Genomic DNA, 56567 nt, shown 5'->3' on the forward strand with positions numbered 1-56567 from the left:
GCTCAATACCGTCGGCGAAGAATTGGTCGATAAGCTCGACCATGTCCTTGAGCAACAGAAGAAGCTTGAGAAGCAGGTGGCGCTCCTGTCGACACAGCTGGCCAGTTCCGATCTCGATTCCGTTTTCGACAGTGGTGTGACGGTTGCCGGGGTGAGCGTCGTTGCCGCCCAGATCACACTGGACAATGCGAAAACCCTGCGCGAGGTCGGTGATCGCGTCCGTGATCGGCTTGGTTCCGGAGTTGCTGTCCTCGGTGGGGTTATCGACGGGAAGGCGGCGTTGATCGCCCTGGTTTCCAAAGATCTGACCGGCAGGATCAAGGCCGGCGAACTGGTCAATCGTGTCGCGCAGATGGTCGGCGGTAAAGGAGGCGGTCGGCCGGATATGGCTCAGGCCGGCGGGCCGATGGCCGACAAGATAAGCGACGCGATCGGGGCTGTTCCGGGGATAGTCGAGATGTTGCTCGCTGATCAGGCCTGACAGTTCGGCGTGGTCGTGCCGGCCGCTGATCGGCGATGTTCTTCTCCGCTGTGACAAACACTCCTGCCGGTTCGGGCAAAGAGAAAAAATGACTGTGGAGACGCGGAACTAAGCACAGATAAAGTAGTTGACATGGAGTAGGATATGCAGTAAAGGTTTTTTGCTATTGTGAATGGCCATTCATTTTCAAAACGGGTACCATTGACAAGAGTTGTGCAGGCCGAATGAGTTCGGATTCATTCCTTCGGGAATGCTTGTTTATACTACTGCAAAGCGGGAGCAAAGTAACATGGTCACCATCGACAAAACGTTGTTGTTCCAAATGATCAACGTGGTAATCCTGATGTTTCTGCTCAATGGGGTGCTGTACAAGCCGATCAAGAAGATCCTCAAAGAGCGGGCCGAGAAGATGCTCGGAATGCAATCCGACATCGCCAAGTTCGACAAGAATGCGCGACTCAGGCAGCAGGAAGTGGACGCCAAGATGGCCAAAGCTTCAGGCAAGGCAAAGGCGGCTCTCGACGCCGCCCGGGCGGAGGCACAGGCTGCTGGAGATGAGAAATTGGCTTCGATCAAGGCGGAGGTCGATTCGTACAAGGAAAAACAGATGGCTGAGATCACTGCCCAGATTGACACGGCTCGCAGTGGTCTGCAGGCCAATCTGCAAGGGTTTGCGACGGAAATGGCGAGCAAAATTCTGGGGAGGGCGATCTAACCATGAAAACGATGATCAATACCGCCCGACAGTGTAAGATGGCGCCTCTCTGCGGCGTGGCCGCGGCGCTCCTTTTCTTGCTGCTTCCGGGAATCGTACTCGCCGCAAGCGGCGGCCATGGCGAGGGGGGTAGCCTTTCGTCGGAAAAACTGTGGGATTTGTTCTGGCGCGTGATCAACTTCGCCGTGCTGATGTTCCTGCTGGTCAAATTCGGCGCCAAGCCGATTGCGGGCGCTCTTGGCGGTCGGCAGAAGCGAATCAGGGAAGAGTTGCAGGATCTCGAGCGCCGTCGTGACGAAGCGGAGCGGCAATACCGGGAATTCGAGGCGAAGCTGGCTTCGGTGGAAAAGGATATTGATACCATCGTCGCCCGGGCGGTAGCCCAGGCCGAAATCGAAAAGGCAAAGATCATCGAGAAGGCCGAAAAAGCCGTCGGTGATCTCCAACGTCAATCGGAACTGGCCATCCATAACGAGATTGTCGAGGCACGTCGGAGCTTGCAAAACGAGATTACCGAACAGGCTGCTGCAATGGCTGAAGAGCTGATTGTAAAGAATCTGAAGCCCGAGGATCAGGTTCAGATCATCGAAAATTATCTCAATAAGGTAGGGGCCGTACAGTGAAACAGACAATTCTCGCGAAACGGTACGCCAAGGCGTTGTTTGCCATCGGCAAGGAAGACGGCAAGTATGAGGCCTATAATGAAGCGCTCCAGGGAATAGCCGAGCTTTTTGCAACGACCCCGGAGGTGGAAGACGCCTTGACCAATCCCCTGTATCCTCTTGATGTCAGGGAAAAAGCGATGACCGCGATCATCAAGGCAATCGGAGCCGATACGGTCACCGGTAATTTCCTCACCCTGCTGGTCCAGAAAAAACGGGCAGTGATCATACCCGAGATCGCCGAGTCGTTTCAGGTCATGGTTGATGAAGACAAGAACATCAGTCATGGCATGGTTGTTTCGGCCATAGAACTCACTACGGAATTAAGAGAGAAAATTCAAGATACGTTAGAGAAATTAACTGGCAAGAAGGTTGAGCTGACTGCTTCGGTCGACCCCTCGATTATCGGCGGTATTGTGGCCAAGGTAGGGGACGTGGTTCTGGATGGAAGCATCAGGACACAGCTTGCAAGTTTAAAAGATTCCATCAAGGGGAGAGAATAGATGCAGATCAAAGCCGAAGAAATCAGCCAGATTATCAAAGACCAGATTGGTGAGTTCCAGACCAAGGTGGACCTTGACGAAACCGGAACGGTCATCTCCGTCGGTGACGGTATCGCCCGTGTCTACGGTGTCCAGAATTGCATGGCCATGGAGCTCCTCGAGTTCCCCGGCGGCATCATGGGGCTGGCCCTGAACCTCGAAGAAGATAACGTCGGTTGTGCTGTCCTCGGTAGCGTCAATGCGATCAAGGAAGGGGATATCGTCAAGCGGACCGGACGTATCGCCCAGGTTCCCGTCGGTCCGGAGATGGAGGGTCGCGTAGTTGACGGTATTGGCCAGCCCATCGATGGACAGGGCCCGATCAATGCAAAGAACTTTTCAAAGATTGAGGTCATCGCCCCCGGCGTTATCGCCCGGAAGGGTGTCCATGAGCCGATGTACACCGGAGCCAAGGCCGTCGATGCAATGACCCCGGTCGGACGGGGGCAGCGCGAGTTGGTCATCGGCGACCGGCAGATCGGTAAGACGGCGCTCTGTGTCGATGCGATCATCGCCCAGAAGGAAACCGACGTTCATTGCATCTATGTTGCCGTCGGCCAGAAGAAATCAACGGTTGCCCTGGTCGTCGAGGCGCTGCGTAAGCACGGTGCCATGGAGTATACCACCGTTGTCTCCGCCTGTGCCTCCGATCCGGCGCCGATGCAGTACATTGCCCCGTTCGCCGGCTGCTCGATGGGTGAATATTTTCGGGACAACGGTCAGCACGCCTTGATCATCTACGACGATCTCTCCAAGCAGGCTGTCTCCTACCGTGAGCTGTCGCTGCTGCTGCGCCGCCCACCCGGCCGTGAGGCATTCCCCGGCGATATTTTCTTCAACCACTCCCGTCTGCTCGAACGAGCTTCCAAGGTCAACGACGAACTCGGTGCCGGATCATTGACCGCTCTGCCGATTATCGAGACCCAGGCCGGCGATGTTTCCGCCTTCATTCCGACCAACGTTATTTCGATCACCGACGGCCAGGTCTACCTGGAACCGAACTTGTTCTTTTCCGGTGTCCGTCCTGCGATCAATGTCGGTCTCTCGGTTTCGCGTGTCGGTGGCGCCGCTCAGGTGAAAGCGATGAAGCAGGTAGCCGGAACCCTGCGCCTTGATCTGGCCCAGTATCGTGAACTCGCCGCCTTTGCCGCGTTCGGTTCCGATCTCGATGCCAAGACCCAGGCCCAGTTGACCCGCGGCGAGCGATTGGTCGAGATTCTCAAACAGCCGCAGTATCAACCGCTGCCGATGGAAAAGCAAGTCACCATTCTCTATGCCGGAACCAAAGGCTACCTGGACAAACTGCCGGTGGACACCCTCGCGGATTACGAGAATGAGCTGTATAATTACATCGAATCGAACGAACCGTCGATCTTCAGCGATCTTAAAGAGCAGAAGGAATTTACCGACGCCATCAAGGAAAAACTCGATAAGGTGCTGGCGAGCTTCGGTGATACTTTCAAGGCAACAAAAGGTCTTAACTAATTTAGGGAAGGTCCAGTTATGCCGAGCTTAAAAGATGTCAAAACGAAGATTGGTGGTGTCAAAAAGACAGCACAGATCACCAAGGCGATGAACATGGTGGCGTCCGCCAGATTACGGGGCGCCCAGGATAAGATGGAGGCGTTCCGCCCCTATACCGCCAAGTTCAACGAAGCCATGTCCAACCTGTCCAGTCGATCCAGTAGTGGCGGCAACTTCCCGCTGATGGAAAAACGCGACGTGAAGACGGTCGAGTTGGTGGTCGTCACCTCGGATCGCGGACTGTGCGGCTCTTTCAATTCAAATATCGGAAAACTGGCCGAGCGCACCATGCGGGAGTACGAGGCCCAGGGCAAGCCGGTCAGTTTTGTCTGTGTCGGGAAAAAGGGATTCCAATATCTGAAGAAGACAGAGAAGGTTCGCAAGGTTTACCGGGACATTATGGGCACCTTCCAGATGTTCAATGCCCGAGAGATAGCCACCGAGGTGTCGCAGAATTTTCTTGCTGGCGGGTCGGACAAGGTCGAAATCATTTTCAGCGAGTTCCGCTCCGTGGCGGTTCAGCGACCGACCGGCCATGATTTCCTACCGGTGCAGCCGAGTGAGGCGACCGAAGGTGAATCAACCGCAGCCAAGATCTCCGGGGAATACATTTACGAGCCGTCGGTCGAAGAGATCATGGATGTGCTGCAGCCGTTGTATCTCAATGTCATGATCTATCATGCCATGCTCGAGGTCGGCGCCAGCGAGCACGCGGCCCGAATGACCGCGATGGATAATGCGACCAACGCCTGTAAAGATATCATTTCCAAGCTGACCATTTTGTATAACAAGGCTCGCCAGGCTGCAATCACTGCAGAGCTGATGGATATCGTTGGCGGTGCCGAAGCCCTTAAATAATATGTCATAAATTTCAGGATAATCTCAAACTTATAGGAGGGGTTAGGCCCGATGAGTGAGCAGAGAATAGGAAAGGTATTACAGGTCATTGGACCTGTAGTCGATGTGGAGTTTGAGGCGGGTAATCTGCCCAATATCATGAGTGCGCTGATGGTCAGCAACCCGGCTATTTCCGATGAACCCGACAATCTGGTTATCGAGGTGGCCCTGCATTTGGGCGACAATGTCTGCCGCTGCATCGCGATGGATCAGACCGACGGTCTGGTGCGTGGCATGGAGGCACGGGACACCGGTTCGCCGATCACTATCCCGGTCGGGGAACCGTCGCTTGGCCGGATCATGAACGTAGTCGGTCGCCCCGTCGACGGATTGGGACCGATTACGTCCGACAAGACCATGCCGATCCATCGTCCGGCTCCGAGCTTTACCGAGCAGGACACCGAAGTCCGCGTTCTGGTGACCGGTATCAAGGTCATCGACTTGCTGGTACCGTTCCCGCTCGGTGGCAAGATGGGGTTGTTCGGCGGCGCCGGTTGCGGCAAGACCGTTATCATGATGGAGATGGTCAATAACATTGCCATGCACCACGGCGGTATTTCCGTATTCTGTGGTGTCGGTGAGCGTACTCGTGAAGGAAACGATCTCTACCACGAGATGAAGGACTCCGGTGTTCTGCCGAAAGCCGCTCTGATCTACGGCCAGATGACGGAACCGCCCGGTGCCCGCGCCCGGGTCGGGCTGACCGGCCTGACGGCGGCCGAGTATTTCCGTGACGAGGAAGGCCAGGACGTGTTGTTCTTCGTCGATAATATCTTCCGGTTCACCCAGGCCGGTTCCGAGGTGTCCGCCCTGCTCGGCCGTATCCCGTCGGCCGTTGGTTATCAGCCGACCCTGGCCACAGACCTTGGTGCACTACAGGAGCGCATCACATCGACGACGAAGGGCTCCATCACCGCTGTTCAGTGTGTCTACGTACCCGCAGACGACTTGACCGACCCGGCTCCGGCGACAACTTTTGCCCATCTTGACGGTACTGTTGTTCTCTCCCGTCAGATTGCCGAGCTCGGCATCTACCCGGCCGTTGATCCGCTCGATTCAACGTCGAGGATCCTCGATCCGAACGTTATCGGCGAGGAGCACTACCTGGCTGCCCGCGGTGTTCAGGTAAGCTTGCAGAAGTACAAAGATCTTCAGGATATTATTGCTATTCTCGGCATGGACGAGCTTTCCGAGGAGGATCAAGTCACCGTTACCCGGGCTCGTAAGATTCAACGTTTTCTGTCGCAACCGTTCCATGTCGCCGAGGTTTTTACCGGCATGGCCGGCAAGTTCGTCAAGGTTGAAGACACGGTCAAGGGGTTCAAGGAAATCCTCGAAGGCAAACACGATGATCTCCCCGAGACTGCTTTCTATATGGTTGGCACCATTGAGGAAGCTCGCGAGAAGGCAGCGAAGTAAGGGTATTGTCACTGAAGATCAGAGGGAGATGAGATGGCACAGCAGATAGCATTGGAGGTGGTTACTCCCACCGGCGCAGTGGTCAACGAAGAGGTCGACATTGTCAATGCCCCGGGGTATGGAGGTGACTTCGGTGTCCTGGCCAACCATGCTCCGTTCCTCTCCACCATCAAAATCGGTATTTTGTCATACGAAATCGGCAAAAAACGCGAGTTTTTGATGATCAGCGGCGGTTTTTGCGAAGTATCCAACAATAAAATCACCTTTCTGGTAGAGAGTGCGGAATTTGGTCACCAGATTGATGTGGATCGTGCCATGAAGGCCAAGGAGCGCGCTGAGAAGCGACTCGCCCAGGCTGCCTCGCACGATGAATCAATAAATGTGACCCGGGCGGAAGCCGCTCTGCAAAGGGCATTGTCCCGGATCAAGGCAGCCAGTACCAGATAGCTGCTCGTACCGCAGAACAAAAAAAGGGACGGACCCCTGGCGGGGCCCGTCCCTTTTTTTTTAGAGCTGAGCTGTTGTTGCGTGGATGTAGGATCTGATACCGATAGAAATGGTGCCGGCCAGTTCGTCTATGAAGGTCGCATCCGAGAGCAGACGTGCATCGTCAGGATTACTGATAAAAGCCAGTTCAATCAAGATGGCCGGCATTTCAGCGCCGATCAGGACATAGAATGGCGCCTGCTTGACACCCATATCTTTTAGGATGAACGGGGGGGCGGTCAGCGCGCCGGCCATCGAACCGTGGACTTGCCGGGCGAGACGGGACGACTCGTTGATTTTCGAATTCCGCATGATGTCGAGCAGGATGTCTTGCAGATCACTCATCTGATGGGTAGAGGTGGCATTTTCTCTGGCGGCAACACGCATTGCTTCGTCGTTGGTGCTGAGATTCAGGAAATAGGTCTCAAATCCTTTGATCTGCGGCGACGGGTGGGCATTGATATGGAGTGAGACGAAGAGATCGGCACCGCTCGTGTTGGCAATTGCCGTTCGTTCTTCAAGCGGCAGAAAGACATCGTCTTCCCGGGTTAGAATAACCGTGACACCGAGAGTACGGCGCAGTTCATCAGCCAAACGTTTCGCCACGTGCAGTACAATGTCTTTTTCTTTCATCCCGTAGGCGATGGCACCGGGATCCTTGCCGCCATGTCCGGGATCCAGGACGATGGTTCGGACACCCAGGCCGAGTTGCTGAGCCAGAGACAGTGGCGCACGACGTCCCTCCGGTGCCGGTAGTGATGTCGTTTGCGGAACGACCCTGTCGCTACTGGAAGATTGGCTAAGGCCGGTTTTCTTACGCTCCCGTAAAACGACCAAAGACTGCTCGGTCTTATTTTCCGCCGGTTCGATTGATGTTCTCACCTGGTTGTCGCGTTGCTGGACCAGAGATGGTTGCCGAGTCTCTGCGTCGGCATCACGATCCCGACGTCGTCCGGTCGGTGTGGGAGGCGTCGGCGCCGGTGGTGAGGCGGGGCCGGATGAGCCTAACCGCCGGTCCGTAGTAGTGGTCTTGTTCTGTCCGCGGACATCGATGACAACACGAAAGGGGCTGGGCAGACTGAAGATCTTGTAGCTGGAAATGGATTCGATATCCAGCACGACCCGTACCGTATCGGGGCTGAACTGCCCGGTGCGAATACGTTTGAGCAGACCGTCCTCGATGGGCACCGGGGCGCGAAAACGTGGTTCGATATAGCTTTCCTGGAAGTCGATGTAGAGCCGCCGCGGTTGGTTGCCGACGCGTTCGAGTAACTCTTCACGATAGGTGACCGGTCCGGAGGTGTTGATGACGACACGGGTATAGTCGTCCGACGACCAGTACTTGACCGGCAGTACGTTGGTCAGGTTCATGAGTTGCGGATCACCAACCATGATCCGCGGCAGTGGGATGTCGTATTTCTGGGAGAGCTCTTTGAGTTTGGTTTCCGCCGCACTGCGCATGTCACCTTCCGGATAATCGGTGACAATCCGACCAAACGATTTTGCGGCTCGTTGTGGATCCTGGACGTCTTCGAGCAACAGCAGACCGACGGCGAACAAGGCGTCGTCGGCCAACCGATTGCCGGGAAACAAGGCATCTACATCGCGATAATAGGAGATCGCCTCTCCCAAGTCGATCCCTTTGCCGAAGGCCCGGTACATATCGGAATAGAGCCTGCCGAGCATCAACAGGCAGGCCGGTGCCAGATCCGACTTAGGTTCGGCAAGGTAGATGCGGCGAAAATTACCGGCGCCTTTCAGCCAATTGTCGCGGGAGACGCCAAGCGTTGAGGTGGTCTTGAGCTGATTGAAGAAGAATTTGGCTTGTTGATAATGTGTCTCCAGGTCGGATTGGGGGGTATAAGCGTCAGAGGTGGCAGCTGCGGGCGCTGCCGGCATTACAAGCAACAGCAGCAGAAGGGCCAAAAGGAAATGTGGGATATGCGGACGACAGATCATTACCTGGGCCGTTCAAAAAGCCGGATGGGATGCCGGGGGATGATCCCGGTCACAGCGTTGCGGTGCCTGAGATCTTTCTCGACTGTATCCTCTATATAACGGTTACCGGCTGAGAAGGCAAAAAAAAAGAGACTGTTTTCAGGTCGTTCACGATTTATCCGAACCACGATGGCGGTTCAGTTGCTCGCTGAGTTGATACAGCAGGTCCAAGGCCTGGCGCGGACTGAGTTCGTCGACGTCGATTTTCTCGAGTTTTTCAACGACAGGGTGGACGGGAGGATCGAAGAGGGACAACTGGCTCGGCCTGTGGTGACGCGAGTGCTTGCCCGGTGGAGTGGTGCTGTCGGGTACGTTTCTCTGGTAATCGAAATCACCGCGATCAATACTCTTCAGGATCTGTCCGGCGCGGTCAACCACTGCGGCGGGAACACCGGCGAGAGCGGCTACCTGGATGCCATAGCTGCGACTGGTACCGCCGGTGACGAGTTTGTGCAGAAAAATGATACTGTCGTTCCATTCCTTCACCGCCACCGACAGGTTCTGGGCTCTGGCCCGGGTGCGGGCCAGATCGGTCAGTTCGTGATAATGGGTGGCAAACAGGGTCTTGACCCCGGCTCCATCTTTGTCGAGCAACGCCTCAGCGACCGACCAGGCGATGGCCAATCCGTCATAGGTGCTCGTGCCGCGGCCGATCTCGTCGAGAATGACCAAGCTGCGGGGGGTCGCGTTGTTGAGAATATTTGCGGTTTCACTCATTTCGACCATAAAGGTGGATTGTCCGCGACGCAGGTCATCCATCGCTCCGACCCTGGTGAAGATTCGATCGACGATGCCGATCGTCGCGCTTTCCGCAGGCACGAAGCTACCCATCTGGGCAAGCAAGACGATCAGGGCGGTTTGCCGGAGAATGGTCGATTTACCTGCCATGTTCGGCCCGGTGATGATCAGCAGCTGATTGTCGGTCTGATCAAGAGCGATATCGTTCGGCACGAATTTCCCGGTTGGCAGGGCTCGCTCGATGATCGGATGACGGCCTTCGTTGATGACGATGCGCTGGTCGGTAGTCACTTCCGGCTTGACATAGTGATAGCGACCGGCGATCTCTGCCAGGCAAGTGAAGACATCGAGCAGGGCCAGGGCGTGGGCGACGCCCGTCAGGCGGGCCGAGTGAGAGGCGATTTCTTCTCTGATCGCACAGAACAGCTGATATTCCAGTTCCAGACGGCGGTCCTGGGCGCTGAGAACACGATTTTCGAATTCTTTCAATTCCGGCGTGATGAAACGCTCGGCGTTCACCAGGGTCTGCTTGCGGATATAGGTCGGCGGTACCTTGTCGAGATTGGCTTTGCTGATCTCGATAAAGTAGCCGAACACTTTGTTGTAGCCGACTTTGAGTTTGCCGATGCCGGTTGCTTCGCGTTCCTTGTTTTCCAAACTGAGAATCAACGCTTTTCCGTCCCGGAGCAGGGAGACCAACTCGTCGAGTTCCGTGTGAAATCCGGCTTTGATCAGATTGCCGTCGCGCAGGGTCAGCGGTGGATCATCGGCTATTGCCGTTTGCAGGGTGTCGTGCAGGTCCTGGCAGGCGTCGAAGTGCTCCGCGATATCGCGCATGCGAGGCGCCTCGCACTTGTTGAGAAGATCCTGCAGGTCAGGCAGGCATGCCAGTGACGTCTTCAGAGCGATGGCGTCACGACCATTGGCATGGCCGAGGACCATTCGGCTGTTGAGCCTTTCAATGTCATAGACGCTGGTCAGCAGATCGCGCAGCTGCTTGCGAAGGTTTGGATGGTAGAAGAAAAAGGAGACGGCCTCCAGCCGCCGATTGATCCTCCCCTTATCCTGCAATGGGTTGAGCAGGAATTGCCGGAGCAACCGGGCACCCATCGGCGTGCAGGTCCGATCGAGTACTGCCAGCAGCGATCCGTCCCGACGGTTGCCGATGATCGTCTGGGTCAGCTCCAGGTTTCTGCGTGAGGCGCCGTCGATCAGTAAAATCGAATCGGTTTCGAGGGGGATCAGTTTCTTCAGGTGCGAGAGATCGGTTTTCTGGGTATCGCCGACATAATCGAGGAGTGCTGCTGCCGCAACGATGCCCAGTTTCATTGCGGCACAGCCAAAACCGTCCAGATTGAGAACCTGAAAATGGTCGAGCAGGATCTGTCGGGCGTCCTCAATGGCAAGCGCTGCATTTTCCCGCCGGGTAACGCAGAGGTTCGGCAGGAGCAGTTGGGCATCATCGAGCAGTTTTTCCAGGTGTCGATGCTGCTTGCTGTCGACCAGGATCTCGGCGGGTGCCATACGACTGAGCTGGTCGAGGACGACGTCCGGGGCATCACCGTGATCGATGAAGTCGCCGGTGTAGAAGCTGCCGGTACTGATATCGAGAAAGCTGACGCCCCACTGCTCGGGGGCGTCCCCGGGCCGACAGATAGCGGCGAGAAAGCAATGTTCGTTTTCCGGTAGTAACTGCTCGTCGACAATGACTCCGGGTGAAATCACCCGCACCACCTCGCGCTTGACGATTCCTTTCGCTTCGGCCGGATCTTCGGTCTGCTCGCAGATGGCAACGCGGCGACCGGCTTGGACAAGCTTGGCGATGTAGTTTTGGGCGGCATGATAGGGTACACCGCACATCGGGACCTTGGCAGTGTCGGCCTTGTTGTTTCGTGATGTGAGGGTGATATTAAGGATTTTTGATGCGATCTCGGCGTCTTCAAAAAACATCTCATAGAAATCCCCCATTCGGTAGAAGAGGATCTCCTGCTGATACGACTCCTTGATTTCCAGGTATTGCCGAAGCATCGGCGTCATGCGGGCGGGCATACTCATAAGCAGGCTATATATAGTGTCAGGTGACGGAGAGATTACGAAAATGGGGCAGTAAGCGATCGAACGTGGCTTCGATGTGTTCCGGAATGGTTCTTGTCTCGGCAAGCACTGTCAGGTAGTTATGATCGCCGCGCCACCGCGGTACGACGTGAATATGCAGGTGCTCGGGTATCCCGGCGCCGGCGTCGATGCCAAGATTGATGCCGATATTGAACCCGTCCGGGTCGAGGACGCGCTTCAGAATACCGGTTGCGCTGTTGACCAGTTCCATCATGCCGGCGCGCTCCGCCGAACTGAGATCGGCGAGATCGGCTACATGCCGGATCGGGGCGATCAGGAGATGACCGTTTGCATAGGGAAAGCGATTGAGTAGGCAAAGCCGGTCGGCAGCGCGGTAGAGCAGCAGATCTGTTTTCGAGTCGGGAGCGGTGCCGGGCGGCTCGAAAGGGCAGACCGTTTTCTTTTTGTTGTCGCCGGCTTGCACGGCGATGATACGCTCCATGCGCCACGGGGTCCAGAGCGTCTTCATGACACCACCGTACGTTCATGCAACTCGGCGTGCAGACCTGTTTCGGTGATGGTCAGGAGAGCATAATTGCCGGGACTACCGTAACGACCGGTACTGCGGAACGAGCCGGGATTGATGAGCAGGGTCGAACCGAAGTTCTGGATCACCGGTTGGTGAGTATGACCGAAGATAATAGCGTCCGCCTCGGGAAAGCGTCCGAGCAGATATCCCGCACGGTCATGGTCTGCCCGGTGCCCGTGGCACAGGGCAATCAGGTAACCGCCGACGGAAAAGCTCAGCGATTCCGGTAACAGGCTGCGGGTGGACGGGGTACACATGTTTCCATGCACGGCATACACCCGTTTGCCGTGAAAGGCGGCTAGAATCCTGGCGTCGGTTACATCGCCGGCATGAGCGATGGTGTCGCAGCCCTGGAAGGCGGTCATCACGGCCAGGGTAAAGGCCGGGTCGCAGCTGGTCCGGTGCGTATCTGAGAGGATTCCTATCTTTTTTATCATGGCCGGTGAGTACCGATCCGGTTCGTTCTGTAAAACGGGATAATTGATGTGCTTCTCCAAGAAAACCACGGTCCGCTCGGAAATGCAATCCTGTTGGCAAGGGTGTCGTTGCAACGATGGGCACTGCTTACCGGATTTTTATGCTTGTCAAATTGCTTTTTGGGCGAGTATATTGAAAGGTTAAAATTTTGAGGTGGATGTTTACGCTTCGCCCATTCATCATTGCTGCCACCCCGTGTGGACGGCAGTTTTCATGGAGACTTGAGATGTATACCGCATCTGATTTGCGAAAAGGGCTGAAAATCCAGATCGATGGCGAGCCGTATATTGTCGTCGATTTTGAGTTTGCCAAACCCGGCAAGGGACAGGCGCTCTATCGGACCAAACTGAGAAATATGATCACCGGGTCACAATTTTCCAACACCTATCGCTCCAACGACAAGTTCGAGAAGCCGGATCTTGAAGAGCGGACCATGCAATACCTGTACAACCAGGATGATCAATACCATTTCATGGATACCGCCAATTACGATCAGTTGTTTTTGACAAAGGAACAACTGGGTGACAACATCAATTACCTGATCGACAATATGGAAGTCGAGGTTCTGTTTTTCGGCGCCCGCCCGATCGACATCAGTTTGCCGATCTTTGTCAATCTCCTGGTGACCAAGGCCGATCCTTGGGCCCGCGGCGATACCTCAGGCTCGGACACCAAACCGGTGGTGGTTGAGACCGGTTACCAACTGCAGGTCCCGCCGTTTGTCGAGGAGGGGGACAAGATCCAGATCGACACCCGCACCGGAGAATATGTTACCCGCGTCAAAGAGTAGGTAATGCTCACCGTCGAAGGGCTGCACGTCCGTGCAGCCCTTTTCCGCAGTATCCGCCGTTTTTTTTACGAGAAGGGGTTCCTCGAGGTCGATACGCCTGTTCGCGCCCCGCTGCTGTTGCCGGAGCGGCACATCTCTCCGGTTGCCAGTGACGGCTGGTTCCTGCAGCCGTCTCCGGAACAGTTCATGAAGCGGCTGCTGGCCCGCGGGTGCCGGACAATTTTTCAGATCTGTCCCTGCTTTCGCGCCGGTGAACGCGGAAGCCGCCATTTGACTGAATTCACGATGCTTGAATGGTATCGAGTGGACAGCGACTATTGTGATCTGATGAGAGATTGCGAAGAACTGGTGTGCTATGTCCTCGATGATCTCGCCGCAGATGACCGGTTCCAATCGTTGCTTGACAGGTCCTGTTTGCGGACGGTGGCTGTCGACCCGCCCTGGGAGCGGCTCAGCGTCGCTCAGGCGTTTGCTCGTCATTGTCCGGAAACGGTGGAACAGGCCTTGGCAACCGATAGATTTGACGAGTTGCTTGTCGAGTATGTCGAACCGTATCTCGGCCGGTATGGACCGGCCTTTCTTGTCGACTATCCGGCCGTCTGTGCCTCTCTGGCCAGGTTGAAGCCAAACGATGAGTCGGTCGCAGAACGGTTTGAGCTCTATATCAATGGCATGGAGTTGGCTAACGGTTTCAGTGAACTCACCGATGGTGTTCGGCAACGCGCCCGCTTTGCCGAGGAACTGGCTATCCTGGAACACCAGGACGGACAGCAGCGGAAGATGCCTGAAACCTTTCTCCGCGATCTCACGGCAATAGATACTGCAGCCGGGATCGCCTTCGGACTCGATCGCTTTCTGATGCTGCTCCTGTCGGAATCGTGTATCGATCAAGCCGTCAGCTTTGGGCCAGACGAACTCGGGTGAATAGAGAGGGAACCTTGAAAAATTGCCATTTCGCCCAACCTCGTCGTTTCGCAATCAAATTTTACCCTCGGAATATCAAAATATGCCTGCGGTAAAATTTTCTTGCGTGCCTCGACCTTGAACGAAATGTCGAATTTTTGAAGCTCCCCTGGAGATCAACGGCTAGAAGAAGACCGCTTATGTCTGTTGGTCTGCCTGGTGCGCTGCTGAGTGGTACCGCGAGACTGCTGTCGTTTTTTGCGATCCGGCGCGGCCTTGTTTCTCAGGAATGCCCGCTCGATCAGGAGTCTGAGCCTGGTTCGCTGCGCCTGGCCGCGCGCGACGGTAATCGGCGTGCCATGATCGCGGTGCACGCCGGTAACATACATTGCCGTGGACAGCGTTCCCGGAGTCGGGGTGAAGTCCTGGAATTTCGTGACCACCAGCCCCAGTTCCCGAAGTTGGTCGATCATCCTGACGGTTTCGGTTTCGCCGCAGCCCGGATGAGCGCTGATGATATAGGGGGTGAGCCCATGCTTTTTGCCCCATTTGGCGGACAGTGCACGAAACACGGTAACGAAGTGTTCGAGGTTCTCCGGCGCCTCCTTGTGCATCAGTTGCAGGACGGCTTTGTCGGTGTGTTCCGGGGCTATCTTCAGCGTGCCGGGGGTATGGTAGCGGATAATTCTTTCAAGAAGGTTCGGTGTCTTGAGCAGTAGTTCGAGGCGAAGTCCGGAGGAGATGTAGGCGTGCTCGACCCCGTCACAGTCCATCACCCGTTCGAGCAGTTCGATAAAGTGCTGCTCGTCTATGAGCAGGTGTTTACAGACCGACGGAAACAGGCAGTCGTGCCGGCGGCAGGAGCCGATCGCGCAGCGGGTGCCGTAGAGATTGGCCGTCGGACCGCCGAGATCGCTGATGGTTCCGGAAAAATCGTCGCCGGCGGCAAGGAGCCGGATCTCACTCAGGATCGAGTCGATGCTTCTGCTGGTCACCATTGGCCCCTGGTGACGGGCGATGGCACAGAACGAGCAATTGCCGGAACAGCCCCGGACAATGGTGACTGAGGACTTGACCATTTCGTAGGCGGGGATGTCGGGCGTGAGCGGATGGGGCTTGCGCGAGAAGGGGAGCTGGTAGATCTGGTCGAGTTCGGCCGGCTTGAGCGGTGGAGCAGGTGGGTAGTGCACCAGCCAGCCGGCCTGCTGCCGCTGCAGCAGCACGGTGCGATCAGCGGCTCGGGCATGCCGGTCGATGCTTTTCTCCGCTGCCATGAAACAGGAGGGATCGCTGCCGATTTGCTGCCAGGACGGCAGTACCTCGATGGCGAGATCGGCAGCGGCGGCCCGGCTGCTGATTTGCTCCAGTTGACTATCGTCGGCCCGCAGGCAACTGCCGGGAATACCCTCCAGTGATTGTCCGGCATCAATCCGGTGTGCCGCTTCGATGACGGCGGTTTCGGCCATGCCGTAGATGAGCAGGTCGGCCTTGGCGTCGGTGAGTTGGGAACCGCGCAGCCGATTTTGCTGATAATCGAAGTGCACGAAACGCCGCAGTGAGGCCTCGACACCGCCGATGATTACCGGGATGCCGGTGTGAGCGCGCTTGGCGAGGTTGGTGTAGATCAGGACCGCCCGATCGGGCCGCCACCGGTTCTCTCTGCTCTTTTCACCCGGTCTCCACGGTGATCCGCCGGGGGAGAAGGCATCGAAATCGCGGACTTTGCCGTTGCCGGAATAGTTGGCGACAATGGAGTCGAGATTGCCTGCACTGATACCGAAAAACAGGCGAGGCCGACCGAACCGGTGAAAGTCTATGTCGTCGGTGTATGTCGGTTGTGCGAGCACGGCAACCCGATAGCCGTGCTGTTCGAGCAATCTGCCGATAACGGCCAGGCCGAATGACGGGTGGTCGACATAAGCGTCGCCGCTGACCAGTACAATATCGATTTCCTGCCAGCCGCGATCCCGGCATTCCTGGAGGGAGGCGGGCAGCGGCAAAAACTGTTGCGCCACCATGGATTTCGTTCCTGCGAAAATGAATTTCAACCGGTTGCGGGACCGGAATGAACCGGGTCTGCACATCCCAAACCAATGTGCGACGGGTATTCATCTGGGCCACTGGAAATTCTGATCGGCCGTCTCTCCGGCTGCGGACGTCTTGTTCGCAACCCTTCGGGCCTGGTTCTCCGACCCGCGGCCCTCCACGAGGGGTACCCTGCGTCAGAACCAATCAGCGCTGAGCGTCACCTCTCAACCCATCGTTGGAACAGGTTTTAACCCGTCCTCCGCAGGACTGACGGAAAAGACACGAAGACATGTCTCTTGACAAGTAATAATGCACGAGTGGAGACTCTGCCAGAACCTTTTCAGTGGCGTCGACAGTCGGTCCATTCGCCGCCAGAGCGCGAAGGCGCCTTCTTTTGTCCGGCAGGTGAGAAAACCTGTGGGCGATCATGATCTGTTCGTTATAATGAGCAGGCAGAGGGGCAGCACATCGGTACTGCTCCCGAAGAATAATTGACAGGGAGAAAGGGACGTGCCGGCAACGGTTCAGGTGGAGCGGTTTCTCGATAGACTGGAACGCGAAGTTGCCGCGTACCGTGTCCCGGTGGTTGACCTGATCGCGGTGCAGACCGCTGATCCGTATAGGGTCCTTGTGGCGACGATACTCTCTTCGCGCACCAAGGATGAAGTCACCGCCGTCGCCTCGACACGACTGTTCGCCCGGGCGCCCGATGTCCACCGTCTGGCAATCCTGGCGGAGTCGGAGATCCGGGAGTTGATCTATCCGGTCGGCTTTTACCAGACCAAGGCCCGGCACCTGGTCGCGACGGCGGCTTTGCTGCTCGAGCGGTTTGACGGCCTCGTGCCGCAGACCATTGAAGCGTTGGTCAGCCTGCCCGGAGTCGGACGCAAGACGGCCAACCTGGTGCTGGCAGTGGCCTTTGGTATTCCGGCAATCTGTGTCGACACCCACGTTCATCGAATCATGAACATCTGGGGCTACACGAAGACCCGAACACCGTATGAGACGGAGATGGCCCTGCGGGAAAAACTGCCGGAGTATTATTGGCTGAAGGTAAATCGTCTGTTGGTGGCCTTTGGCCAGAAGATTTGTAAACCGGTCGCCCCCTGCTGTGATATCTGCCTGCTCCGGCAGGACTGTGCCCAGATCGGGGTGAAGCCACGAAAACGAGCCAAAGGACGGTAAATGGATACGGATCGATCCTGTTATTCGATTGTTCTTGCCGATGACCATGTTCTGATTCGTCACGGCATAAAAAAGATCATCTCCCAGGACGACAGCCTGACCATTGTCGGGGAAGTCAGTGACGGAGAAGAGCTGTTCGGCGTACTGGCCGACGCGTTGCCCGATTTGCTGATCCTCGATATCTCGATGCCGAAGATCAGCGGCATCGATCTGGCCGAGCAGCTCAAAGAGAGCTACCCCGCCTTGAAAATCCTGATGCTGACGATGCACAAGACGAAGCAGTTCTTCTATCGATCGATGACTGCCGGTGCTGACGGTTATTTGATCAAGAGCGATTCGGAGAAGGAATTACTGACGGCGATTGCCAAGATTCGCGATGGACGAACCTATATCTCCCCGCAGCTTGCCGAGGACTTTGCCGAAGATCTGCTCAGTGCCTGCCGGAAACAGGCGGACAATCCGTTTCGTGATTTGACGAAACGGGAAAAGCAGATTCTGTCACTGGTCGTCGAGGGACATACCTCGAAGGCAGTGGCGGAGTTGTTGAACCTGAGTCCCCGGACAGTCGATCATCATCGCTCCAATCTACTGAAAAAATTCAATATGAAAAACAGCGTTGATCTTGTTAATTACGCGGTTCGCAACGGGTATGTGACCCTTGATTAGACGGGCTTGGTACCTTCCCACCGGCGCCGGCGCCAGGGCGGCGACCAATTATCTGGGAACCTTGAAAAATTGTCATTTCGCACAATCTCACCGTTGCGCAATAAAATGTTATCCTTGTAATATCATGTATATGCCAGCGGTAAAATTTTCTTGCGCGCCTTGATCTTGAACGAAATCCCGAATTTTTCAAGGTCCCATCTGTCGTTTTAGCCTTTTTTAGTTGTTTTTTTAGGCCTTCCCGGCGATCCCCCATCTCCCCGAAACGGCGATTATATCCCCCGTCTTAGTGGGCTGACCTGGTAAATATACCCAACGATGAACCGGTAATTGCCCCGATGGTATTTCTTTTTCGATACGGTACATATACCCCGAGTTGAGACAGAACTGCTCGCGTCTGCGCTCAGGTCAGGCCGAACGAACGGCCATGCCCGCCGCTGTTTTGCCGGACGTCGCGGACGATACGTGCCGGAGAACGAAGGTACCAGCAACAAGGGGATATATGAACAAGCGTGAATTGATAGCCACAATTGCCGAGTCAGCCGATCTGACCAAAGTTGCCGCCGCTCGAGCACTTGACAGTGTGCTGGCCCACATGGCCAAGGCCATGGAACGGGGAGAGCGGGTGACGCTGGCCGGGTTCGGTTCGTTTAGGGTGGTCGAGCGGTCCGAACAGAAAGGGCGAAATCCTCAGACCGGTGGAACGATTGTGATCCCTGCGCACAACGTGGTGAAATTCCGACCGGGGAAAAAATTGTCCGGCAAGTTCAAGGTGCAGTGACATCCGGACGACGGCGGACAGCGGCCCAGAGCCAGAGACCGAGGCCGCCGGCGACCATGACACCGCTGAGGAGCTGACCCATGGTAACTACGGAGAAGACCAGGCCGACCTGTGGGTCGGGCTGTCTGACGAACTCGACGCCGAAGCGAACCAGGCCGTAGCCGACCAGGAACAGGGACAGGATCGAGCCGTGCGGCCACCAGCGCCGGTTCTGCCAGGGGCGCTTCCTGACTAGCCAGAGTAGCGCAAAGAGGGCGACGCCTTCCAGCAGCGCCTCATAGAGTTGAGATGGGTGCCGGGTTACCGGGCCGCCGCCGGGAAAGACCATGCCCCAGGGCAGGGTCGTCGGCCTGCCAAACAGTTCGCCATTGATGAAATTGCCTATTCTGCCGAGACCGAGACCGATCGGGACGGTTGCGGCGTAGAGGTCGGCGGTTGCCAGAAAGTTGATGCGCTGCCACCGGCAGAACAGCAGGCCGCCAGCCAGCAGGCCGATGGCGGCGCCGTGGAAGGACATGCCGCCGCTCCAGGTAGCCGGAATTTCCAATGGATGTTCAAGGTAATAGGGCAAATTGTAAAACAGCACGTAGCCGAGACGGCCGCCGACAATAACCGACAGGATCAGGACGACATTGAGGTTTTCGAACTGATCGCGAAGCTGTGTAAAGGAGAAGGCGGCGATCTGGCGTTTGACCAGGAAATAGCTGGCGGTGAAGCCAAGCAGGTACATCAGGCCATACCAGCGGATCTGCAGCGGGCCGAGGGAGAACAGCACCGGATCGATATCGGGATAGCTAAGCATCTGCTTTACACGTCACCCTTCAATGAATTCTTGACGCCGTTTATTTCTTTGCTTCGGCGATTTCCAAGTTTTTTCAGATGGACCTGCAGGATCGATACGGCGGCCGGTGTGATGCCGGAGATCCGGGATGCCTGGCCGAGCGACAGCGGCCGCACGGTACTGAGTTTTTCCACCACCTCCGTCGATAACCCGGCCAGCGATGCATAGTCAAGGTCGGCCGGCAGGCTCAGCGATTCGAGTTTGCGGAAGCGGGCCACCTGTTCGTTCTGTCGCTCGATATAACCGCTGTATTTAACCCTGAGCTGGATATCTTCGCGAAATGGTGAATCGGCCAGTTGACGGAGTTGCTCGTTGTCCTGATCGACCGCTAAGGTCGTCACCTGTTCCAGGGACAGTTCCGGCCGGCGGAGCAGCTCCGCCAGGGTCGATTTCTGTTTGAGAGCGGTACTGTCAAGATCAGCCAACATGCGGTCCATGACCGGCGAGGGTTTGACGGCCAGGCTGTGCAGCAGGGTGATGCCGCTGTCGATGGCGTCTTGTTTGCGACGGAACTCCCGGTAGCGTTCTGCCGGCAACAGGCCGATGCGATAGCCGATTTCCGCCAGCCGACCATCGGCGTTGTCCTCACGCAACAACAGGCGATATTCGGCTCGTGACGTAAAGAGACGGTACGGCTCTTTGGTACCCCGGGTAACCAGATCGTCGATGAGCACCCCGATATAGGCTTGGGAGCGATCGATGATCAACGGTTCTTCACTACGGAGCGAACGAACACTGTTGATGCCGGCCATCAGTCCCTGGGCGGCCGCCTCTTCGTAGCCGGAGGTGCCGTTGATCTGCCCGGCCAGAAAGAGCCCGCCAATCCGTTTGGTCTCAAGTGACGGCAACAGTTCGAGCGGATCGACGTAGTCGTATTCGATGGCGTAACCCGGTCTGATGATCACCGCCCGTTCCAGTCCCTTGATCGAGCGGATCATTGCAATCTGGGTGGCCAGCGGCAGACTGGTCGGCAGGCCGTTCGGATAGACCTCGGTGGTCTCGATGCCTTCCGGTTCGAGAAAGACCTGGTGGCGGTTTTTTTCCGGAAAGCGCATCACCTTGTCTTCGATGGACGGGCAATAGCGGGCGCCGACCCCTTCAATGATGCCGGTAAACATCGGCGACTGATCGATCGAGCCCCTGATGATCTCGTGGGTCTGCTCGTTGGTATACGTGATATGACAGGGAAATTGTGGCTGTTGATAATTGCCCCGGGTGGCGAAGGAGAAAAACGCCGGGGGCTGGTCGCTGTATTGCGCTTCGAGTTCGGAGTAGTCGATCGTAGTGGCATCGAGGCGCGGTACCGTACCCGTTTTCATCCGGCCGACTCGAAAACCCTGCTCCCGAAACCATCGAGCGAGACTGACGGACGGATTGTCACCCATGCGGCCGGCCGGAAAATGCTTGAGGCCGACATGGATCAGGCCGTTGAGGAAGGTGCCGGTGGCGACCACCACCGCCTTGACCCGCAACCTCTCTTCTAGCGAAGTAACCAGGCCGGTGATACGGCCGTCTTCGACGATCAGCCGATCGACAACGGTCTGCCGGATGGACAGGTTCTCCTGCCGTTCCAGGACCCGTTTTAGGCGCAGCCGATAGAGGAGTCGGTCGGCCTGGGCTCGGGAAGACCGGACCGCAGGGCCCTTACTGGTGTTCAGGCGGCGGAACTGAATGGAGGTGGCGTCGATATTGTGGGCCATCTCGCCGCCGAGGGCATCGATTTCCCGCACCAGGTGACCCTTGGCCAGGCCGCCGATGGCCGGGTTACAGGACATTGCCCCGATGGTATCGACATTGATCACCGCCAGCAGTGTCTTACAGCCCATTCGAGCGGCGGCCAGGGCTGCCTCGCAGCCGGCATGGCCGGCGCCGACGACGGCGACATCAAAGGTGTTGAGGTCGTTCATGAGTAGTTTGTCTCCCGATGGCCGGATGGCTGCCAGGAAATGAGCGCCCAGCGCTGCGGGGCCAATCCGCCGATCGTCACCCTGTCACCGGTTTTCGAGATGATACGGGAGGAGAGAAAAGCCCTCAGCCGCTGTTCTTCCTCTCCGGTGATGTTCTTGATCATCCAGCGATACCGTTCCAGGGCGTGTTCGAGATCGGGGTAGGTGTCCTCCGGGGAGATGGCGATCTGCCTGACTTCGGGATGGATGCCCATGGTATAGAGGATATTGAGGGTATAGATATAGTCGGGGCCGGAATCAAAGGGCCGCCCGACGGCGGTAAAGGCTGCCGGGTCAAATGGTGTTGGGGCGATCCGCTCGACGAGGTAGACCCGTTTCCGGGCGTATGCGTCAAGTTTGGCGATGCCGGCGCCAAGGTCGTCGATATTCAGTGACCGGGAGGCGATGGCGACATCATGGACGCTGACCGAGGCCTGGTGCCAGTCATCCTCCCAGGCACAGAGCACTGTTCGGATATTGGTCAGGCATTGTTGCTCGGCAGCTGCCCTGAGACGGTCGAGCATACCGGCGGCATAATCGATGGCGGTAACTGAGGCGGCCCGCCGGGCGAGTGGCAGGGTCAGGGTTCCGGGGCCGCAGCCGACATCCAGTACCGTGGTCTGATGGTCGATATCGAGCATGGTCAGTACATTACTGACATAGGGGGAGGACAGGACCCGCCGGGCATAGCTTTCAGCTCGCTCGCTCCAATCCCGGGGTGCGCTGGTCTTCCAAGCTTTAGTGGCCCGGGCGGTGCGCCACAGCAGATGCCAGTCTATATCTCCGTAGGTGGGCGGGGGGCCAGACGGTGACCGGTCCCCGGGTGGGCGATCGGTATGGTTGTCGGTACGGGAGCGGGCGGCGGTCATCGTGATTATTTACCCAGGCAGAACTGGTTGAAAATAACGTCGAGCATATCTTCAGTCGTGGTCTCGCCGACAATTTCGCCGAGATGGTTCAGGCCGTCGAGCAGGTCGATGGCGATCAGGTCGTTGCTCACCCCGTCTTCGAGTCCCTGGCGGACCAGGAGCAGCGACCGTTGCGCCTGCTGCAGGGCGATGTCCTGACGCAGGTTCGGGGCGCAGCCTTCTTCCTGCCATTGCTCTCGCCCGCCGGTAATCCGTTCAAATATCTGTTGCTTAAGGGCGGCCAAGCCATCGTGGTTGAGCGCTGAGATGGTCAAACCGTTGTCGCAGATCGTTGTTTCGCTATCGCGATCGAGGCGCTGCGGCAGATCAGACTTGTTGATCACCGTCAGCAGCGGCTTATGGCATACCGCCTGAAAGAGATTCCGGTCTTCGACGGTCAACTCGCGCGATCCATCGATGACAAAGAGCACGAGATCGGACCGGTTGATCGAGTTGCGGGCTCGCTCGATGCCGAGGCGCTCGATTTCTCCGGCGTCGTCGCGGATGCCGGCGGTATCGACGAGCTTGATCGGTAGGCCGCCGATGTCGACGTATTCCTCAATGGTGTCCCGAGTAGTGCCCGGTACTGGTGTCACGAGCGCCCGCTCTTGCTGAAGCAGGGTGTTGAGCAGACTGGACTTGCCGACATTGGGTAGCCCGACGATGACTACCAGGGCCCCTTCCCTGAGGAGGCGTCCCTGGGTGCTGCTGGTGATCAGCGAATGCAGTGGCTGCAGGACATCATCCTCGAGCTGCTCAAGCAAAGCAGGTCGATCGATGATCTCGACATCTTCCTCGGGGAAATCAATGGCAACTTCAAGAAGGGCCCGGAGACGAACCAGGGAAGTGCGCATCGCATCGACACACCGATAGAGGGTGCCGCTCATCTGTTCGAGTGCCAGATCGACTCCCTTCCGGGTGCGGGCGCTGAGAATGTCGATAACCGCCTCGGCCCGGGTCAGATCGATCCGACCGTTGAGGAAGGCCCGCTTGGTGAACTCGCCGGGTTGGGCAAGATGAGCGCCGCCGGCGAGTAATAACTCAAGAATCGACTGCAGTACCAGGTGGCCGCCGTGAGCGTGGATCTCGACAACGTCTTCGCGGGTATAGGTGCGTGGCGCGGCCATGTAAACGGCAAGCACTTCGTCGAGAAATCTTTCGGAAGACGGCTCGACGATCTTTCCGTAGTAGAGTCGGTGAGAAGTGTAGCTGCAATGCCGGTCAGCGGGACGGAATACCTGCTGCATCATGGTCAGCGCCTGCGGGCCGCTGATCCGGATGATGCCGATACCGCCGGCCCCGGGAGGGGTGGAGATGGCGGCAATGGTCGTCCTGTCGTTCGCTGGCTGTGGCATCCGTTACCGTCGCTGCGTTGTGGCACGGTTACCGATTAGAGATCAGCAATCGGAGCCGGTCCGGTTCTACTGGTTTTGGCGAGGCGTGCTCTTCTTGCGTGGTCCGCCGCGTGATCGTTTCCGGCCACTCGTCTTACGCGGTTTGCCCGGCTTATAGATCAGCACCTTCTTGAACAAACCTTCGCCGATGCTCCGGCTCCGGACTTCGGGATCGTCCTGCAGGCAGACATGAACCACACGGCGCTCTGAAGGGTTCAGTGAGGCGATGACCTGGGTTTTACCGTCTTGCTTGACTTGGTTTGCATAGTGCAGCGCCTGGTCGCGGAGCTGTTCGTTGCGCCGGGCCCGATAATCGCCGACATCGATGCCGAGCTGGATACGACCGGGCAGTTTTCGTGAGACGATCTTGCGCAGCAGGTATTGCAGGCTGTCCAGAGTTCGCCCTTCCTGACTGGTCAAAATCGGCGCATAGCTGTCGCTGACCTGGCACAATACAGACCCGTCTTGCTGCTCGACGGTGACATCGGACGGACATTCCATCAGTTCCAGGAGCCGCTGCAATTCAACCTTGATAATGGCAAGGCTCTCTTCGGAAAGTTCAACCGGCTCACGGCCCCGATCATCGTCGTCCTCGCTTCCGTCCGCGTCTGCTTCTCCATCGTTGTCGGCAACTTCCTCATCGACCATTTCGCTCTTGGTTGCAGCAGGTCTGGGTGGTGCCGTCTCCCGTCGGGGCGGCGGTGGTTCGGCAGATTGGTCAGCAGCCGGCGTGGCCTTGACAGCGGGCACTGCCGGCGGTGATTCGTCATGCGGGGATTGCGTGGTGACTCTGATATGGGCCTTTTTTCGGATCAGGCCAAAAATACCTTTCGAGCCGGTCTCGATAACCTCGATGGAGAGTTGTTCCTGGGCGACACCGAGGGTTTCGCAGGCATCTTTGATAGCAGCGGGAACGTCTTGTCCGTAGAAATCTTTTATATCCGGTGACATCGGTAATTCCTGGAAAATGTTATCAAGCTCCGGTTACGGGGTGCTGGCTGTCGGTCATCATGATCCGGAAGCGACGGCCGGTTTTCGTTGTCGATTGATCAAGTATTGCTGCAGGATCGACAGCAGATTGTTGACGAACCAATACAACACCAGCCCGGAGGCGAAGTTGACAAACATGACGGTGAAGATCAGCGGCAGAAACATCATGATCTTGGCCTGGGTCGGGTCGGCGGTGGTCGGGGTCATTTTCTGCTGCAGGAACATCGAGGCGCCCATCAGCAAGGTCAGCACCGGTAGGCCGCCGAGATAGGGCAGATCGAAACCGAGATAGAGACGATCAGGGGCCGACAGGTCGGTGATCCAGAGCATGAACGGAGCGTGCCGCAACTCGATGGACTGCAGGAGAACCTTGTACAAGGAGAAAAAGACCGGGATCTGCAGGACCATCGGTAGACAGCCGCCGAGGGGGTTGACCTTGTACGTCTTGTAGAGATTCATCATCTCCTGGTTCATCTTGGTCGGATCGCCTTTGTATTTCTCCTTGATCTTGACCATCTTCGGCTGCAACTTCTGCATGTTCTTCATCGACTTCAGCCCTTTCTGGGTAATGGGCCAGAACAGGGCTTTGAGGATCACCGTTACCATGATGATGGCGACGCCGTAGTTGCCGAACACCCCGTAAAACCAGTTCAGCAGGTAGAGCATCGGCTTGGCGATAATATCAAACCAGCCGAAATTGACGACCTTGGCCAGGTTGGCACCGATCTCATTGAGCAGGGACAGTTTTTTCGGACCGTAGAACAGCTGATGGCTATACGTCTTTTCGGTATTCGGCGCCAGCGTGTCGAGGGCGCTCTGGACATCGATGCTGACCAGTTCGCCGGCGGCATCGAGGGTGAGCGTCGAGACCGGGTCGGTCGTCGGGATAATGCTGCACATGAAGTAGGTGCCTTCATACGCTACCCAATCGATAGAGCCGGTAATGCTCTGCTTGCCGTCCTCGAACTCCTTGAGTTTGATCTCGTGCAGTCCGTTGGCGTCATGGTAGGCTGGCCCCCGGAAGAGCCAGTTGCTGGCCTTGGTCAGTTTGACGAACGGCAGGTTGCGCTGCTGCAGGCCGGCCATGCCCTGTAGTACTTGACCGCTCCTGTTGACAACGGTGGCCGAATGATCGATCAGGTAATCGTTTTGACTGAAGGTGTAACGGCGGATCACCTCGAGCCCGGAAGCTATTTGTGCGCGCAGTTCAACCGTGGCCGTGCCGGTGTCCGGAGAGAAGACGACGTCTTCCTGGGTCAGGGTGTAGAGGGTATCTTGCGGGAAGGAGCTGCCCCAGGAAAACGTCAGTGGCAGTCCTTGTTCCGGAGAGGTTTTTACCAATTCGACGCCGGGGGCGTTTTCGTCATTTTCCTGGCGGTAATTCTTCAGTACGAAACTGGTGATGACACCGCCGCGTTCGCTGATGGTGGCGACGAACAGGTTCGTATCCACGGTGATCTCTTTGGCCGGGCGCACCGCCTGGCCGGGATCGGGCACCACATTCGGGGCGGGAGGTGTAATGGCGGCCGCCTGTTCGACTGGCTGACTGATTTGGCTGGGCTGCTGCTGCGTTTCCGCCAGGGTCTGTACGGTCTGTGAAGCGCTCTGTTCCGTTGCCTGCTGCCCCTGTTGCTGCTGGACCGGAGGAACGAAAAAATACTGGTAGCCGAGAAGAATGATAAACGAGATACTGATAGCCAGAAAGGCTCTGCGCATGTCCATGGTCGTTCTCTTTGGATCGTTGTCTAGTGATCCCGGGAAGGCAGTTGTCCGTCGAACACTTCGGTCGAACGACTAGGCCACCGGATCGTAGCCGCCGCGGGAAAAAGGGTGACAGCGCAGGATGCGCCACAGTCCTTTCGCAAGCCCGCGCAGGGCGCCATAATGTCTGATTGCTTCGATTGTGTAAACAGAGCAGGTGGGGTAGAAACGACACGCAGGAGGGAATACCGGGGACAATAGATACTGGTAGCCACGGATAAAAGCGATGAACAACTGGGCAATTATCCCGGATCTGCCGACAGGATTCATAGTTTAGACCGATGTGGCAGCGAGCAGGCGGACCACGGCCTGATCAATGTGGCTTGGGGAATTAAGCGAAAAATCGGGTCGTACGGTGATCACGATATCGGCATGCCGGGGATAGATGTCCCGACTTAGTCGAAACGACTCTTTGCATATTCGTTTAATTCGATTCCTGACAACCGCTCCTTTCAACTTTCTGCTGACACTGATACCGATACGGCTGTAGTCACGCCCGTTGGCCAGAAACACCAAGCCGAAGTCATGGCAATACAGCCGCGTTCCCTGCCTGTAGACTGCGTCGAACTCCCGGTTCTCCCGTAACAGGCAATATTTCGGAAGACCAAAGCGTCGCAAGGATATCAGGCGGACAGTTGTTTGCGCCCTTTTGCCCGCCGAGCGTTGATGATCGCACGGCCGGCTTTGGTGCTCATCCGCTCCCTGAAACCATGGCGCCGTTTTCGTTTGATATTGCTTGGCTGAAATGTTCTTTTACTCATTATCTGAACCTCTTGTTTATCTCGTTAGTGGGGGAATCTCGGATCCATCACCGATACTAGCAACGACCACTCGACTCGAGCGACGAGTTGTGAGCCTCGATGAGGGTAAAGCACAAAATCACAAAACAATCATATTAAACACAGATATAAAATGCTGTCAAATATTTTCCGATCCAGCGCTGCTGCTCCACAATTCCTGCCAGCGGTGTGCAGCGGGCCATTGGGGAGCTTGAAAAATTCGGAATCTCGTTCAAGATTGAGGCGCGCAAGAAAATTTTACCGCAGGCATATACATGATATTCCAAGGATAACAATTTGATTGTGCAACGATGAGATTAGGCGGAATGACAATTTTTCAAGGTTCCCTATCGTTAATCGCCGGAGACGGCGATGCCGGAAGCGGCCAGGATACCGGCCATAGAAGAGACAACGAGTGGCATGGACGATAAAGCATTGTTGAGTTCGGAGCGTGGTGTCGGCCAAACACTCGAACAGGCGTTGGCCCGGTTTCTGTCCCGAACACCGGTCCTTGCGCGGGAAACGGTGGTGCTCGGTGAGGCAGAAGGAAGGGTTGCTGCCGAGTCGATCAGGGCCAGGCGTGCCGAGCCGGGTTACGATCAAGCCACCCGCGACGGCTTCGCCCTCGGCCCGACCGCTTCGGTCGAGGCCATAGAGGCGACGTTTTCCATCCAGGGGGAGATTCCGGCCGGTCGGACCGATCGGCTGGCGGTAGCCGCAGACACGGCCTGGCGGATCATGACTGGTGCTTTGGTGCCCGCCGGTGCGGTGCGGGTTGTCCCGCAGGAGGATTGTCGGCAGATTGGCGAGGAGGTCGTCGTGCCGGCCGGGTCGTTAATGCGAGAACAGCGTTTTATTCAACGGGCCGGGAGCAGGATCGCCGAAGGGCGAACAGTTGCAGCGGCCGGGGAGGAGATTACCGGGCAGCATCTGATTTGGCTGGCGGTAACAGGTAACGACCGGATTCCCGTTTATCGTCGGCCGGTGGTCGGTTACCTGTGCAGCGGCAGTGAACTCGTGTCGATCGAGGAATCGCCGGTGCCGGGCAAAAAGGTTTCGGCCAATCGCTATTTGTTGCACGCACTGATCGGCAGAGCAGGTGCGATACCTCTTGATTACGGCATCATTGCCGATGACGTTGAACGAATTGGCAGGCTTCTGCTGCAGATCGGCGGCAGCGGTGTCGATCTCATCGTCAGTACCGGCGGGGTCGGCCCGGGCGCATACGATGTCTTTGCCCGGGCGCTCGATCAAATTGGCGGCGAGATTTTGTGTCGGCAACTGGCCATGCGCCCGGGGCATTCCCTGCTGGTCGGGGTTGTCGGCCGGAGCCTATATGTCGGGCTGCCCGGGCCGCCGTCTGCGGTATCGCTGGTGTTTGCGGAACTGGTCGTGCCGGTTCTGCGGAAAATGAACGGACTGGCGGTGCTTCGTCATGAAGATGTTCGAGCTTGTCTCGAGAGCGATCTGTCGATCCGGGATAGCGAAGAAACGCTGTTCTTGAAGGAAGGAAAGCTCTGCTACCGCGACGGCGGCGTCTTCGTCCGTCTGCCGGCACCGCTGGAAACGGCCGATTGTACGCTGCTGCTCGAGCCCGGGTGCGGCCCGTTCTGCAAAGGGAGAGTGGTTACCGTTCACCGGTGGTGTTGCCGATGAACGGTACCCACTCGCTCACTGCTTGGTCCGAAGAGGCGGGACCGTGTTGTTGGACGGCATCCCCCGGTGAAGCTGGTACTCTTGAACTGCGTGTTGCAACGCCTTGATGGCCAGCGTTGCGCAATGCCGGTCTTCGCGGGGAAAGCGGCCAATGGCGTCAAGCACGTCGTCGGCCGTCAACGCAAACAGCTCCTCCGGGGTTTTGCCGACGGCCAATTCGGCGGTGAACGAGCCGCACAGCGTACTGGAAGCGCAACCGTCGGTCCGATAGGCCGCCTGCTTCACCCGGTTGTCACGAAAGGTGAGGGAAATACCGATGGAATCTCCACAGCTGCCCCGCAAGAATGAAGAGCCGTCGGGCTCGGCCAGCGGCTCATGGTATCGAGGGTTTCGCCAACGCTCAAAGCCCTTGTCACCGTAGGCGTCTCTGGCATCGGAAAAAGAATTCTGCTGTAGTTGCTGAACCAGGGCCTCGAACTCGTCGTCAGATAATGCCATAGATCTTCTCGTTCGTCCTTCGTGTTTGATTACCAGTGTGCATCGGCGTTGGCACTGGTTGTATAGGTCACCGAGCCGCTTTTAAATTTCTCGATCGCATCGGCGACCGTTCCCGCTATATCGCTGACCACCTTGATCTCGGCGGCCTGCAGCGTGGCAAAAGCCTTGGGGCCGCAATAGCCGGTCATCACAACCTCGGCTCCTTTGTCGTGTACCATGGTGGCCGCCTGAATGCCGGCCCCTTTAAAGGCCCCGGCGTTGCCGCTGTTGTCGAGCGCCTCGAAATTCATGGTGTCGATGTCGACGACCAAGATGTACGGCGCCCTGCCGAAACGGGGGTCGACCTGACTGGCTAGTTCTTTGCCCTGCGATGTTACAGCTATTTTCATTGTTTAGTCCTCCGCTCATCCATTTTCAGACACGACCGCCGCCACCGCCGCAGACCTCATCGTCGGAGATCAGCGGCAGTTTGCCGGCCAACAGGTCTTCGACGACTGGTCGGATGTCGATTCGTTCCGCATCGTGATAGACATCTATCCCGACCTGCCTGAAGCCCATCAGGGGGCGCATACCGATACCGCCGACGATCAGCGCGTTGACCTGGTGCTCGGCGAGCAGGTTGACCGGGACCATGCAGCCGCCCTGGACGTGTTCGCGATTCTGGATGGTGGTCACTTCGACGATCTTCCCATCCTGGGCGTCGATGCAGGTGAAGACATCACAGTGCCCGAAATGACCGGCTCGCTGACCGTCAAGTCCTCCTTCTCCCAGCGAGGGGATCGCAATTCGTACTTTTGCCATAGTAGTTCTCCTTAGATGTTGATAATCGGCAGAATGGAATCCGCCTGTTTTTTCTGAAGCGCATCCGACTGGACGATAGTCTGCCAGATCGTACTGACCAGCGTCAGCAGATCGGGATCGGCCTGTCGGTATTCGGTCAGGGTGATACCCTCGACCATTGCCTTGGTAAAAGCCGGATTGAACGGAATCCGGCCGACGATTTGCAGGCCGGCCTGTCCCGCTTTTGTTGTAATGGTGGCGCTCATATCCGGGTTGAGATCGAACTTGTTGATGCAGATCAGCACCGGGATCCGGAAGTGGCTTGCCAGATCGACTACCCGCTGCATGTCGTGGAGACCCGAGACCGACGGTTCGACAATGACCAGTACCGCGGTGGCGCCGGTGATCGAGGCAATGACCGGGCAGCCGATTCCGGGAGGGCCGTCGGTGATGATCAACTCGCGACCGTTCTCCTCGGCAATGTCTCGTGCCTGTTTGCGGATCAGGCTGACCAGCTTGCCTGAATTTTCTTCGGCGATACCCAGGCGGGCGTGGACCATCGGCCCGAAACGGGTGTCGGATATATACCATTCACCGCACTTCTGCGGCGGAAAGTCGATGGCTTGTTCCGGACAGAAGGTGACACAGACGCCGCACCCTTCACAGTCGATCGAGTTGACGACAAAATCATCGGAGATTGCCGAGAAACGGCAGTGTTCGATACAGATGCCGCACCGGGTACAATCCGCCGGTCGGATACTGGCGATGGAGCCGCCGATAAAATCGGTTTGCTGTTTAATTTGCGGGGCCAGCAGCAGGTGCAGGTCGGCGGCGTCGACGTCGGCGTCGCACAACACGTGATTGCTCGACAAGGCGGCAAACGCCGCGGTCAGGCTGGTTTTTCCGGTACCGCCTTTGCCGCTGATGATGACGAGTTCTTTCATTGGATACTCCGTCTGGTTTCAATGGTGTCGACAATCGCGTCGTAGAGACGCGCAAAGATCGGTCGCCAAGAAGGGACCTCCTCGACAAGCAGTTGTCCGCGGGAGTAAATCTCGGCAATGCTCCGGTCGAAGGGGATTTCCAGTAGGATTGGTAGTCCTTCCTGCACAGCGTAGTCCCAGAGTTGCCGGTCGCCGATATCGGAACGGTTGACGACCAGTCCGCAGGGAATATTGAGAACCTTTACCGCTTCGACGGCGAGCTTCAGGTCGTGCAGGCCAAACGGTGTCGGTTCTGTTACCATCAGGACGAAATCCGTCCCTTTCATCGCATTGATGGCCGGGCAGGAGGTGCCGGGGGGCGCGTCGATAATGACCAGATCCTCCGGCCTGGCATAGCTGCGAACGTGCCGAATCAAGGGGGGGCTCATTGCCTCACCGATACGCATACAGCCCTGGACGAAAAAGATACCGTTACGGTGGCCACTGTCTATGACTCCAAGTTCCCTGGCGTCTTCCTCGACCGCATCTTCCGGGCAGATATCGCGGCACCCTTCGCAACTGTGGCACAGCTCAGGAAACACGAGGACTTTTTTGCCAAGCACCGCAAGTGCATTGAACCGACAGATTTCCGCACATTTGCCGCACCCGTTACAGCGATCCGCGTCGATCTTTGGTACGAAGGTGAAGACCGGGGTGCTGTTCTCAAATTCGGGATTGAGGAAGAGATGCGCGTTCGGCTCCTCGACATCGCAATCGAAGAGTTTGACCTCCCGATCGATACTGACTGCCAGATTGGTTGAAACGGTTGTTTTGCCGGTTCCGCCTTTACCACTCGCTACGCTGATAATCATGATTACCTCCGATCCGTGTCCGATGTTGCCAGGAGTCCGTAGATCTTGTCGAGCACCCCGATCATCTGCGCAGCAGTTTCTGCTCCTGGTCGGGGGGGGAGTTGCATGAAAAGGCCAAGCCCTTCCGTAGTCTCATGAAACTCCTCGGGCGCGAGCGGGGAAACGAGAGCGCAATTGATGAGCGGATAAGTGCCGACGACCTCCTTGACGAACTGCAGTCCGCTGGTTTCTAGCAGCGTTTCGTCGACAACCAGCACATCGACGGTGCCGGCCTTGATGACGGAGAGGGTCTGTTGCGTTGTCGCGACACTGCTGACCGTAATCGCTTGATTCTTCTGCAGTGCATCGGACAGATCCCGCATTCGCTCGGGATCACCGGCTGCCAGCAGGATTTTCAATGGTTTTGTCGTCACTTCGAACCTCGTGGTAATGCTAGTTATGTCCCGGCCAGAGCCACCGGGACGATGCCAAATTTGGTTATCTGTCTTCGCTATGTTGGAGACCGATGGTGTGCCGGCAGCCGGGCATTTTGAACTCGTCGTTCAGGGTTCCGGTGGCGCAGGCCCCAAGCACCTTGGCAGCGTTACCGGAGACAAAGGAAATGAGCGTGATGCCGGCTCCTTCGATAATCCTGGCGGGCTGTTCGGAAATCGCTCCGCAAATCAGAGTGTCGATCCCCTTGTCAACCAGCATGCGTGCCAGGCGAGTGGGGATTTGTCCGGCGATAAATTCCCGTTGTTCCCACGTCACCGCTCGGTCTTTGATTTCGGCCAGCACGATGGTCTGGGCTGAGTCAAAAACCGGCGATACCCGGTTTCCCCACACGGTCATGGCTATCTTCATACGTATCCCCCGAATCAACGTTGCCCACGCACTTGGAGGAGCAAAAGGCGGACCATATTTCTTGCATATGCTCTTTATTTGATTAAAATTTGTAATGACAGTATCTTATACAGGTTTTCCGGACAGGGAGAAAAGAATACCGAACTGCATGGGGTCGCACGAATGCGACGCACACTGCAGCGATGGTTGCGTTGGTGCGACTATTTCCGGCGACGGTGCGGAGAACGACCGTCCTGGTGCGGCAGGTCGATGCCGAGTTTGGCGATCTTGCGGAACAAGGTACTCTTGTGCATGCCCAGTTGGGCAGCTGCGGCAGTGCGGTTATTATCATTGTCGCGCAGGGCATTGATAATCGCGTCACGCTCCGAGGCTGCGACAACAGCGTCGATTGTCGCCGATTCGGGCGGAAGGGAGGAGCGCAGGCTGAGAAAGGCCGGTAGGTGTTTGGCGGTAATCAGTCCTTCCGGGCAGAGGACAAAGGCGTGTTCGATGATATTTTCCAGTTCCCTGATATTGCCGGGGTAGTCGTGGGCGCGCAATAACTGCATGGCCTGATCGTCGATACCGCCGATAAGTTTGTTTTTGCGCCGATTCAGTTTGGCGATGAAGCGTTCGACGAGCAGCGGCACATCTTCCATTCGTTCGCGTAGAGGCGGGAGACGCAACGCGATGATGTTGATGCGATAATAGAGATCGCGGCGGAATTGATTGTCTTCGACGAGCTGGTGCAGGTCGCGATTGGTGGCGGCAATGAGCCGGATATTTGTCTTGACCGGAACGGTGCTGCCGAGTGGCTGGAAGGCCCGTTCTTCAAGAACCCGCAGGAGTCTGACCTGGAAGGCGCCACTGGTGTCGCCGATTTCGTCGAGCAGGATGGTGCCCTGTTCCGCGGCACTGAACAACCCTTGACGGTCATGGCGGGCGTCGGTAAAGGCGCCGGCCTTGTAGCCGAACAATTCTGATTCGAGCAAATTGTCGGGCAGCGCCCCGCAATTGAGGGCGAGAAATGGCTGGTCTTTGCGACGCGACAGATTATGAATGGCCCGAGCCAGCAATTCCTTCCCGGTACCGGTTTCTCCTTCGATCAGCACGGTGCTGTCACTTTGGGCGATCTGATCGAGAATGCCGAACAGGTCCTGCATGACGCTCGAACAGCTGACCATGTCGCTGAACATAAAAGAGCTCTTCAGGTCACGGCGAAGCTCTTCGACCAGGCTGACATCGCGGAACACTTCGACTCCGCCGAGAATATCGCCGTGTTCGTCCTTGAGTAGCGACGTGCTGACGGTGATCGGTATCTGTTTCTTGTCGCCCGTGATGATCGAGGTCGAGGAGTTGACAAAGGATTTGCCGACTTCCATGGTGCGCCTGAGAGCGCAGTCCCCCTCGCACATATTGGAACGGAACACTTCCCAGCAATAACGACCGAGTGCCTCTTCGCGCGGGATACCGGTGATCTCCTCTGCGGCTCGATTGAACGAGGTAATTCGCCAATGGAGATCGACGGTAAAGACGCCATCGGAGATAGACTCCAGGATGATGTCGGTGCATTCGATCGAGGCAGCGCATGCTTTCTTGTTCATATGCACACTATAATAGTTTTTTCAGCAACTGCCTCGATTTTTTGCATGGTGCGTCGCGGCACCGTGCCGATACGGAGAGCTTCCGTTTTGCGGGCGGTGTGGAGTGGTGCCGATAGAGAGGCGCCTGTTGGGGATAATGGGGCTCCTGCCGGGAAAGTCGATTGCGACGGGTGCACCCTCTCGATAGCGAGAATCCTCTCTGCTATCGCAAACAGCGGCGTCTCGGCGGAAGATGCTTGCACCTGGTGAGCACTGAGCGGTGCCCGTCTCTGCCGAGCGGGCATTTCTCAAGCTTCCCCAAACGTTGATCCGAACGCGTCCGACCACTAGACTGAAAAGGGAATGGTGTTTCCCTTGCTCGAGTACGTTCCGCTCTCTTTTCGGACGGCGAATTACTTTTCTTGTAGTGTCAGGGAAATCTTCTTTTTGCTGAAGGATACCGTGAAAGAATCTCCCGGTCCAAAGCCACTGTCTTCAAGATTTTTTGCCGACAGGGTCAGGGTGTTTCTTCTACCGATTTTGACGACCGGATTTTTAACTGATTTTGTCCGCCGCGAACTTTTTACTCGATAATACTTTTTGTCGGTATCCATCAATTTCAGCATGAGATTGTTGAAAGTGGGATGATTTTTGATGTTCATCTCAGTCATGATGTCTGCCTTTGACTTTCCCGAATTAACAAGAGTTCGCAGTGTGTCAAGGTCGTATTGCGTCTGTCGGGCCATAATGTCTCCTGGTTATTTTGGTTGCGTGGATAAGCCTGCCTTGAAAAAGGGAATTTCCGTCCAATCTCTGAACCGGACGTGAACAACATGGCGCCGGAATAGTACTCCTGGTCCGTGACACATTGTTTGCGTTTGTCATGTTACCGGATGGAAAATCGAATTTTCAACGCAGTCATGCAATTCATCGGAAAAATGATGAACGCTTTTCAATAACAGTTGCAACTATACTCATTGATTATCAGAGAGGCAATGAGAAAAAATATGTATAATTCCAAACAACATTGTGGAGGAAAAAAATCGTTGGAATGATAAGAAAAGTATCACAAAGATGTTGTTAAAATAATGAATTACCATCGATATGCGATAGTAATTGAAAATGTGTTGAAGCTGGGGAGAGGAAGGAAACGACTCGTTTGTTGGCGATGAATAGTATCATCTGGGGATTTTGAAAAATCCAAAATTTCGTTCAAGATCGATCTGAAATTTCGTTCAAAATCAAAGGGCGCAAGGAACATTTACCGCAGGCATATATATGATATTTCGATGATTAAGTGTAATTGCGCAACGATGGGATTGGGCGGAATGACAATTTTTTCAAGGTTCCCTTGTGCCTGTCAAGAGTATTGTCTGCGGAGAGTACTTGACTGCCGGGTTACCGGGAAAACGGTCAAGAAATATAAATCAATTCTCGGGAAAACGAACTGAGGGATCGGCATCCGCTTTCGGTAATCACAACATCGTCTTCAATTCTGACTCCGTTCTGATTGTGCAGGTAAATGCCGGGTTCAACGGTGAAGGTCATGCCCGGTTGCAGTAGTTGCTGGTTGCCCGCATGGATATATGGGGATTCGTGGCATTCCAAGCCGATGCCGTGGCCGGTGCGATGGGTGAAATGAGCACCGTACCCGGCCTCTTTGATGACCGACCTGGTCGCTTCGTCGATCATGGCACAGGTAAGCTCGGGGCGCCCGGCAGTCCGGCCGGCGCGATTGGCTTGTCGGACGATGGCGTGAATCTCCTGTTCCTGCTGCGCGACGTGGCCGACACCAAAGGTGCGGGTCAGGTCGGCAGCGTAACCGTGCCAACGGGCTCCCCAATCGACGACCAGCAGGTCGCCGGAAGTCAGCCGGCGTTCTCCCGGTCGGGCATGGGGGGTTGCCCCATTCGGGCCGGAGGCGACGATGGGCGTAAAGGGCAGATTGGTTTCCGAACCATGGCGCAAGAGCTGCATAACCAGTTCTGAGGCGAACTCATATTCGCTGATACCGACCCTGGCCTGGAGCAAGGTGGCCTGCAGGGCACGTTCTGCAATAGCCACCGCCTTTTCCAGCAATGCCAGCTCCTCGGCGTCTTTGATGCTGCGCAAGGCGGCGAGAATACCTGAGCCGTCGGTGAAGGCCGACTCCGACAAAACGGTACGCAGAAGATGATATTCAAGCAGGCGTAATTGCCCCGGTTCGATCCCGATTTGCGTCTCGAGAAGGTGCAGTGACGCGATGGCCTGCTTGAATACCTGTGGCCACTGATCCGGATTGTCCGAATAAAAGCAGGTATCGATCGGGTAATCGAGATGATCGAGTTTTGCGGCTTCCAGCTCCGGCAGGATGAGCAACGGGGTGCTGCCGACCCGGTGGAGCAGGACGACCGGTCGTTCCATCAGGTGGAAATCAAGCCCGGTCAGGTAGGTTAGACTTGCCCCGGCATTGAGTGCCACGGCCTCGATTCTCCAGGTTTGCAGCTTTTCTTCAAGGCGCTGCAGTTTGGCGGGGATCATAGTCGTGCGCTCCTGGGTGCTCGACCGGGGGCCCGGCCGTTGCTGTTGAGGTTCAGCCGTGGACTATACTTCAGTCGGTGGTGAAACAAAAGCCATGAACTCCTCCCCGAGAAGGACTTCTTTCTCCAGCAATCGTTCTGCCACGGTCTGGAGGGTATCGCGGTGGGCGGTGAGCAGCCGGGTGACATGTTCGTTGCGCTGATCGAGGATCTGCTTGGTTTCCGCATCGATCTGCGCCGCGGTCTCGTCGCTGTAATCCTTGCCCGACGAAAATCCCTGGTCGGTCTGGAGGAAGACCGGGGAGCGTTGGCGTGGGTAGGTGGATAATCCGAGCGTGGTGCCCATCCCGTATTCGACGATCATCGCCCGGGCGATATCGGTAGCCCGCATCAGGTCGTTGCCGGCGCCGGTGGTGACCGAGTTGAAGGTGAGTTGCTCGGCGACCCTGCCGCCGAGCAACACGTCGATTTTGGCCAGCAACTCCTCTCTGCTCATCAGGTAGCGATCTTCGGTCGGTCGCTGTTGGGTGTAGCCAAGCGCCGCCAGCCCGCGCGGGATGATGGATATCTTGTGAACCGGTTCGGTCCCCGGGGTGAGGGCTGCCACCAAGGCATGGCCGACTTCGTGATAGGCGACGATTCTCTTTTCCTGCGGGTTGATGACCCGGTTTTTCTTCTCCAGGCCACCGATGATCCGGTCCACCGCTTCGTCGAGATCGTTTGTCGAGACCTGCTTGCGTCCCTTGCGAACGGCGAGCAGGGCCGCCTCGTTGACGACATTGGCCAGGTCGGCCCCGGAGAAGCCGGCGGTCTTTTGGGCGACGATCTGTAGATCGACATCGGTGGCGAGTTTGACTTTGGCGCTGTGTATTTTCAAGATCGCCTCCCGCCCCCTGACGTCAGGCTTGTCGATCAGCACCTGGCGGTCGAAACGGCCGGAGCGGAGCAGTGCCGGGTCAAGTACTTCCGGCCGGTTGGTGGCGGCCATGATGACAATGCCTTTTTGCGTATCGAAACCGTCCATCTCGACGAGGAGTTGATTCAATGTTTGTTCGCGTTCGTCATGCCCGCCGTAACCACCGGCACCGCGGGCTTTGCCGAGGGCGTCGAGTTCATCGATGAAGATGATGCACGGGGCTTTTTCCCGAGCTTGGACGAAGAGATCGCGGACACGGGCCGCGCCCATGCCGACGAACATCTCGACAAAGTCCGACCCGCTGATCGAGAAAAAAGGTACCCCGGCTTCACCGGCAACAGCTCGGGCAATCAGGGTCTTGCCGGTACCGGGCGGCCCGACCAGCAGAACACCTTTGGGCATTTGCCCCCCAACCTCGAGATACCGTTCCGGCCTGGCCAGGTAATCGACGATTTCCTGCAATTCCTCTTTGGCCTCGTCGGCTCCGGCGACGTCGTCGAAGTGGGTATCGACATCTTTTTCTCCGATGATTTTCGCTTTGTTCCGGCCAAAACTCATGATCCCTGCCTGTCCTCCCTGCATTTTGCGCATCAGCAGGTACCAGATGCCGAAGAACAGAGCGATGGGGACCAGCCAGGAAAACAGGGCCTTCAGCAATGTATTTTCCACCTGCCCGGAAAAGGTGACGCCATGCTCGGCAAGCGTTTGCGATAGATCGTTATCGACCCGGACCGTGGTAAACAGGATTTCATCGTCGGAATCGGTTGCTTTCATTTTTCCGGTGATACGGTCCTGGCCAATAGCGATCTCGATGACACGATCTTCGGTGATCGCGTCGATGAAGTCGCTATAGGCGATGACCTGGGGGCGAAATTGCTCAAAAATCAGGCTTTGCAGCAGTAACACGCCCCAGACGGCGGCGAGCAGGTACCAGATATTGAATTTCGTGTTGTGTTCCATGGCAACGAAGTCAGAATCGGAGAAACAGAAATAGCCGAACCGCACCAGCCGATGCTTGCGCGGTTGCCTGCACATTTGCACACCAGTTCAAAACTATATTAGCTATCCTTCTGATAATTGCAAGAATTCGGGACAACTTGCGACCATCGCATACTGTCGCCAGATCGGTGGCCGCTATGATAATAGTGGAAGCCACGGGAAAATCACGGTACAACTGTAGGGAACCTTGAAAAATTGTCATTTCGCCCAATCTCGTCGTTGCGCAATCAAATTTTATTCTCGGAATATCATGCATATACCTGCGGTAAAATTTTCTTGCGCGCCTCGATCTTGAACGAAATTCCGAATTTTTCAGGCTCCCCTGTAACCGCCCCGCTACCTTGCGGAAAGACCGGTAAGGCGCCGAAGATGATCAAAAAAATCCAATCATATATTGGACTTAAGCTGTTTGTTCTGTTGACGGTAGTGATCGTACTGTCGGTCGTCTCCCTGACCTATACCGCACTCCAGGTCATCAATACCTATGGGAGAGAGGTGGCGGCGATCAGCGAAAAACAGATCAGGAACCAGGTGATGTCGTCTTTGTCGGGGTTCACGCAAGAGCGGGCGACCAGGTATCAGGCCTTTTTCGATCGCGTTGCCTCCTGTGCCGGGCTGGTGGCCAGCCAGGCATCGCTGATTTACGCCGATCTTGCCGACTATGCCCGTCGGCCGCTGTTTCCGGTCAACTACTCGCAACAGGCGGATAACGGGCACTGGATTAACGATGCCGATGACCCCGTCGTCTCTGTTTTTTGGGGCGGTCCCGACCTGCAGGCCGATAGTGTCCGCGAATTACGGGCCCTGACCCATATGGCGCCGCTGCTGCACCGTGTACTCGTCGAAAACCCGGAAGTACTCGCCAGTCATATTATCACCGTCACCGGCATCGGCCAGTATTGTACGGAAGAAATCAGGAGCCGTGAGGCGGCGCGGGCGCTACCGCCCACCGCGCAGTTCGACTTGCGTGACGGGGAGCCGATGACCATCTTCAGCGGTTCCGGGCGGACTGATCGTCAGGTTCGCTGGACGGGGATCTATCAGGATGATGTCGTCGATGGTTTGATGCTGACGGCAAGCGCGCCGATCCATGATGAGAAAGGCGACTTCCGCGGCATTACCGGCATCGATGTCCCGTTGCGTACCGTGGTCGAGGAGATCCTTGCTGCCGGTGACACCGGTCATGCCGATCCGGTTCTGTTCTCTTTCCTGATTGACCGGGGGGGTGGGGTGATCGCGCTTGCCGAAGATTACTTCCCGTTTTTCGGCCTTCGTGTGGACCGTGCGAGGTTTCGCAATTCCGGTGATCGGCTGAATCTCTCACTCTACGACTCGACTGACACCCGTATCCGGGAGTTGGCCAAGGCCATCCAGGATCGTGACCGGGGGCTCTATGAACTGCACGACGGTGATCAGCGCTATTACCTGGCGGCGAGCAGGATGTCCGGCCTGGGTTGGGTATATGGCGTGGTCGTCCGGGAGGATGACATCCTGGCGGCCGTCGAGAAAAACCAACTGGCGCTTGCCGAAACGATCAGGCAGGTCGAATTGAGAGGCACGGTCTTATCCCTGACGGTGATCCTGCTTGCCGTTGGCGTCATTTTTCTGGCCGTGCGTCATCTCGTCACCCCGCTGCGGACATTGGCCACGGCCACCCGCCGGGTAACAGAAGGCGACCTGACGGTGCGTTGCCCGGTGATGACGACCGATGAGGCCGGTGTCTTGGCCGCATCGTTCAACGATATGGTGGCACAGCTTCAGATCGCCCAACAGTCTCAGGCCCGCTATGCCGAAGAGTTGGAACGGATGGTCGCCAATCGTACCCAGGAGTTGATCGACAAGCGCAGCGAGCTGGAAGAAACCGTTGAACTGCTGAGAAAGGAAGCCGAACGGCGGCAGCTCGTCGACGAGGCGCTGCGCCTGAGCCGGCAGCAGTATTACGACACGATGGAGGCTTCGAAGGCGGGGATCTTCATCGTCAGTGACGGCTTGTTCACCCATGTCAACTCTTCGTTCGCCCAGCTCTTTCGCATCGAGCGCGAGCAGTTGATCGGCACCGATCCGCTGACGGTGGTGCTGGCCCAGGACCGGTTGGTTGCCGCCAAACACTTGCAATGCTTGGCATACGATACCGATATGCAGCCGTCTAATGTCAGGTGTGTGCGTTCCGACGGATCGATATTCCATAGTGAAATATGGGCGAAAAGCACCACTTGGCGAGGCAAGCAGGTCTTCGTCGGCACGATTATCGATGTCAGCGATCTGAAGCGGCATGAAGAGCGGTTACGCCTGCAGGACCATCAATTGCAGAAATCGTTGGAGGAAAAGGAAATTCTGCTCAGAGAGATCTATCATCGAACAAAGAACAATATGCTCGTGATCATTTCCATGCTCAATCTGCAGACCATGGAAGTGGAGGATGAGCAGGTCAAAACGGTCTTCCGGGAAATGGAGGACCGGATCCGAGCGATGGCCCTGGTCCACGAGAAGCTCTATCAGTCGCAAAACCTGTCCGAGATCGATATGGGGGCCTATGTCAGAGAGATAAGTCAGGCCTTGGTCGCCAATATGGTCAGTGATGAGCGTATCGGGTTGCGGGTCGATATCGAGTCGATAGTGCTCAATATCGATTATGCGGTACCGCTTGGCCTGGTCGTCAATGAAATCGTTACCAATTCACTGAAACACGCGTTTCCCGATGAGCGTTCCGGGAGCATCGCTATTCGGTTGCGCCAGGACGGAAGCGGAGTCTCCACGCTGGTCATTGAAGATGATGGAATCGGATTGGAGAGAGGGATCGACGTGATCCGGAGCGGCTCGTTCGGCCTGCAGATCATCGCCTCTCTGGTGATGGTACAGCTGGCCGGGACGATCAGCGTTGACCGGACGCACGGCACCCGCTATGAAATCACCTTTGCAGAACCACGCAGGAACAAGCGGATATGAAACAGCAACCGGTAAGGGTAATGGTCGTCGAGGATGAAGTGCTGATCGGCTTGATGCTCGTCAGAAAATTACAGGCCCGGGGATACCAGATTGACGAGGTGGTTACCTCCGGTGAAGAGGCCGTGTGCCGTGCCGGTCGCGAAAGGTTTGACGTGATCTTGATGGATGTCACGCTGGCCGGTGAACTGAGTGGTATTGAAGCGGCACAGCAGATCAAGGAGCGATACGATATTCCCATTATCGTCTACAGCGGTTATGACGACAAACAGTTTTACGATCAGGTTCGACTGCTGTCACCGGTTGCGGTGCTGAAGAAACTGGGACCGATCAGTGACATCGTGGCGGCCATTGACAAGGCTGCCGGACGTTCCATAACGTCCGGCAGCGGGGAAGCGTGGTAAAACATTCTGCTGTGTGCCCGTTGCAGCGATGAGGGAGCCGCAAAGGAGGGGATATGGGCTCGAAGGAAACGATATTTCTGCAGCGTCCGGCAGAACGGCAGGACTTCGTCGCCTGGGCGGACGTGCTCAAGGTTCTGGCCCATCCGTCCCGGCTGATGCTGATTGAAGCGCTGTCGGGCGGGGAACGGTGTGTCCAGGACCTGACCGACCTGGTAGGCCATGATATGTCGACCGTTTCCAAACACCTCAATCTGTTGCGGGAGAGTGGTATCGTGGCCGACGATAAACGCGGCAAGCAGGTCTACTATCGCCTCCGGATCCCGTATGTCCTCCACGTCTTTTACCTGCTCGAGGCAATCCGCGGTGCCGATCGGAGCCACGCCGGCCAGCCGCCGTCGACACTTCGTCCGCTCAAAGGGTCGGGAAAGTGATCAGGATCATCGTCTTGGGCCTGGAAGATGACCTCTGCCGTGAGGTGGTGCGTCTGGTCGCCGTTGCCGTTGTCGAAAGCGAGGTCCCCGTTGTTGTTGAAACGCACACTGATTTTGAGCAGATGATTGCCCGAGGGGTCTATGCTCCACCTGCCGTTTTTGTCGATGGCGTGCTCAAGTCGGTGGGCCGGGTTCCGGAGCAAGCAGAACTGCTCGATTGGCTTTCAGCATGCCGGGTACGGTAAAAACAGCGCTGCATTTCAGGTCCGGACGGACAAAAAGGGCTTGAAAGAGCGGCCAAATGATGCCAAGATTGTATGACGCTGTCTGATAACCACATAACTCCGAGCCGAAAGGTCTACGTTCGACACGTTGTCGGATATGGCCTGAGGCCGCAAGGGTCGGGCGGGAAACTGCCCTGCCTTCCGACATTGAAAAGGAGTGAGTATGCGAATTGATCACCTCACCAACGGTGGCACCGCCTCGACGGCTGCCGCAACCCCTTTGATCGACAACCATGGCCGATTGATCACCTATCTGCGATTGGCCATTACCGACCGTTGCAACCTGCGGTGTCGCTATTGTATGCCGGAGCAGGGGGTGGAGCCGATCGCCCATGATCAGACCCTGAGCTATGAAGAGCTTGAACGGTTGGTGGCAATCGGTCTGTCCATGGGTATCACCAAAGTTCGTGTGACCGGAGGCGAGCCGTTTGTCCGGCGCGGCTGCATCGATTTTCTGGAACGGTTGAAACGCAGGCACCCGCGCATACGGGTTTACGTAACGACCAACGGAGTGGCGACGGCACCCTATCTGCCGCGATTGCAAGAGATCGGTATCGACGGTATCAACCTGAGCCTGGATACCCTCGACCGTGCTCGTTTCTTTGCGATTACCCGCCGCGACCGACTCGACCACGTACTTGCCACCTTCCATGGTGCATTGGCCCGCGGCATCAAGCTGAAGATCAACAGTGTCGTCGATGAGGATACCAGCGATGCGGAAATCGTCGCGTTAGGCGATCTTGCCCGGGGCAACCCATTGGACCTGAGGTTTATCGAAAAGATGCCGTTTTCCGGCAGCCCGTTCAGACCGGCCGGGCCGGTCCTGTACGATCGACTACAGATGCTGTTTCCCGGACTCTCGGAGATCAGGCAGGCGGAGATCGCCACGGCGCGACGTTTCGGTCTGCCTGGTTTTCGCGGGAGTATTGGCATAATCCAAGGGCAATCCCGGCAGTTTTGCGCAACCTGCAACAAGATCCGCATCACCCCGCCGGGTATGCTGAAGACCTGTCTTTATGACGACGGTGTGCTTGATCTCCGGGCACTGCTTCGTTGTGGTGCCTCGGATGAAGCGATTAGCGGCGCCATCAGGGATTGTGTCGGGCATCGTTTTGCCGACGGCCACGAAACCGAAAAGAGCCAGCAAAACCATGACGACCCGTCTATGGCGACCATTGGCGGCTAGGGGGTGAGGCGATGATATCCGTACAGGAGGCGCTGCAGATTCTGCAGGACAATATCCCGCCGGCACGTCGAGCCATAGTGCCGCTTGAGGCTGCCTATGGAAACTTTCTCTACGAGGACCAGATCGCACCCGAGCCGTCGCCACGCTATACCAATTCGGCGATGGACGGATTTGCGGTGCGCTGGGCCGATTGTGCCCATGCAACCCGGGAGCATCCCGTTGCTCTGGAATTGATCGGCGAGAGTCAGGCCGGGATACCGTTCGACGGCCTGGTCCGTGGCGGATTGGCGGTCAGGATCAGCACCGGTGCGGTCCTGCCGGACGGGGCTGATACCGTAATTCGCCAAGAAGATACCAGAGAAACGGGCGATCGTGTCGAGATCCTGGCCATCCAAGCCCTGGGGCAGGACGTGCGACGCCAGGGGGAAGAGTTTCACGCCGGCGATCTGCTGCTGGCCAGGGGTACCCGTCTGGCAGCCCGGGAACTGGCGCTGCTCGCTGCCTTCGGCATTTGCTTGGTGCCGGTCCATGTCCAGCCGCAGGTGGCGCTGCTGGTAACCGGCACCGAACTGGCCCGTCCCGACGACCAGCAGATCAAGCCCCACCAGATCAGGGACTCCAATTCCATCATGCTGGCCAGTGCCGTCAGAGACGCCGGGGCCATCCTGCGCTCGATTGTGCGGGTCAGTGACAGTCCGGAAGAAACCATCGTCGCGATCGAGCAGGCAGTTGCCGCCGATGTTGACGTCATTCTCTGTTCCGGCGGTGTCTCCGTCGGCCAGCACGACCACGTCAAAGAGGGTGCTCTGACCGCCGGGTTTACCGAGCTGTTCTGGAAGATCAGTCAAAAGCCGGGCAAGCCGCTGCTTGCCTGTCGCCAGGGTAATACCCTGCTGTTCGGACTGCCGGGCAACCCGGTGTCGGCGTTTATGTGTTTCAGCAACTATGTGCGGCCGGTTCTGGCCACCTTGCAGGGAACCTCATCGGTGAGCAGGACGCTGACCGCTCGCTCCCCGGAGCGGGTGGCCAATACCGGCAAGCGAACCAATTTCATCCGCGTCACCGTCGAAGAGCATCCCAACGAATTGGCGGTTATTCGGGAAATGGCTCGACAGGGTTCGCATATGCTCAGTTCCATTGTCCATGCCGACGGCTACATCGTCCTGGAGCCGGGAGAAGTGCTCGAGGCGAATGGCCTGATCGAGGTTGTTTTATTTTAAAGGTTCCCTAAGGAGATAACCATGGCCCGGGTAGAAGCACTGTGCATCAGCGACCGAAAAGGCGCGGTCAAGACGGCGGTTCCACAGGCGGTCTTCAAGCAGGGATGGGGCATTGAGGATGATGCCCATGCCGGTGCCTGGCACCGCCAGGTGTCTTTGTTGGCCGGAGAGAGTATCGATCGGGTCAAAGAGCTGCTACCTGAATTGGAGCAGGGCGCTTTCGCCGAAAACATTATCACTCGCGAACTTGATCTGGCGACCCTGCCGATTGGGAATAGGCTGCGTATCGGTGACTCGGTGGAAGTGGAAATCACGCAAATAGGCAAAGAATGTCACAACAGCGGCTGCGCCATTAAAAAGGCGACCGGTGACTGTATTATGCCGCGCGAAGGGGTTTTTGCCAAAGTGCTGGTCGGCGGCACCGTCACCACCGGTGATACGATTGTCAGGCTCTGACGCGTTTGACCCTGAAAGATGGCGGGCAGAAACGGCCGGCCGGTCAGAAAGGCAGATATCCTTTGATTACCCCGTCGACCCGGCGATCGAGTGCGGTTTCATCCAGCGATGCAAGTTCGGTAAACAGGTTCGGTGCCATGGCAACAAAGGCGGAGACCAGCACCGGATCGAAGCGTAAGCCGGACTCCTGCTCGATGGAGCGCAGTCCCGTTGCAAGATCCACCGGGTCACGGCCCGGTCCGGGGACGGTCAGCGCGTCGAAGTGTTCGGCAATGGCCAGAATTCTGGCGCCGATCGGAATTGCCTGTCCGGACAAGCCGGCCGGATAGCCGGTGCCGTCGTAGTGTTCGTGACAGCTGCGCACGATCGGCTCCGCTTCCCGCAACCAACGATATCGTTTGATCTCTTTGAGCAGCCGTTTATGCATTGCCGACAGTTGCTTGCTGATTCCGTGTTGCTGCTCTTCCCGCTTGCTCACCACCTCGTCGGGCCGCCCCTGTCGGTCCAGTCCGTGCAGAAATGCTGCCTGGATCAGGCCGCGGATCGTGATTCGCGCCACTCCCTGCTGCTCGGCCAAAGAAGCTGCGTAGACCACCAAGCGGTGCTGATGATGGGCACTGGTGGCGGTGTCTGCTGCGGCCAGCGTTTTGGCCAGTTTTTTCAGCAAAAACCCCGCGGCTCGGTTCGCGTCGCCGCTGCCGGCAATCAGCTGGCGTTGCAGCAGGACCATGGCCGGATAAAACAGCAGACCGCAGACCGCCAGAGCGGCACAGGCCAGCGCGCCGGTCAGTCCGGACCAGCGAAGTGTGGCGGTGGTATCGTCCAGGGATAACCGGTAAAGGCCGTCCAGGTAGCCGATGACTCGGTTGCTTCGGGCATCGCGCAATGGGATGAGGACCTGCCGGTAGAATCGTTTGTCGGAAAAATGTAGCCGGCCGGCAGCAGCCTCGGAAGCGAACGATGGCGGGGTTGTTGCCGAGAATGCTGCGGCCCGGGCGGCGCCGTCTTCGCGATCGCCGCTGAAAAGTGCTCGCTGGTCGGCTGTTGTCACCGTGACCTGAATGAATGAGCTCTGCTCCAGGGCGTCGCGCAGGAGGTGCTCGGTCACCTCTGGGGGGAGCGCTTCCGGGGTTCTGCCTGTCAGGGCGATGACGCCGGCAAACAGACCGCTTTGGTGCTCGGCGCCGCGCAGCATGGTATCGGCCAGGCGCTGATACTCGAGGTAGAGCAGGGCCGCGATGGTAAGCAGCATGGCAAGCAGACAGGCCGCGCCGATTCTGCGCAGCAGGCGGAAATGAATTTCTCTTTTAAAGAGTGGCGGTTTCATCGTAACCCAAAAAAGCGTGCCGGGGTGTCCGCACCCCGCTGTCGGTGTAGCGACGGATTATACCGCTCCAGGCTCTGCCTGGCGGCGTCACGTTCGGCGCACTCTACCATCGGCGATGGCAAATGACAAACATTGAGATGCAGGTCGAAGTGAGATGGCATCCGGCACGTTGCCAGAGAGAGCGCGGCGGGATGCTCGTGGTGGATGGCAGAGTGAGGAGTTCTGCTTGGGCGCGGGGAGGTTTGGAGAACAAAGGAGGGCGGCCGCCACTTCGGTTGCACTGAAGTGAGCGGCCGCTCCCGGCGGTATCAGGACAAGCCAGTGCCTACAGATCCTTGTGCAGATCGGCGGGTTCGTAATATTCTTTCGGGTGTTCGCATGACGGGCATTTGGTCGGCGGTTCCGTTCCTTCGTGGATGTAGCCGCAGAGAGTGCACTTCCATTTGATCGGCTGGTCGCGTTTGAAGACCGTACCGTTCTCCACCCGAGCCAGCAGCTTCTTGTAGCGTTCCCGGTGTTCGGCCTCGACTTTGCCGATCATCTCGAACTTGATTGCCGCTTCCATGTTGCCCTCTTCCTTGGCCACCTTGGCGAATTCGGGGTACATGCTCGAGGTCTCGTAATCCTCACCATCGATCGCTTCTTTCAGGTTGGCAACGGTGTCGCCGATACCGCCGAGTAGCTTGAAATGATCGTTGGCATGACGCATTTCGTTGATCGCGGTCTCTTCAAAGAGGTTGGCGATATAATGGTAACCTTCCTTGCGGGCGACCTTGGCGAAAAACGTGTACTTGTTACGCGCCATGGACTCGCCGGCAAACGCCTCTTTCAGATTTTCAGTAGTCTTGCTCATGTAATTCTCCTTTGCTGATTCGTTGGTTGCGGGCCCGTCGGGACGAGACCGTAAAATCAAACTTTGTCGATAATGATAACTTTTACTAATAAATGCAAGAGAAATCTCCACAGCTCGGCGAAAAGACCAATCATTTCCGGTTATCTCCCCATCTCGTTGGAGGGTCCTTCAACAGGCATAAGAACAGCTTCATCCGGAAATTGTCTGTAGCGTAAAAGACATTCACGGTTGCCCGATCGGTGATACGGTGACCACCGGTTGCAAAGAGAGAACAAGCGCCTGGGGGACGGCGGCAATATCCACGGGCTGCAGGTCGACGGTCAATTTCCGGTCGCCGGTTTCGGTCACCAGCGGTTCAAGGCGGTCGATGATGACCGGGAATTCTCTGCCGTTGAACAGGCCGGCGAGCAGTGCCGCGGTATCGGAGGCTTGACCGGTGGCCTGCCCGTCGTTCTGCTGGCTGACCCGGGGGACAATGAACAGAGTCTGCTGCGGTCGGTCGTACCGTAGCGTCGCCGTCAGCGCAAAATCCAGATCGGCCGAGCCGATGTTGACGCGAAGCTGGTGACCGGCAATGCTGGTGTTGACCTGCAGGTCGCTGCCGGTCAGGCCGATCAGTGCCGACACGCTGCCGTCACTCAGCTGCAGCTCATCGATCGACGTGACGGTAATCGAACCGGTGAGGGAACCGTCCGGCTGATCGATGGGAATCGGCAGGGTCTTGTGCAAGATGTCGGCGAGCGTCGCTTCGGGCAGGTGCAGCGTGACCGGTTCGCTGTCGGCCGCTGAGCGGCCGGTTGCTCCGAAGAGAAGAACGAGGATCGAGAAGACAAGATATGTTAATCGCATGGCGGTGCCACTCCTTGTGACCGGGGTGACCGGTCTGTAATGGGGTTGGCTGACGGGAACCGACGCCGACATCTCAGCTCCTGATGCTCCGGGAAAGATTGTGTCGGACCGGCGAAATTCGGTGCACTCTGCTCAGAGCGTAATATAATCGAATCGTTGCCACAAGGCACCTCTGATCGGCTTCTCCTAAATCCGTGCACTGTGAATATGAAAAAAACCGAGATATGGTAACACTGACTGTCAGTTCGGATTGCCTGCTGGAGGGACTCGATCCCACTGTCGAGCAGGCGATCAAAGAAAAACTGACCATCGATAACCCTCAGTATATTGCTGCCAAGCGCTATGGCCGGTGGATCGGCAAACGATTGAAACCGACTTTGCATTATTACGAACAGGTGGCGGCAGGCCTGCGCTTTCCGCGTGGCTTTTCCAACCAGGCGGTGCGGCTCTGCCGGCAGCAACTCGGGGAGGATCCGGTGATCGTCGACAACCGGCGATTGTTGGCCGAGCATGCCTTCTCGTTTCACGCTTCACTGCGTCCCTACCAGGACTACGCGGTACGGACCGTGTGTTCCCGTTCGTTTGGCGTGCTCGAGGCCGGGACCGGCAGCGGCAAGACGGTGATGGCCCTGGCGGTGGTCTGCCGGCGCCGGCAACCGACGCTGGTCATCGTGCACACCAAGGAACTGCTCTATCAATGGCGGGAGCGAGCCCGGGAATTTCTCGGAATCGAGGCCGGATTGGTCGGCGACGGTCGCTTCGATCTCAAGGAGTTGACGATCGCCATCGTCAATACGGCGCGAAAACGGACCGCAGAGATGGTGCCGCATTTCGGCCAGCTGATCGTTGACGAATGTCACCGCGTGCCAGCCGCGCTGTTTACCGACGTGGTTTCCTGTTTCGATTCTCACTTCTTGCTCGGCCTGTCAGCAACTGCTTTTCGCAGCGATGAAGGGATGACCCGTCTGATTTACTATTTCATGGGCGATCGAATCCACACCGTCGACCAGATGCATCTCAAGGTGACCGGCGCGGTGTTGCGCCCGAAGATCATCAGACGCCTCACCGATTTTTCCTATCGCTACCGGGGTGACTACCAGGCTTTAATCTCGGCTCTGGCCAAGCATGAAGGAAGGAACCGCCAGATCGTCGACGATATCGTCCGGGCTGTGCAGCAGGACCCGACCGGGACGGCGCTGGTCGTCTCCGATCGTCTCAGCCACTGCCAGGTCTTTCACCACCTGTTGCAGCTCCATGGCGTTGAAGTGGTGCTGCTTACCGGACAGACGCCGCCCGAGCAGCGTGTCGACATCGTTTCCCGGGTCCGGGACGGCCGGGTCCAGGTATTGGTCGCCACCTTGCAACTGATCAGCGAAGGGTTCGACTGTTCCGGGTTGTCCAGTCTCTTCCTAACCACCCCGATCACCTTTGAAGGGCGATTGCTGCAGGTGATCGGCCGGATTCTGCGGCCGGCGGAAAACAAGTCGCCCTGCGTCTACGATTATGTCGACGAGGAGGTCGCCGCGCTGCGCCGTTCCGCCGCCGCCCGGCAGAAAATCTTGGCCCGGCTCTGATTCGCGCCAAGTGAAAAGGATGGCCGGTCGGGCGACCGTTGCCGCATCATTTTCCGCAATTGATTGCACGATCGCTCGCAATGTTGTATACTGTAGGGCTCGTCGGCCCTATTTCCGCCATACTGACGCCGTGTTGCCTCGCAACCACGATGTACAGATCCCGACATAACCCTCACCGAATGACGCAGGCCGTTCGTTGGACACTTTTATGCAGCAACCACTCATCCGTAATGTGGCGATCATCGCTCATGTCGATCACGGCAAGACGACGCTGGTCGACCAGCTTTTCAAACATTCTGGCATGTTCAGGGACAACCAGGTCGTTGCCGAACGCCTGATGGACTCACTCGATCTCGAACGTGAACGCGGTATCACCATCACCGCCAAAAACGGTTCCTACCATTTCGGTGACTATTGGATCAATATCATCGACACCCCGGGGCATGCCGATTTCGGCGGCCAGGTGGAGCGGGTGCTGCGCATGGCCGACGGCGCGTTGCTCCTCGTCGATGCCCAGGAAGGGCCGATGCCGCAGACTTATTTCGTGCTGAAGAAAGCACTGGAAAACCACCTGCCGGTGATCGTCGTCATCAACAAGATCGACAAGCCGGCTGCACGCTGCGAATGGGTGGTCGACCAGGTCTTCGACCTGTTCGTCAAGCTCAATGCCCCCGATGATATTCTCGATTTTCCGGTGGTCTACACGTCGGCCAAGCAGGGCTACGCATTGCTCGACCCAGGCGAACCGGTGGTCGACGGCGGCTCGATGGTCGCTATCTCGGAGATGATCGTTCAGCGCATTCCCGCCCCGGTCGGCTCGGTGGAAGCGCCGTTGCAGATGCAGGTCGGCACTATCGATTATTCGCCCTATCTCGGCCGTCTCGGTATCGGCAAAGTAATCAACGGCACGCTGTCGTTGAACCAGCCGATCGCCGTGGCCCGCCGGGACGGGTCGATTCGGCCGGTGCGCATCTCCAAGATCTATCGTTTCGACCGGGACCAGAAGGTCGCCGTCGAGGCCGCTTCGGTCGGCGAGATCGTCGCCGTCGCCGGTATGGATGATGTAACCGTCGGCGTCACCTTCACCGATCCGGATGATCCGCGGCCGCTGCCGCTGATCGATATCGATCCGCCGACCATCTCGATGGATATCATCCCCAATGACTCGCCGTTCGCCGGCAAAGAGGGCCGCTTCGTCACCTCCCGGCACCTCAAGGAGCGTCTGGATCGGGAAACCCTGGCCGATGTCGCCCTACAAGTGGAGCCGTTGCAGGACGGTGTCGGCTTCAAGGTTTCGGGGCGCGGCGAGTTGCACCTGTCGATCCTGATCGAGAAGATGCGCCGCGAGGGCTATGAACTGCAGGCCACCAGGCCGCGGGTCATCATGCGCCAGGAAGAGGGGCACCTCTGTGAACCGTACGAACGGCTTACGGTGGATGTTGACGAGTTATATCAGGGGGCGGTTATCGAGAAACTCGGTAAACTCAAGGGACAGCTCGAAGAGATGACTCAAAACCACGGCTTGACGAGGATGGTCTTTATCATTCCGACCCGTGGCCTGCTCGGCTATCGCCCCCAGTTTATGACTGACACCAAGGGTATGGGCACCATGAGCTATGTCTTTGAAAGCTACGGGCCGTATGCCGGAGATATCGTCAATCGGGTCAACGGCGCCCTGGTGGTCAAGGAACAGTGCGCCTCGGTGGCTTACGCGCTGTTTAACCTGCAGGAGCGCGGCACGCTCTTCATCAATCCCGGCGAGCCGCTTTATCCGGGCCAGATCATCGGCGAGCATTGCCGGACTGGGGATCTGACGGTCAACCCCGCCAAGGGCAAAAAACTGACCAACATGCGGGCTTCCGGTTCCGACGAGGCGGTAATTTTAACCCCGCCGCGGTTGCTGACGCTGGAAGACTGCATATCGTTTATCAACGACGATGAGTTGGTCGAGGTAACACCGGCCTCGATCAGGCTGCGCAAACGGACCGGTGTAAAAGCAAGGGGAGAGCGATGAAAACGATAATCCTGCTGATCGTTTCTCTGGCGGCAGGGATCGGCATGTTCGCGCTGATTGCCAAAAAATATGGCAGCGATTGTGTCCCTTGACTGATGCTCTACGGCTCCGTAGGCACGGGGCTGCTCGTTTTCTGGCTGCTGAACGTGCTTATCTAACACCCACGACGGGAAGTCACAACGAACAATGAAAATCGGCTTTATGGTCGGAAGGGCTTGCCGGGCCTGCCTCTCCGGCCCGCCGGGCCTTCGCGATGCAGTCTCCGACAAGACCGGCCAGCCCGGGAAATGATTTTCATATAAAAAAGAGAGCGTGTTCGCTCACCCACCGTTTTTTTCTTTCCAGCGAAAATAGTCGGCGATGATCCGGGCGTGGTCAAACGCCAGTTCCGGGAGTTCGTCTTTGCCGAACAGCGCCGCTTCGGCGGCATCATCGCCGGCCGCCGGCAGGCCGTGCGCCACGCCGACAAAAACCGTCGAGGCGGTGTGCATCCGTGGGTCCCGGTGCGGGTCGGAGTAGGTATGGAACTGGGCCAGTTCGAGGACATCCAGGCCGGTTTCTTCCCGGGCTTCGCGGAGCGCCGCCTGCTCAAACGATTCGCCGTAATCGACGAAACCGCCGGGCAATGCCCAACCCAAAGGAGGATTGGCCCTCTTGATCAGTACGATGCGGCCATCGATGTCGATGATGGTATCGACGGTCGGGACCGGGTTTCGCGGCTGAATCGGGTGCTGGCAGTTAGGACAATTCATGCTGTTTCTCCACGAAAATCAACGAGTTCGGCAAGCTCATGCCAGTCGATGACCGACGGCAGGTCGTGACGGTCGCGGTTCCACGGCTGGCTGTAGACAATCGGTTCGAGTCCGGCCTCGGCCAGTTGTCTGCAGGTCCTGGCCCGGTCGTCGATGAAGTGACGCAGGTTGCAGGCCCTGATGAACGACTCCTTGTTGTCGTGGTCGCCGGTGACGATCAATTCGATTCGCCGCAGTGTCTGCGGCGGGCAATGAAGCTCAAGCCAGTCGAGGACCGGTCTGCGTTCCGGCCGGGCAGTGATGATGGTGACCGGAGCCAAGCGACTGAGGCGGCTCAGCGTAGCGATGGCGCCTGTGATCGGTTTGAGGCCGGAGCCCACCGAATCTTCGAGGATCGCAGCAAAAATCGATTCGACGACACCACCGTCGATGGGCAGGCATTGCTCCAGTTGAAAGCTGCAGATATCTTCCGGTGCGATTGCGCAGTAGCCGTAATCCCTGCAGGCGATTCTGATAAAAGCCTCGGCGATATCGGCGATGACGCCGTCGAAATCAAAACCGATTGAATCGGGGCGAATGCTGCCTGGCAGGATGCCCCGAGGCGCTAGCACGGCGCGATGGTTAGAGTTCATCGACAACGACTGCCTGTTCGACAAGAACCCCATAGGTATAGCCGGCTCCGAAATCCCGATTGATGGCGACCGTTCCCTCCAGGGTGACCACCTGGTCTTTCGTCAGTTCCTGACTGGTAGTTACCACCAGGTCATGGGTGTTGTTCAGCGGGTCGCCACTGCCGTCTTGCAGATGCACCCAATTTCTGCCCATGATATTGGCATTGTATTTGACGACTGTGCCGCGGACTCGGACGGTCGTGCCGTCCAGCTGTTGGGCCTTGGCAAAGACTTCACCGACTCGGTAACCGTTTTCTCCACTCGCTTTTGCCACCTCGACCTCGGCGAACGGAGCTATTGCCGCAGTACTGCCGCCGGATTGGGGAATGGCGGTCTGTGGTTGCGGGCTGCCTCGCTCGGCGGCCACGGCGGCGGCGAAGGGATCGTCGGCAGCCGATGGAGCCGGATGCGCCTGGTCCGGTGCAGCGGCCGGTGCGGCTTCCCCGGAGACACGGCCGGGCGAGAAGACGATGGCGCTGAAGGTTCTGTCGAAGGTCTTGCTGTGAAAGTCGTTCATTACAAGGCCGGGTTGCAGGGCAAGGGATTCACCGACGGTGACGGTGCTCTCGGGCAGCGCCACCCAGACCTGTCCGTTGGTGGTATCGAGCTGCACATAGGTGTAGCCTGCCCCGCTCATGGTTTCCAGGACGGTGCCGGTGATCGATGTGTCCGATTCCGGGGTCGATGTCGCCGCCTGCAGATGGACAGCGGCGGAAAGCAGGAGGGTAGTGATGACGGTGTAACACATGATGCAAACTATCGTACGTTTCATAACGGATCCTCGGAATGGGGTAATGTAATGGTTGCAAAGATAAGTCAATCCGCGACAAAAGCAAGCGGTTCAAGGAGGCGGCGCAGCTCCGTTGCCCAGATGCGATAGCCTGCCTCACTGAGATGGACACCGTCGGCAGCAAACGGCGCGATGCGAGTGGCGCGAAACGGTTGCTGAAGATCGCACAGCAGGCAGGACGCTTGGGTGCCGATCTGTGCGAATTCCTTGTTCAACACGTCGGCCCGTGGGGCAAGGCCGGGCAATGGAAACGGCGGTAACCCGGTAACGATGATGGTGCTGTCCGCGAGTCGTCGCTGCAGGTCGGCGACGATCAGCCGGATCGTGACGGCGATATCCCGGCGGCCAAGGAGCAGATCGTTGGTGCCGATCATCAGGATTACCGCCACCGGCGTCACGTCCCTGGTTTCCCGGTCGAGGCGCCGGGCCAATTCCGTCGTGGTCTCGCCCGGAATGCCCCGGCTGGTGACCCGATGCTCCGGCAACCGCTGCGGCCAGTCGCCATAATCGATCAGGGAGTCTCCGAGAAACAGCAGCTCCAGGCGCTTCATGGCTGCTGTGACGGGAATGATTGCAGAACGATCAGGCCCATGGCTGGGACATCAAGGTGCGCCCCGGCGTCGATGATCGCCGCCGATTCGGCAGCACAGCAGTCGGCCGGCGCGGCAGCGCAGCTGTCGATGATCCGGCGCCAGGACGTCGCTGTCGGCCGCGGCGGAAGGTCGGCGACGACGAAACGGGCGGCTTTGTCCCGGCTGCCGTTGGTCATGATGAAAAAATCGGCGGTATCCAGAGGATCGTGCAGCAGAAACGCAAGCGTGCGGCAGTGCGGCGACCAGTCCTGCCGGCCCGGGTGTAGCGACTGCCAACTGATTTCCGGGTGGTTTTCCGCCAGGCCGTCCCGTTCATGCGGGAAAAAGGTGCTGCGTCTGAATGAGCGGTGCTGTTTGCGCAGGCCGATACAGAACCTCACAAAGCGCAGCAGGTCACTATTGCTTTCGGCCAGCGTCCAGTCCACCCAGCCGGTTTCGTTGTCCTGGCACCAAGCATTGTTGTTGCCGTGCTGGGTCCTGGCAAATTCGTCTCCGGCGGTCAGCATCGGGATTCCCTGGGAGAACAGGAGCAGCCCGAAAAAGCTGCGCATCCGGCACAAACGCAGGCGCCTTATCTCCGGAGGACAGGGATCACCTTCGTGGCCGCTGTTCCAGCTGAGATTGTGCGACTCTCCGTCACGGTTTGCCTCGCCGTTGGCCTCATTTCGTTTTTTCTCATAGCTGACCAGGTCGTAGAGGGTGAACCCGTCGTGGCTGGTCACAAAGTTGATCGAGTTGAGCGGTCCCCGGCCGCTCGGTCCGTAGAGGTCGGAACTGCCGGCCAGGCGTGATGCCAGCGAACTGACCGTGTCGTCGTAATCGGCCAGAAAACGGCGCAGATCGTCACGGTACCTGCCATTCCATTCACGCCAGCGCGGATGTGCGGAAAACGTGCCGACCTGATAGAGGCCGGCGGCGTCCCAGGACTCGGCGATGATTTTCGTCTGGCGGAGCAGGGGGTCTTCGGCGATCTCTTCGACCAGCGGCGGGTCGGTCAGTACGGCGCCGTCCGTACCGCGGCTGAAAAGCGCGGCCAGATCAAAGCGGAAGCCGTCGATATGCATTTCCAGTATCCAATAGCGCAGTGCATCGATGATCAG

At 57.4% G+C, this 56567-nt stretch carries 56 protein-coding genes and 1 riboswitch (2 of these 57 only partly in view); of the genes, 23 read left to right on the forward strand and 33 right to left on the reverse strand.

Features of this window, described 5'->3' with window-relative positions; genetic code table 11:
- The 8 genes from alaS to BUC26_RS06995 form a co-directional block, all read left to right on the forward strand.
- On the forward strand, positions 1-481 hold the 3' end of the coding sequence (gene alaS / locus BUC26_RS06960) for an alanine--tRNA ligase (protein WP_073374663.1). It extends 2174 nt beyond the left edge of the window; the window shows 481 of its 2655 coding nt (coding positions 2175-2655); its start codon lies beyond the left edge, outside the window; it ends in the stop codon at positions 479-481.
- A 289-nt stretch (positions 482-770) separates the two neighbouring features.
- On the forward strand, positions 771-1196 hold the full coding sequence (locus BUC26_RS06965) for an ATP synthase F0 subunit B (RefSeq protein WP_073374665.1): 426 nt from the start codon (positions 771-773) through the stop codon (positions 1194-1196).
- A gap of 2 nt (positions 1197-1198) precedes the next feature.
- Complete coding sequence (locus BUC26_RS06970; RefSeq protein ID WP_084540511.1) at positions 1199-1819, forward strand: F0F1 ATP synthase subunit B family protein; 621 nt, start codon at positions 1199-1201, stop codon at positions 1817-1819.
- Positions 1816-2361 carry an ATP synthase F1 subunit delta gene (locus BUC26_RS06975; protein WP_073374667.1) on the forward strand — a complete coding sequence of 182 codons (546 nt, stop codon included), beginning with the start codon at positions 1816-1818 and terminating at the stop codon, positions 2359-2361. The genes BUC26_RS06970 and BUC26_RS06975 overlap by 4 nt, the downstream gene beginning before the upstream one ends.
- The gene (gene atpA, locus BUC26_RS06980; protein WP_073374669.1) at positions 2362-3885 is read left to right on the forward strand and encodes a F0F1 ATP synthase subunit alpha; all 1524 of its coding nucleotides are present in this window, start codon (positions 2362-2364) and stop codon (positions 3883-3885) included.
- An 18-nt stretch (positions 3886-3903) separates the two neighbouring features.
- Positions 3904-4782 carry an ATP synthase F1 subunit gamma gene (gene atpG, locus BUC26_RS06985; protein WP_073374670.1) on the forward strand — a complete coding sequence of 293 codons (879 nt, stop codon included), beginning with the start codon at positions 3904-3906 and terminating at the stop codon, positions 4780-4782.
- 51 nt (positions 4783-4833) lie between these two features.
- Positions 4834-6240 (forward strand): F0F1 ATP synthase subunit beta, encoded by a 1407-nt coding sequence (gene atpD / locus BUC26_RS06990; protein WP_073374672.1) that lies wholly within the window; start codon positions 4834-4836, stop codon positions 6238-6240.
- 33 nt (positions 6241-6273) lie between these two features.
- Complete coding sequence (locus BUC26_RS06995; RefSeq protein WP_073374674.1) at positions 6274-6687, forward strand: F0F1 ATP synthase subunit epsilon; 414 nt, start codon at positions 6274-6276, stop codon at positions 6685-6687.
- Positions 6688-6747: 60 nt separating this feature from the next.
- Here the strand turns inward: BUC26_RS06995 and BUC26_RS07000 are convergent, their stop codons facing one another.
- From BUC26_RS07000 to BUC26_RS07015, 4 genes are all read right to left on the reverse strand, one after another.
- Entirely contained in the window at positions 6748-8625 is a 1878-nt protein-coding gene (locus BUC26_RS07000) for an N-acetylmuramoyl-L-alanine amidase (protein ID WP_161949810.1), read from the reverse strand.
- A gap of 207 nt (positions 8626-8832) precedes the next feature.
- The gene (gene mutS, locus BUC26_RS07005; RefSeq protein ID WP_244155800.1) at positions 8833-11499 is read right to left on the reverse strand and encodes a DNA mismatch repair protein MutS; all 2667 of its coding nucleotides are present in this window, start codon (positions 11497-11499) and stop codon (positions 8833-8835) included.
- Between the two features lie 37 nt (positions 11500-11536).
- The gene (locus tag BUC26_RS07010; RefSeq protein WP_073374680.1) at positions 11537-12046 is read right to left on the reverse strand and encodes an HIT family protein; all 510 of its coding nucleotides are present in this window, start codon (positions 12044-12046) and stop codon (positions 11537-11539) included.
- Complete coding sequence (locus BUC26_RS07015; RefSeq protein ID WP_073374781.1) at positions 12043-12543, reverse strand: metallophosphoesterase family protein; 501 nt, start codon at positions 12541-12543, stop codon at positions 12043-12045. The genes BUC26_RS07010 and BUC26_RS07015 overlap by 4 nt, the downstream gene beginning before the upstream one ends.
- 266 nt (positions 12544-12809) lie before the next feature.
- On the opposite strand from BUC26_RS07015, the gene efp reads away from it, so the two are divergent.
- Complete coding sequence (gene efp / locus BUC26_RS07020; RefSeq protein WP_073374682.1) at positions 12810-13373, forward strand: elongation factor P; 564 nt, start codon at positions 12810-12812, stop codon at positions 13371-13373.
- A gap of 3 nt (positions 13374-13376) precedes the next feature.
- Positions 13377-14297, forward strand: coding sequence for an EF-P lysine aminoacylase EpmA (gene epmA / locus BUC26_RS07025; protein WP_073374683.1), 921 nt, complete (start codon positions 13377-13379; stop codon positions 14295-14297).
- Between the two features lie 155 nt (positions 14298-14452).
- Here epmA and BUC26_RS07030 read toward each other — a convergent pair whose 3' ends face one another.
- On the reverse strand, positions 14453-16294 hold the full coding sequence (locus BUC26_RS07030; protein WP_073374685.1) for a YgiQ family radical SAM protein: 1842 nt from the start codon (positions 16292-16294) through the stop codon (positions 14453-14455).
- 520 nt (positions 16295-16814) lie between these two features.
- Here BUC26_RS07030 and BUC26_RS07035 point away from each other — a divergent pair.
- From BUC26_RS07035 to BUC26_RS07045, 3 genes are all read left to right on the forward strand, one after another.
- Complete coding sequence (locus BUC26_RS07035; protein ID WP_073374687.1) at positions 16815-17489, forward strand: endonuclease III domain-containing protein; 675 nt, start codon at positions 16815-16817, stop codon at positions 17487-17489.
- The gene (locus tag BUC26_RS07040; protein ID WP_073374690.1) at positions 17490-18155 is read left to right on the forward strand and encodes a response regulator; all 666 of its coding nucleotides are present in this window, start codon (positions 17490-17492) and stop codon (positions 18153-18155) included.
- Between the two features lie 499 nt (positions 18156-18654).
- On the forward strand, positions 18655-18933 hold the full coding sequence (locus BUC26_RS07045) for an HU family DNA-binding protein (RefSeq protein ID WP_073374692.1): 279 nt from the start codon (positions 18655-18657) through the stop codon (positions 18931-18933).
- On the opposite strand, the gene lgt is transcribed toward BUC26_RS07045, so the two are convergent.
- The 9 genes from lgt to rpmH all read right to left on the reverse strand — a co-directional run bounded on the left by lgt (position 18920) and on the right by rpmH (position 27534).
- Positions 18920-19735: a prolipoprotein diacylglyceryl transferase gene (lgt, locus tag BUC26_RS07050; protein WP_073374694.1), complete on the reverse strand. Its 816-nt coding sequence runs from the start codon at positions 19733-19735 to the stop codon at positions 18920-18922. The two genes, BUC26_RS07045 and lgt, sit on opposite strands and share 14 nt — an antisense overlap.
- Positions 19736-19740: 5 nt before the next feature.
- Positions 19741-21681, reverse strand: a complete 1941-nt coding sequence (gene mnmG, locus BUC26_RS07055) for a tRNA uridine-5-carboxymethylaminomethyl(34) synthesis enzyme MnmG (protein ID WP_073374695.1) — start codon at positions 21679-21681, stop codon at positions 19741-19743.
- Positions 21678-22589, reverse strand: coding sequence for a class I SAM-dependent methyltransferase (locus BUC26_RS07060; RefSeq protein ID WP_084540512.1), 912 nt, complete (start codon positions 22587-22589; stop codon positions 21678-21680). Before BUC26_RS07060 ends, mnmG begins: the two co-directional genes overlap by 4 nt.
- 5 nt (positions 22590-22594) lie before the next feature.
- Entirely contained in the window at positions 22595-23983 is a 1389-nt protein-coding gene (gene mnmE / locus BUC26_RS07065) for a tRNA uridine-5-carboxymethylaminomethyl(34) synthesis GTPase MnmE (RefSeq protein ID WP_073374696.1), read from the reverse strand.
- A 66-nt stretch (positions 23984-24049) separates the two neighbouring features.
- Positions 24050-24973 (reverse strand): Jag family protein, encoded by a 924-nt coding sequence (locus BUC26_RS07070; RefSeq protein WP_073374698.1) that lies wholly within the window; start codon positions 24971-24973, stop codon positions 24050-24052.
- Positions 24974-25030: 57 nt separating this feature from the next.
- Entirely contained in the window at positions 25031-26734 is a 1704-nt protein-coding gene (gene yidC / locus BUC26_RS07075; RefSeq protein WP_073374700.1) for a membrane protein insertase YidC, read from the reverse strand.
- A 72-nt stretch (positions 26735-26806) separates the two neighbouring features.
- Positions 26807-27043, reverse strand: coding sequence for a membrane protein insertion efficiency factor YidD (yidD, locus tag BUC26_RS07080; protein ID WP_208609745.1), 237 nt, complete (start codon positions 27041-27043; stop codon positions 26807-26809).
- A 3-nt stretch (positions 27044-27046) separates the two neighbouring features.
- On the reverse strand, positions 27047-27391 hold the full coding sequence (rnpA, locus tag BUC26_RS07085; RefSeq protein ID WP_073374704.1) for a ribonuclease P protein component: 345 nt from the start codon (positions 27389-27391) through the stop codon (positions 27047-27049).
- Between the two features lie 5 nt (positions 27392-27396).
- The gene (gene rpmH / locus BUC26_RS07090) at positions 27397-27534 is read right to left on the reverse strand and encodes a 50S ribosomal protein L34 (protein WP_073374706.1); all 138 of its coding nucleotides are present in this window, start codon (positions 27532-27534) and stop codon (positions 27397-27399) included.
- Between the two features lie 390 nt (positions 27535-27924).
- Between rpmH and BUC26_RS07095 the strand changes: the two genes are divergently transcribed.
- On the forward strand, positions 27925-29208 hold the full coding sequence (locus BUC26_RS07095; protein WP_073374708.1) for a molybdopterin molybdotransferase MoeA: 1284 nt from the start codon (positions 27925-27927) through the stop codon (positions 29206-29208).
- Between the two features lie 15 nt (positions 29209-29223).
- On the opposite strand, the gene BUC26_RS07100 is transcribed toward BUC26_RS07095, so the two are convergent.
- The 11 genes from BUC26_RS07100 to ftsH all read right to left on the reverse strand — a co-directional run bounded on the left by BUC26_RS07100 (position 29224) and on the right by ftsH (position 39081).
- Positions 29224-29706 (reverse strand): iron-sulfur cluster assembly scaffold protein, encoded by a 483-nt coding sequence (locus BUC26_RS07100; RefSeq protein WP_073374710.1) that lies wholly within the window; start codon positions 29704-29706, stop codon positions 29224-29226.
- Positions 29707-29735: 29 nt separating this feature from the next.
- On the reverse strand, positions 29736-30095 hold the full coding sequence (locus tag BUC26_RS07105) for a NifB/NifX family molybdenum-iron cluster-binding protein (RefSeq protein WP_073374712.1): 360 nt from the start codon (positions 30093-30095) through the stop codon (positions 29736-29738).
- Positions 30096-30120: 25 nt separating this feature from the next.
- Positions 30121-30507: a NifB/NifX family molybdenum-iron cluster-binding protein gene (locus BUC26_RS07110; protein WP_073374715.1), complete on the reverse strand. Its 387-nt coding sequence runs from the start codon at positions 30505-30507 to the stop codon at positions 30121-30123.
- 11 nt (positions 30508-30518) lie between these two features.
- Positions 30519-31430: an ATP-binding protein gene (locus tag BUC26_RS07115; RefSeq protein WP_073374717.1), complete on the reverse strand. Its 912-nt coding sequence runs from the start codon at positions 31428-31430 to the stop codon at positions 30519-30521.
- Complete coding sequence (locus BUC26_RS07120) at positions 31427-32281, reverse strand: ATP-binding protein (protein WP_073374718.1); 855 nt, start codon at positions 32279-32281, stop codon at positions 31427-31429. The genes BUC26_RS07115 and BUC26_RS07120 overlap by 4 nt, the downstream gene beginning before the upstream one ends.
- Positions 32282-32283: 2 nt before the next feature.
- Positions 32284-32694 carry a DNA-binding transcriptional response regulator gene (locus BUC26_RS07125; RefSeq protein WP_073374720.1) on the reverse strand — a complete coding sequence of 137 codons (411 nt, stop codon included), beginning with the start codon at positions 32692-32694 and terminating at the stop codon, positions 32284-32286.
- A 64-nt stretch (positions 32695-32758) separates the two neighbouring features.
- The gene (locus BUC26_RS07130; RefSeq protein ID WP_073374722.1) at positions 32759-33124 is read right to left on the reverse strand and encodes a NifB/NifX family molybdenum-iron cluster-binding protein; all 366 of its coding nucleotides are present in this window, start codon (positions 33122-33124) and stop codon (positions 32759-32761) included.
- Positions 33125-33324: 200 nt separating this feature from the next.
- Positions 33325-34707, reverse strand: coding sequence for a sigma-54 interaction domain-containing protein (locus tag BUC26_RS07135; protein ID WP_073374724.1), 1383 nt, complete (start codon positions 34705-34707; stop codon positions 33325-33327).
- 392 nt (positions 34708-35099) lie between these two features.
- Complete coding sequence (locus BUC26_RS07140; RefSeq protein ID WP_073374726.1) at positions 35100-35432, reverse strand: hypothetical protein; 333 nt, start codon at positions 35430-35432, stop codon at positions 35100-35102.
- A 667-nt stretch (positions 35433-36099) separates the two neighbouring features.
- Positions 36100-37206 (reverse strand): M24 family metallopeptidase, encoded by a 1107-nt coding sequence (locus BUC26_RS07145; protein ID WP_073374728.1) that lies wholly within the window; start codon positions 37204-37206, stop codon positions 36100-36102.
- Between the two features lie 63 nt (positions 37207-37269).
- Positions 37270-39081 (reverse strand): ATP-dependent zinc metalloprotease FtsH, encoded by a 1812-nt coding sequence (ftsH, locus tag BUC26_RS07150; protein WP_073374786.1) that lies wholly within the window; start codon positions 39079-39081, stop codon positions 37270-37272.
- A gap of 408 nt (positions 39082-39489) precedes the next feature.
- Here ftsH and BUC26_RS07155 point away from each other — a divergent pair, with 408 nt between their 5' ends.
- The 7 genes from BUC26_RS07155 (at position 39490) to BUC26_RS07185 (ending at position 46044) form a co-directional block, all read left to right on the forward strand.
- On the forward strand, positions 39490-42066 hold the full coding sequence (locus BUC26_RS07155) for a histidine kinase dimerization/phosphoacceptor domain -containing protein (RefSeq protein WP_073374729.1): 2577 nt from the start codon (positions 39490-39492) through the stop codon (positions 42064-42066).
- On the forward strand, positions 42063-42467 hold the full coding sequence (locus tag BUC26_RS07160; protein ID WP_073374734.1) for a response regulator: 405 nt from the start codon (positions 42063-42065) through the stop codon (positions 42465-42467). Before BUC26_RS07155 ends, BUC26_RS07160 begins: the two co-directional genes overlap by 4 nt.
- 53 nt (positions 42468-42520) lie before the next feature.
- The gene (locus BUC26_RS07165) at positions 42521-42898 is read left to right on the forward strand and encodes an ArsR/SmtB family transcription factor (RefSeq protein WP_084540513.1); all 378 of its coding nucleotides are present in this window, start codon (positions 42521-42523) and stop codon (positions 42896-42898) included.
- A gap of 14 nt (positions 42899-42912) precedes the next feature.
- Complete coding sequence (locus BUC26_RS07170) at positions 42913-43143, forward strand: thioredoxin family protein (protein WP_161949812.1); 231 nt, start codon at positions 42913-42915, stop codon at positions 43141-43143.
- 85 nt (positions 43144-43228) lie between these two features.
- Positions 43229-43356: riboswitch (molybdenum cofactor riboswitch) on the forward strand.
- Positions 43346-44368: a GTP 3',8-cyclase MoaA gene (gene moaA / locus BUC26_RS07175; RefSeq protein WP_073374736.1), complete on the forward strand. Its 1023-nt coding sequence runs from the start codon at positions 43346-43348 to the stop codon at positions 44366-44368. Its footprint overlaps the riboswitch before it by 11 nt.
- 11 nt (positions 44369-44379) lie before the next feature.
- The gene (locus BUC26_RS07180; RefSeq protein ID WP_073374738.1) at positions 44380-45588 is read left to right on the forward strand and encodes a molybdopterin molybdotransferase MoeA; all 1209 of its coding nucleotides are present in this window, start codon (positions 44380-44382) and stop codon (positions 45586-45588) included.
- A 21-nt stretch (positions 45589-45609) separates the two neighbouring features.
- Positions 45610-46044 carry an MOSC domain-containing protein gene (locus BUC26_RS07185; protein WP_073374740.1) on the forward strand — a complete coding sequence of 145 codons (435 nt, stop codon included), beginning with the start codon at positions 45610-45612 and terminating at the stop codon, positions 46042-46044.
- A gap of 43 nt (positions 46045-46087) precedes the next feature.
- Here BUC26_RS07185 and BUC26_RS07190 read toward each other — a convergent pair whose 3' ends face one another.
- From BUC26_RS07190 to BUC26_RS07200, 3 genes are all read right to left on the reverse strand, one after another.
- Positions 46088-47371 (reverse strand): HD-GYP domain-containing protein, encoded by a 1284-nt coding sequence (locus BUC26_RS07190; RefSeq protein ID WP_073374742.1) that lies wholly within the window; start codon positions 47369-47371, stop codon positions 46088-46090.
- Positions 47372-47696: 325 nt separating this feature from the next.
- Positions 47697-48224: a rubrerythrin gene (gene rbr / locus BUC26_RS07195; RefSeq protein WP_073374744.1), complete on the reverse strand. Its 528-nt coding sequence runs from the start codon at positions 48222-48224 to the stop codon at positions 47697-47699.
- A gap of 222 nt (positions 48225-48446) precedes the next feature.
- Complete coding sequence (locus tag BUC26_RS07200) at positions 48447-49073, reverse strand: hypothetical protein (RefSeq protein ID WP_143165939.1); 627 nt, start codon at positions 49071-49073, stop codon at positions 48447-48449.
- A gap of 224 nt (positions 49074-49297) precedes the next feature.
- Between BUC26_RS07200 and BUC26_RS07205 the strand changes: the two genes are divergently transcribed.
- Together BUC26_RS07205 and typA are read left to right on the forward strand one after the other, a co-directional pair.
- On the forward strand, positions 49298-50647 hold the full coding sequence (locus BUC26_RS07205; RefSeq protein ID WP_073374748.1) for a DEAD/DEAH box helicase: 1350 nt from the start codon (positions 49298-49300) through the stop codon (positions 50645-50647).
- 208 nt (positions 50648-50855) lie between these two features.
- Positions 50856-52661 carry a translational GTPase TypA gene (gene typA / locus BUC26_RS07210; RefSeq protein ID WP_073374750.1) on the forward strand — a complete coding sequence of 602 codons (1806 nt, stop codon included), beginning with the start codon at positions 50856-50858 and terminating at the stop codon, positions 52659-52661.
- A gap of 320 nt (positions 52662-52981) precedes the next feature.
- Here the strand turns inward: typA and BUC26_RS07215 are convergent, their stop codons facing one another.
- The 5 genes in view from BUC26_RS07215 to BUC26_RS07235 are tightly spaced (at most 44 nt apart) and all read right to left on the reverse strand, a layout consistent with a single transcriptional unit that may run on beyond the window.
- The gene (locus tag BUC26_RS07215) at positions 52982-53413 is read right to left on the reverse strand and encodes an NUDIX domain-containing protein (protein WP_073374751.1); all 432 of its coding nucleotides are present in this window, start codon (positions 53411-53413) and stop codon (positions 52982-52984) included.
- A complete protein-coding gene (locus BUC26_RS07220; RefSeq protein WP_244155801.1) occupies positions 53410-54045 on the reverse strand; it encodes a 5' nucleotidase, NT5C type in 636 nt (211 codons plus the stop codon). Before BUC26_RS07220 ends, BUC26_RS07215 begins: the two co-directional genes overlap by 4 nt.
- Positions 54035-54856, reverse strand: coding sequence for a hypothetical protein (locus tag BUC26_RS07225; protein WP_073374752.1), 822 nt, complete (start codon positions 54854-54856; stop codon positions 54035-54037). The genes BUC26_RS07220 and BUC26_RS07225 overlap by 11 nt, the downstream gene beginning before the upstream one ends.
- Positions 54857-54900: 44 nt before the next feature.
- Positions 54901-55425: a GDSL-type esterase/lipase family protein gene (locus tag BUC26_RS07230; protein WP_073374756.1), complete on the reverse strand. Its 525-nt coding sequence runs from the start codon at positions 55423-55425 to the stop codon at positions 54901-54903.
- A protein-coding gene (locus BUC26_RS07235; protein WP_161949813.1) for a glycogen debranching protein crosses the window boundary here: on the reverse strand, positions 55422-56567 show its 3' portion. It continues 948 nt past the right edge of the window; 1146 of the gene's 2094 nt are visible here — the last part of the coding sequence; the start codon falls outside the window, past its right edge; it ends in the stop codon at positions 55422-55424. The genes BUC26_RS07230 and BUC26_RS07235 overlap by 4 nt, the downstream gene beginning before the upstream one ends.

It is taken from the genome of Desulfofustis glycolicus DSM 9705 (assembly GCF_900130015.1).
Lineage (GTDB): Bacteria > Desulfobacterota > Desulfobulbia > Desulfobulbales > Desulfocapsaceae > Desulfofustis > Desulfofustis glycolicus.

Coding starts and splice junctions, on each gene's coding strand:
- BUC26_RS06965 (WP_073374665.1), top strand. CDS start 771: ATGGTCACCATCGACAAAACGTTGTTGTTCCAAATGATCAACGTGGTA.
- BUC26_RS06970 (WP_084540511.1), top strand. CDS start 1,199: ATGAAAACGATGATCAATACCGCCCGACAGTGTAAGATGGCGCCTCTC.
- atpA (WP_073374669.1), top strand. CDS start 2,362: ATGCAGATCAAAGCCGAAGAAATCAGCCAGATTATCAAAGACCAGATT.
- atpG (WP_073374670.1), top strand. CDS start 3,904: ATGCCGAGCTTAAAAGATGTCAAAACGAAGATTGGTGGTGTCAAAAAG.
- atpD (WP_073374672.1), top strand. CDS start 4,834: ATGAGTGAGCAGAGAATAGGAAAGGTATTACAGGTCATTGGACCTGTA.
- BUC26_RS06995 (WP_073374674.1), top strand. CDS start 6,274: ATGGCACAGCAGATAGCATTGGAGGTGGTTACTCCCACCGGCGCAGTG.
- BUC26_RS07000 (WP_161949810.1), bottom strand. CDS start 8,625: ATGCCGGCAGCGCCCGCAGCTGCCACCTCTGACGCTTATACCCCCCAA.
- mutS (WP_244155800.1), bottom strand. CDS start 11,499: ATGACGCCGATGCTTCGGCAATACCTGGAAATCAAGGAGTCGTATCAG.
- BUC26_RS07010 (WP_073374680.1), bottom strand. CDS start 12,046: ATGAAGACGCTCTGGACCCCGTGGCGCATGGAGCGTATCATCGCCGTG.
- BUC26_RS07015 (WP_073374781.1), bottom strand. CDS start 12,543: ATGATAAAAAAGATAGGAATCCTCTCAGATACGCACCGGACCAGCTGC.
- efp (WP_073374682.1), top strand. CDS start 12,810: ATGTATACCGCATCTGATTTGCGAAAAGGGCTGAAAATCCAGATCGAT.
- epmA (WP_073374683.1), top strand. CDS start 13,377: ATGCTCACCGTCGAAGGGCTGCACGTCCGTGCAGCCCTTTTCCGCAGT.
- BUC26_RS07030 (WP_073374685.1), bottom strand. CDS start 16,294: ATGGTGGCGCAACAGTTTTTGCCGCTGCCCGCCTCCCTCCAGGAATGC.
- BUC26_RS07040 (WP_073374690.1), top strand. CDS start 17,490: ATGGATACGGATCGATCCTGTTATTCGATTGTTCTTGCCGATGACCAT.
- BUC26_RS07045 (WP_073374692.1), top strand. CDS start 18,655: ATGAACAAGCGTGAATTGATAGCCACAATTGCCGAGTCAGCCGATCTG.
- lgt (WP_073374694.1), bottom strand. CDS start 19,735: ATGCTTAGCTATCCCGATATCGATCCGGTGCTGTTCTCCCTCGGCCCG.
- mnmG (WP_073374695.1), bottom strand. CDS start 21,681: ATGAACGACCTCAACACCTTTGATGTCGCCGTCGTCGGCGCCGGCCAT.
- BUC26_RS07060 (WP_084540512.1), bottom strand. CDS start 22,589: ATGACCGCCGCCCGCTCCCGTACCGACAACCATACCGATCGCCCACCC.
- mnmE (WP_073374696.1), bottom strand. CDS start 23,983: ATGCCACAGCCAGCGAACGACAGGACGACCATTGCCGCCATCTCCACC.
- BUC26_RS07070 (WP_073374698.1), bottom strand. CDS start 24,973: ATGTCACCGGATATAAAAGATTTCTACGGACAAGACGTTCCCGCTGCT.
- yidC (WP_073374700.1), bottom strand. CDS start 26,734: ATGGACATGCGCAGAGCCTTTCTGGCTATCAGTATCTCGTTTATCATT.
- yidD (WP_208609745.1), bottom strand. CDS start 27,043: ATGAATCCTGTCGGCAGATCCGGGATAATTGCCCAGTTGTTCATCGCT.
- rpmH (WP_073374706.1), bottom strand. CDS start 27,534: ATGAGTAAAAGAACATTTCAGCCAAGCAATATCAAACGAAAACGGCGC.
- BUC26_RS07095 (WP_073374708.1), top strand. CDS start 27,925: ATGCCGGAAGCGGCCAGGATACCGGCCATAGAAGAGACAACGAGTGGC.
- BUC26_RS07100 (WP_073374710.1), bottom strand. CDS start 29,706: ATGGCATTATCTGACGACGAGTTCGAGGCCCTGGTTCAGCAACTACAG.
- BUC26_RS07105 (WP_073374712.1), bottom strand. CDS start 30,095: ATGAAAATAGCTGTAACATCGCAGGGCAAAGAACTAGCCAGTCAGGTC.
- BUC26_RS07110 (WP_073374715.1), bottom strand. CDS start 30,507: ATGGCAAAAGTACGAATTGCGATCCCCTCGCTGGGAGAAGGAGGACTT.
- BUC26_RS07115 (WP_073374717.1), bottom strand. CDS start 31,430: ATGAAAGAACTCGTCATCATCAGCGGCAAAGGCGGTACCGGAAAAACC.
- BUC26_RS07120 (WP_073374718.1), bottom strand. CDS start 32,281: ATGATTATCAGCGTAGCGAGTGGTAAAGGCGGAACCGGCAAAACAACC.
- BUC26_RS07130 (WP_073374722.1), bottom strand. CDS start 33,124: ATGAAGATAGCCATGACCGTGTGGGGAAACCGGGTATCGCCGGTTTTT.
- BUC26_RS07135 (WP_073374724.1), bottom strand. CDS start 34,707: ATGAACAAGAAAGCATGCGCTGCCTCGATCGAATGCACCGACATCATC.
- BUC26_RS07140 (WP_073374726.1), bottom strand. CDS start 35,432: ATGGCCCGACAGACGCAATACGACCTTGACACACTGCGAACTCTTGTT.
- BUC26_RS07145 (WP_073374728.1), bottom strand. CDS start 37,206: ATGATCCCCGCCAAACTGCAGCGCCTTGAAGAAAAGCTGCAAACCTGG.
- ftsH (WP_073374786.1), bottom strand. CDS start 39,081: ATGGAACACAACACGAAATTCAATATCTGGTACCTGCTCGCCGCCGTC.
- BUC26_RS07155 (WP_073374729.1), top strand. CDS start 39,490: ATGATCAAAAAAATCCAATCATATATTGGACTTAAGCTGTTTGTTCTG.
- BUC26_RS07160 (WP_073374734.1), top strand. CDS start 42,063: ATGAAACAGCAACCGGTAAGGGTAATGGTCGTCGAGGATGAAGTGCTG.
- BUC26_RS07165 (WP_084540513.1), top strand. CDS start 42,521: ATGGGCTCGAAGGAAACGATATTTCTGCAGCGTCCGGCAGAACGGCAG.
- moaA (WP_073374736.1), top strand. CDS start 43,346: ATGCGAATTGATCACCTCACCAACGGTGGCACCGCCTCGACGGCTGCC.
- BUC26_RS07180 (WP_073374738.1), top strand. CDS start 44,380: ATGATATCCGTACAGGAGGCGCTGCAGATTCTGCAGGACAATATCCCG.
- BUC26_RS07185 (WP_073374740.1), top strand. CDS start 45,610: ATGGCCCGGGTAGAAGCACTGTGCATCAGCGACCGAAAAGGCGCGGTC.
- BUC26_RS07190 (WP_073374742.1), bottom strand. CDS start 47,371: ATGAAACCGCCACTCTTTAAAAGAGAAATTCATTTCCGCCTGCTGCGC.
- rbr (WP_073374744.1), bottom strand. CDS start 48,224: ATGAGCAAGACTACTGAAAATCTGAAAGAGGCGTTTGCCGGCGAGTCC.
- BUC26_RS07200 (WP_143165939.1), bottom strand. CDS start 49,073: ATGCGATTAACATATCTTGTCTTCTCGATCCTCGTTCTTCTCTTCGGA.
- BUC26_RS07205 (WP_073374748.1), top strand. CDS start 49,298: ATGGTAACACTGACTGTCAGTTCGGATTGCCTGCTGGAGGGACTCGAT.
- typA (WP_073374750.1), top strand. CDS start 50,856: ATGCAGCAACCACTCATCCGTAATGTGGCGATCATCGCTCATGTCGAT.
- BUC26_RS07215 (WP_073374751.1), bottom strand. CDS start 53,413: ATGAATTGTCCTAACTGCCAGCACCCGATTCAGCCGCGAAACCCGGTC.
- BUC26_RS07220 (WP_244155801.1), bottom strand. CDS start 54,045: ATGAACTCTAACCATCGCGCCGTGCTAGCGCCTCGGGGCATCCTGCCA.
- BUC26_RS07225 (WP_073374752.1), bottom strand. CDS start 54,856: ATGAAACGTACGATAGTTTGCATCATGTGTTACACCGTCATCACTACC.
- BUC26_RS07230 (WP_073374756.1), bottom strand. CDS start 55,425: ATGAAGCGCCTGGAGCTGCTGTTTCTCGGAGACTCCCTGATCGATTAT.